This window comes from Aminobacter sp. DSM 101952, from assembly GCF_001424795.1.
Taxonomy (GTDB): Bacteria; Pseudomonadota; Alphaproteobacteria; order Rhizobiales; family Rhizobiaceae; genus Aminobacter; species Aminobacter aganoensis.
In genome coordinates this window covers 1-55,755 of record NZ_LMCL01000014.1, presented here as the reverse complement: position 1 = coordinate 55,755, position 55,755 = coordinate 1, and the positions used below count along the sequence as shown (strand labels likewise).

Annotated in this window: 58 protein-coding genes and 5 pseudogenes; 29 read left to right on the top strand and 34 right to left on the bottom strand. The window is 58.0% G+C overall.

All coding sequences use genetic code 11. The features are described 5' to 3' along the window. Positions 1-318: 318 nt before the first annotated feature. The gene (locus ASC75_RS13120; RefSeq protein WP_055975828.1) at positions 319-3,405 is read right to left on the bottom strand and encodes a TrlF family AAA-like ATPase; all 3,087 of its coding nucleotides are present in this window, start codon (positions 3,403-3,405) and stop codon (positions 319-321) included. A gap of 375 nt (positions 3,406-3,780) precedes the next feature. Here ASC75_RS13120 and ASC75_RS13115 point away from each other — a divergent pair, with 375 nt between their 5' ends. Together ASC75_RS13115 and ASC75_RS13110 are read left to right on the top strand one after the other, a co-directional pair. Then, positions 3,781-5,517, top strand: coding sequence for an ATP-binding protein (locus ASC75_RS13115; RefSeq protein ID WP_244487830.1), 1,737 nt, complete (start codon positions 3,781-3,783; stop codon positions 5,515-5,517). Positions 5,518-5,555: 38 nt separating this feature from the next. Next, complete coding sequence (locus ASC75_RS13110; protein ID WP_156381252.1) at positions 5,556-6,350, top strand: hypothetical protein; 795 nt, start codon at positions 5,556-5,558, stop codon at positions 6,348-6,350. A gap of 170 nt (positions 6,351-6,520) precedes the next feature. Here ASC75_RS13110 and ASC75_RS25500 read toward each other — a convergent pair whose 3' ends face one another. Then, a complete protein-coding gene (locus ASC75_RS25500) occupies positions 6,521-6,817 on the bottom strand; it encodes a hypothetical protein (protein ID WP_082496559.1) in 297 nt (98 codons plus the stop codon). 109 nt (positions 6,818-6,926) lie between these two features. Between ASC75_RS25500 and ASC75_RS13105 the strand changes: the two genes are divergently transcribed. The 4 genes and pseudogenes from ASC75_RS13105 to ASC75_RS13090 all read left to right on the top strand — a co-directional run bounded on the left by ASC75_RS13105 (position 6,927) and on the right by ASC75_RS13090 (position 10,384). Next, positions 6,927-7,457 (top strand): hypothetical protein, encoded by a 531-nt coding sequence (locus tag ASC75_RS13105; RefSeq protein WP_156381251.1) that lies wholly within the window; start codon positions 6,927-6,929, stop codon positions 7,455-7,457. 40 nt (positions 7,458-7,497) lie between these two features. Next, positions 7,498-7,923 carry a hypothetical protein gene (locus ASC75_RS26015; RefSeq protein ID WP_156381250.1) on the top strand — a complete coding sequence of 142 codons (426 nt, stop codon included), beginning with the start codon at positions 7,498-7,500 and terminating at the stop codon, positions 7,921-7,923. Positions 7,924-8,244: 321 nt separating this feature from the next. Next, positions 8,245-9,269, top strand: a pseudogene (locus ASC75_RS13095) (IS110 family transposase). A gap of 605 nt (positions 9,270-9,874) precedes the next feature. After that, positions 9,875-10,384 carry a DUF892 family protein gene (locus ASC75_RS13090; RefSeq protein WP_055975812.1) on the top strand — a complete coding sequence of 170 codons (510 nt, stop codon included), beginning with the start codon at positions 9,875-9,877 and terminating at the stop codon, positions 10,382-10,384. A gap of 29 nt (positions 10,385-10,413) precedes the next feature. Here the strand turns inward: ASC75_RS13090 and ASC75_RS13085 are convergent, their stop codons facing one another. The 3 genes and pseudogenes from ASC75_RS13085 to ASC75_RS25495 form a co-directional block, all read right to left on the bottom strand. Then, positions 10,414-10,824, bottom strand: coding sequence for a hypothetical protein (locus ASC75_RS13085; RefSeq protein ID WP_055975898.1), 411 nt, complete (start codon positions 10,822-10,824; stop codon positions 10,414-10,416). 873 nt (positions 10,825-11,697) lie between these two features. Next, complete coding sequence (locus ASC75_RS13080; RefSeq protein WP_055975809.1) at positions 11,698-11,946, bottom strand: DUF1344 domain-containing protein; 249 nt, start codon at positions 11,944-11,946, stop codon at positions 11,698-11,700. Positions 11,947-12,059: 113 nt separating this feature from the next. Next, a pseudogene (locus tag ASC75_RS25495) lies at positions 12,060-12,179 on the bottom strand (BA14K family protein); the annotation flags it as partial. Between the two features lie 407 nt (positions 12,180-12,586). On the opposite strand from ASC75_RS25495, the gene ASC75_RS13070 reads away from it, so the two are divergent. Both ASC75_RS13070 and ASC75_RS13065 read left to right on the top strand, forming a co-directional pair. Next, positions 12,587-13,000, top strand: coding sequence for a hypothetical protein (locus ASC75_RS13070; RefSeq protein WP_156381249.1), 414 nt, complete (start codon positions 12,587-12,589; stop codon positions 12,998-13,000). A gap of 529 nt (positions 13,001-13,529) precedes the next feature. Further along, positions 13,530-13,769 (top strand): hypothetical protein, encoded by a 240-nt coding sequence (locus tag ASC75_RS13065; protein ID WP_156381248.1) that lies wholly within the window; start codon positions 13,530-13,532, stop codon positions 13,767-13,769. A gap of 187 nt (positions 13,770-13,956) precedes the next feature. Here ASC75_RS13065 and ASC75_RS25485 read toward each other — a convergent pair whose 3' ends face one another. Further along, the gene (locus ASC75_RS25485; protein WP_184117430.1) at positions 13,957-14,565 is read right to left on the bottom strand and encodes a hypothetical protein; all 609 of its coding nucleotides are present in this window, start codon (positions 14,563-14,565) and stop codon (positions 13,957-13,959) included. Positions 14,566-14,804: 239 nt separating this feature from the next. Between ASC75_RS25485 and ASC75_RS13055 the strand changes: the two genes are divergently transcribed. The 4 genes from ASC75_RS13055 (at position 14,805) to ASC75_RS26005 (ending at position 16,649) form a co-directional block, all read left to right on the top strand. Continuing rightward, positions 14,805-14,993: a hypothetical protein gene (locus ASC75_RS13055; protein WP_055975795.1), complete on the top strand. Its 189-nt coding sequence runs from the start codon at positions 14,805-14,807 to the stop codon at positions 14,991-14,993. Between the two features lie 173 nt (positions 14,994-15,166). Further along, complete coding sequence (locus ASC75_RS13050; protein WP_055975792.1) at positions 15,167-15,466, top strand: PRC-barrel domain-containing protein; 300 nt, start codon at positions 15,167-15,169, stop codon at positions 15,464-15,466. A gap of 122 nt (positions 15,467-15,588) precedes the next feature. Next, entirely contained in the window at positions 15,589-15,780 is a 192-nt protein-coding gene (locus tag ASC75_RS26010; RefSeq protein ID WP_156381247.1) for a hypothetical protein, read from the top strand. Positions 15,781-16,415: 635 nt separating this feature from the next. Beyond that, positions 16,416-16,649 carry a hypothetical protein gene (locus ASC75_RS26005; RefSeq protein ID WP_156381246.1) on the top strand — a complete coding sequence of 78 codons (234 nt, stop codon included), beginning with the start codon at positions 16,416-16,418 and terminating at the stop codon, positions 16,647-16,649. A gap of 424 nt (positions 16,650-17,073) precedes the next feature. Here ASC75_RS26005 and ASC75_RS13045 read toward each other — a convergent pair whose 3' ends face one another. Further along, on the bottom strand, positions 17,074-17,244 hold the full coding sequence (locus tag ASC75_RS13045; RefSeq protein WP_156381245.1) for a hypothetical protein: 171 nt from the start codon (positions 17,242-17,244) through the stop codon (positions 17,074-17,076). Between the two features lie 1,371 nt (positions 17,245-18,615). Continuing rightward, the gene (locus tag ASC75_RS13040) at positions 18,616-18,957 is read right to left on the bottom strand and encodes a PRC-barrel domain-containing protein (protein WP_055975786.1); all 342 of its coding nucleotides are present in this window, start codon (positions 18,955-18,957) and stop codon (positions 18,616-18,618) included. A gap of 500 nt (positions 18,958-19,457) precedes the next feature. Between ASC75_RS13040 and ASC75_RS13035 the strand changes: the two genes are divergently transcribed. Further along, on the top strand, positions 19,458-19,706 hold the full coding sequence (locus tag ASC75_RS13035) for a DUF1344 domain-containing protein (protein WP_055975783.1): 249 nt from the start codon (positions 19,458-19,460) through the stop codon (positions 19,704-19,706). Between the two features lie 126 nt (positions 19,707-19,832). On the opposite strand, the gene ASC75_RS13030 is transcribed toward ASC75_RS13035, so the two are convergent. The 4 genes from ASC75_RS13030 to ASC75_RS13015 are packed head-to-tail and all read right to left on the bottom strand — an operon-like array spanning position 19,833 to position 21,166. Beyond that, the gene (locus ASC75_RS13030; RefSeq protein WP_055975780.1) at positions 19,833-20,069 is read right to left on the bottom strand and encodes a hypothetical protein; all 237 of its coding nucleotides are present in this window, start codon (positions 20,067-20,069) and stop codon (positions 19,833-19,835) included. Between the two features lie 13 nt (positions 20,070-20,082). Then, positions 20,083-20,577 carry a hypothetical protein gene (locus ASC75_RS26450; RefSeq protein ID WP_184117431.1) on the bottom strand — a complete coding sequence of 165 codons (495 nt, stop codon included), beginning with the start codon at positions 20,575-20,577 and terminating at the stop codon, positions 20,083-20,085. 32 nt (positions 20,578-20,609) lie between these two features. Continuing rightward, positions 20,610-20,795: a hypothetical protein gene (locus tag ASC75_RS13020; protein ID WP_055975774.1), complete on the bottom strand. Its 186-nt coding sequence runs from the start codon at positions 20,793-20,795 to the stop codon at positions 20,610-20,612. 2 nt (positions 20,796-20,797) lie between these two features. Then, complete coding sequence (locus tag ASC75_RS13015; protein WP_055975770.1) at positions 20,798-21,166, bottom strand: hypothetical protein; 369 nt, start codon at positions 21,164-21,166, stop codon at positions 20,798-20,800. 1,574 nt (positions 21,167-22,740) lie between these two features. On the opposite strand from ASC75_RS13015, the gene ASC75_RS13005 reads away from it, so the two are divergent. Beyond that, entirely contained in the window at positions 22,741-23,241 is a 501-nt protein-coding gene (locus tag ASC75_RS13005) for a DUF892 family protein (RefSeq protein WP_055975764.1), read from the top strand. 190 nt (positions 23,242-23,431) lie between these two features. Beyond that, a complete protein-coding gene (locus ASC75_RS13000) occupies positions 23,432-24,448 on the top strand; it encodes a YihY/virulence factor BrkB family protein (RefSeq protein WP_055975761.1) in 1,017 nt (338 codons plus the stop codon). A gap of 21 nt (positions 24,449-24,469) precedes the next feature. Here ASC75_RS13000 and ASC75_RS12995 read toward each other — a convergent pair whose 3' ends face one another. From ASC75_RS12995 to traA, 3 genes are read right to left on the bottom strand one after another with little or no spacing between them, the layout of a single operon-like run. Continuing rightward, a complete protein-coding gene (locus ASC75_RS12995) occupies positions 24,470-25,618 on the bottom strand; it encodes a conjugal transfer protein TraB (RefSeq protein WP_055975758.1) in 1,149 nt (382 codons plus the stop codon). A 1-nt stretch (position 25,619) separates the two neighbouring features. Then, entirely contained in the window at positions 25,620-26,144 is a 525-nt protein-coding gene (gene traF, locus ASC75_RS12990) for a conjugative transfer signal peptidase TraF (RefSeq protein WP_055975754.1), read from the bottom strand. Continuing rightward, the gene (traA, locus tag ASC75_RS12985) at positions 26,141-29,443 is read right to left on the bottom strand and encodes a Ti-type conjugative transfer relaxase TraA (protein ID WP_055975751.1); all 3,303 of its coding nucleotides are present in this window, start codon (positions 29,441-29,443) and stop codon (positions 26,141-26,143) included. Before traA ends, traF begins: the two co-directional genes overlap by 4 nt. A gap of 143 nt (positions 29,444-29,586) precedes the next feature. Here traA and ASC75_RS12980 point away from each other — a divergent pair, with 143 nt between their 5' ends. Genes ASC75_RS12980 through traG form a run of 3 tightly spaced genes read left to right on the top strand, consistent with a single transcriptional unit; the run spans position 29,587 to position 31,961 of the window. Continuing rightward, positions 29,587-29,865, top strand: coding sequence for a TraC family protein (locus ASC75_RS12980; RefSeq protein ID WP_055975748.1), 279 nt, complete (start codon positions 29,587-29,589; stop codon positions 29,863-29,865). A gap of 4 nt (positions 29,866-29,869) precedes the next feature. Beyond that, positions 29,870-30,085 carry a conjugal transfer protein TraD gene (gene traD, locus ASC75_RS12975; RefSeq protein WP_055975745.1) on the top strand — a complete coding sequence of 72 codons (216 nt, stop codon included), beginning with the start codon at positions 29,870-29,872 and terminating at the stop codon, positions 30,083-30,085. Beyond that, positions 30,072-31,961 carry a Ti-type conjugative transfer system protein TraG gene (gene traG / locus ASC75_RS12970; protein ID WP_082496555.1) on the top strand — a complete coding sequence of 630 codons (1,890 nt, stop codon included), beginning with the start codon at positions 30,072-30,074 and terminating at the stop codon, positions 31,959-31,961. Before traD ends, traG begins: the two co-directional genes overlap by 14 nt. Positions 31,962-32,059: 98 nt before the next feature. On the opposite strand, the gene ASC75_RS12965 is transcribed toward traG, so the two are convergent. The 5 genes from ASC75_RS12965 to ASC75_RS12945 all read right to left on the bottom strand — a co-directional run bounded on the left by ASC75_RS12965 (position 32,060) and on the right by ASC75_RS12945 (position 36,969). Continuing rightward, positions 32,060-33,514: an NAD-dependent succinate-semialdehyde dehydrogenase gene (locus ASC75_RS12965; protein ID WP_055975739.1), complete on the bottom strand. Its 1,455-nt coding sequence runs from the start codon at positions 33,512-33,514 to the stop codon at positions 32,060-32,062. Positions 33,515-33,550: 36 nt separating this feature from the next. Then, a complete protein-coding gene (locus ASC75_RS12960; RefSeq protein ID WP_055975736.1) occupies positions 33,551-34,558 on the bottom strand; it encodes an arginase family protein in 1,008 nt (335 codons plus the stop codon). Between the two features lie 74 nt (positions 34,559-34,632). Beyond that, the gene (locus ASC75_RS12955; protein ID WP_280137955.1) at positions 34,633-35,364 is read right to left on the bottom strand and encodes an amino acid ABC transporter ATP-binding protein; all 732 of its coding nucleotides are present in this window, start codon (positions 35,362-35,364) and stop codon (positions 34,633-34,635) included. Positions 35,365-35,384: 20 nt separating this feature from the next. Continuing rightward, complete coding sequence (locus ASC75_RS12950) at positions 35,385-36,122, bottom strand: amino acid ABC transporter permease (RefSeq protein ID WP_055975733.1); 738 nt, start codon at positions 36,120-36,122, stop codon at positions 35,385-35,387. Between the two features lie 25 nt (positions 36,123-36,147). Beyond that, positions 36,148-36,969, bottom strand: coding sequence for a transporter substrate-binding domain-containing protein (locus tag ASC75_RS12945; protein WP_055975731.1), 822 nt, complete (start codon positions 36,967-36,969; stop codon positions 36,148-36,150). A gap of 145 nt (positions 36,970-37,114) precedes the next feature. Between ASC75_RS12945 and ASC75_RS12940 the strand changes: the two genes are divergently transcribed. Further along, positions 37,115-37,687, top strand: coding sequence for a helix-turn-helix domain-containing protein (locus ASC75_RS12940; RefSeq protein ID WP_055975728.1), 573 nt, complete (start codon positions 37,115-37,117; stop codon positions 37,685-37,687). Between the two features lie 4 nt (positions 37,688-37,691). Here the strand turns inward: ASC75_RS12940 and ASC75_RS12935 are convergent, their stop codons facing one another. Together ASC75_RS12935 and ASC75_RS12930 are read right to left on the bottom strand one after the other, a co-directional pair. Then, complete coding sequence (locus ASC75_RS12935) at positions 37,692-38,078, bottom strand: RidA family protein (protein WP_055975725.1); 387 nt, start codon at positions 38,076-38,078, stop codon at positions 37,692-37,694. 19 nt (positions 38,079-38,097) lie between these two features. Next, positions 38,098-39,402 (bottom strand): FAD-binding oxidoreductase, encoded by a 1,305-nt coding sequence (locus ASC75_RS12930; protein ID WP_082496554.1) that lies wholly within the window; start codon positions 39,400-39,402, stop codon positions 38,098-38,100. 352 nt (positions 39,403-39,754) lie between these two features. On the opposite strand from ASC75_RS12930, the pseudogene ASC75_RS26735 reads away from it, so the two are divergent. After that, positions 39,755-40,091: pseudogene (locus tag ASC75_RS26735) on the top strand (hypothetical protein); the annotation flags it as partial. Between the two features lie 314 nt (positions 40,092-40,405). After that, a complete protein-coding gene (locus ASC75_RS25460; RefSeq protein WP_244487829.1) occupies positions 40,406-40,651 on the top strand; it encodes a hypothetical protein in 246 nt (81 codons plus the stop codon). 166 nt (positions 40,652-40,817) lie between these two features. Here ASC75_RS25460 and ASC75_RS25995 read toward each other — a convergent pair whose 3' ends face one another. From ASC75_RS25995 to ASC75_RS12890, 9 genes are all read right to left on the bottom strand, one after another. Next, the gene (locus tag ASC75_RS25995) at positions 40,818-41,063 is read right to left on the bottom strand and encodes a hypothetical protein (protein ID WP_156381243.1); all 246 of its coding nucleotides are present in this window, start codon (positions 41,061-41,063) and stop codon (positions 40,818-40,820) included. Between the two features lie 282 nt (positions 41,064-41,345). Continuing rightward, positions 41,346-41,813 carry a DUF2269 domain-containing protein gene (locus tag ASC75_RS12925; protein ID WP_055975722.1) on the bottom strand — a complete coding sequence of 156 codons (468 nt, stop codon included), beginning with the start codon at positions 41,811-41,813 and terminating at the stop codon, positions 41,346-41,348. Next, positions 41,813-43,096, bottom strand: coding sequence for an SDR family oxidoreductase (locus ASC75_RS12920; protein ID WP_055975720.1), 1,284 nt, complete (start codon positions 43,094-43,096; stop codon positions 41,813-41,815). The genes ASC75_RS12925 and ASC75_RS12920 overlap by 1 nt, the downstream gene beginning before the upstream one ends. Next, positions 43,093-44,622 (bottom strand): FAD-dependent oxidoreductase, encoded by a 1,530-nt coding sequence (locus ASC75_RS12915; RefSeq protein ID WP_055975717.1) that lies wholly within the window; start codon positions 44,620-44,622, stop codon positions 43,093-43,095. Before ASC75_RS12915 ends, ASC75_RS12920 begins: the two co-directional genes overlap by 4 nt. Further along, complete coding sequence (locus ASC75_RS12910) at positions 44,619-45,116, bottom strand: hypothetical protein (protein ID WP_184117432.1); 498 nt, start codon at positions 45,114-45,116, stop codon at positions 44,619-44,621. The genes ASC75_RS12915 and ASC75_RS12910 overlap by 4 nt, the downstream gene beginning before the upstream one ends. Before the next feature lie 136 nt (positions 45,117-45,252). Continuing rightward, positions 45,253-45,459 carry a hypothetical protein gene (locus ASC75_RS25455; RefSeq protein WP_082496553.1) on the bottom strand — a complete coding sequence of 69 codons (207 nt, stop codon included), beginning with the start codon at positions 45,457-45,459 and terminating at the stop codon, positions 45,253-45,255. A 9-nt stretch (positions 45,460-45,468) separates the two neighbouring features. Beyond that, entirely contained in the window at positions 45,469-45,654 is a 186-nt protein-coding gene (locus ASC75_RS25450; RefSeq protein ID WP_082496552.1) for a hypothetical protein, read from the bottom strand. A gap of 553 nt (positions 45,655-46,207) precedes the next feature. Continuing rightward, complete coding sequence (locus tag ASC75_RS12895; RefSeq protein ID WP_244487828.1) at positions 46,208-46,552, bottom strand: hypothetical protein; 345 nt, start codon at positions 46,550-46,552, stop codon at positions 46,208-46,210. A 208-nt stretch (positions 46,553-46,760) separates the two neighbouring features. Continuing rightward, positions 46,761-47,021 carry a hypothetical protein gene (locus ASC75_RS12890; RefSeq protein WP_156381242.1) on the bottom strand — a complete coding sequence of 87 codons (261 nt, stop codon included), beginning with the start codon at positions 47,019-47,021 and terminating at the stop codon, positions 46,761-46,763. A 372-nt stretch (positions 47,022-47,393) separates the two neighbouring features. On the opposite strand from ASC75_RS12890, the gene ASC75_RS12885 reads away from it, so the two are divergent. Next, positions 47,394-48,131: a hypothetical protein gene (locus tag ASC75_RS12885; protein WP_055975705.1), complete on the top strand. Its 738-nt coding sequence runs from the start codon at positions 47,394-47,396 to the stop codon at positions 48,129-48,131. 79 nt (positions 48,132-48,210) lie between these two features. Then, positions 48,211-48,426 (top strand): hypothetical protein, encoded by a 216-nt coding sequence (locus ASC75_RS12880; RefSeq protein ID WP_156381241.1) that lies wholly within the window; start codon positions 48,211-48,213, stop codon positions 48,424-48,426. Between the two features lie 458 nt (positions 48,427-48,884). On the opposite strand, the pseudogene ASC75_RS12875 reads toward ASC75_RS12880, so the two are convergent. Beyond that, positions 48,885-49,255, bottom strand: a pseudogene (locus tag ASC75_RS12875) (PRC-barrel domain-containing protein). Between the two features lie 1,017 nt (positions 49,256-50,272). After that, positions 50,273-51,067 (bottom strand): GGDEF domain-containing protein, encoded by a 795-nt coding sequence (locus ASC75_RS12870; protein ID WP_055975699.1) that lies wholly within the window; start codon positions 51,065-51,067, stop codon positions 50,273-50,275. A gap of 591 nt (positions 51,068-51,658) precedes the next feature. On the opposite strand from ASC75_RS12870, the gene ASC75_RS12865 reads away from it, so the two are divergent. The 6 genes and pseudogenes from ASC75_RS12865 (at position 51,659) to ASC75_RS12845 (ending at position 55,212) form a co-directional block, all read left to right on the top strand. Next, positions 51,659-52,012: a metalloregulator ArsR/SmtB family transcription factor gene (locus tag ASC75_RS12865; RefSeq protein WP_055975697.1), complete on the top strand. Its 354-nt coding sequence runs from the start codon at positions 51,659-51,661 to the stop codon at positions 52,010-52,012. A gap of 464 nt (positions 52,013-52,476) precedes the next feature. Next, positions 52,477-53,538, top strand: coding sequence for an ACR3 family arsenite efflux transporter (gene arsB, locus ASC75_RS12860; RefSeq protein ID WP_055975695.1), 1,062 nt, complete (start codon positions 52,477-52,479; stop codon positions 53,536-53,538). After that, positions 53,535-53,948 (top strand): arsenate reductase (glutaredoxin), encoded by a 414-nt coding sequence (arsC, locus tag ASC75_RS12855; RefSeq protein ID WP_055975692.1) that lies wholly within the window; start codon positions 53,535-53,537, stop codon positions 53,946-53,948. Before arsB ends, arsC begins: the two co-directional genes overlap by 4 nt. Position 53,949: 1 nt before the next feature. Further along, positions 53,950-54,084: pseudogene (locus ASC75_RS25445) on the top strand (arsenical resistance protein ArsH); the annotation flags it as partial. Between the two features lie 473 nt (positions 54,085-54,557). Continuing rightward, positions 54,558-54,806: a WGR domain-containing protein gene (locus ASC75_RS12850; protein WP_055975885.1), complete on the top strand. Its 249-nt coding sequence runs from the start codon at positions 54,558-54,560 to the stop codon at positions 54,804-54,806. Positions 54,807-54,933: 127 nt separating this feature from the next. Beyond that, entirely contained in the window at positions 54,934-55,212 is a 279-nt protein-coding gene (locus ASC75_RS12845) for an HU family DNA-binding protein (RefSeq protein WP_055975688.1), read from the top strand. Positions 55,213-55,358: 146 nt separating this feature from the next. On the opposite strand, the gene ASC75_RS12840 is transcribed toward ASC75_RS12845, so the two are convergent. Then, positions 55,359-55,544, bottom strand: coding sequence for a hypothetical protein (locus ASC75_RS12840; RefSeq protein WP_055975686.1), 186 nt, complete (start codon positions 55,542-55,544; stop codon positions 55,359-55,361). Positions 55,545-55,755 lie beyond the last annotated feature (211 nt).

Genomic DNA, 55,755 nt, shown 5'->3' with positions numbered 1-55,755 from the left:
TGGACGCAATGGCATCTTTCTTCTGACAGCTACAGTAAGGCCTCGCCAGGCTAACGTTGCTACAGTCCCTCATGTGAAGTACGGCTAGGCCTACACGCTCGCGCGTGGGAAGTGATTTCCCACCCTGCACCACCACCGATAGGGGCGGATTTCGAACCGGCCACAAACGGGCCGGTCTTGATCTACACTACGTCGCATCCGCGCAGCTTGCTGTTCATGACGAGGTCAAACGGCGCGCCCAATGTGTCCTTCGCAGTCAAGAAGAAACGGATCGCCCGTAGGTCTAGAGCCGACACGAGGGGAGTTACCTGAGCGGAATCAATGATATTTCTGGCTTCGGTTGTTAAACGCGGGCTTGGTTCCTTCCAAGACCGTAACAACGTGTTTGTTTATGAGGGGCGCTTCGATTGCTCCAGACACGTAGATGATTTTCGGATTTTCTTTTCGGTCGAACTCCGCAAAGATGATCTGCTCGGCATCGCATACAACGGCGAGATTCGGATTGTGCGTGACCATGATAATCTGGCGGTTCTGTTTTGCCTGTTCGAGAACCGGAACAAGCAAACTTACCACGGTCTCGTTATCTAGATTTTCTTCCGGTTGGTCTAGAACGATTGGGTTCCGGCCTTTGTCAACTAACAGGTAAAAAATCAACAGTAGTGCACCGCGCTGGCCAGGCGAAAGTTGCTCGATCTGGGTGTCCTGGAAAAGCAGGGTGTATTTTGGTTCTAGATATTCCAGGCCGAATATGAAGTCATAGACTTCTACGGGCTCACGATCCTTGCGAAGTACAGTACGTATACCTTCACCACCGCCTGATATCCGGTTCGAAGCATCCCTCACGAGAGCATCCATATCGTCGACGAACTGGGTCGCATGATCTCTCGCTGTGAAATCGTGCTTTTCAAAGCGCGACCGCACTGCGGCGAGACTTTCTTCTTCTCCTCGCAACTCTCCGGCATTCTGTTTGATCAGATTGAACAAGCGAGACGCAATCGCCTCCACGGAAGCGCCGAGCTTGGCGACAAATTCCAGCTTGTATCCTTCTCTTATCAGTGTGTTGCCTTGGATAAGGGATTGAAGAGGGGAGAATAGTTCGGCCCGACCTTCACGCTGGGCGGCCAGAAGGTCATATATCTCACCCGCCAACTCGCGCCTGTCTTCGCGTTTCTTGCCGAGCGCGTCCGGTAAAACTTGCAGCTGTGACAAGCGGGCGGTCAGGCCGCGAACGCTCTCAGCCGAAGTTTCTGTTCCTTCCAGCGTTGCCAAGGTCTTTTGCCACCGTTCCATTGCAGCCAGATAGTCCTGGTGCATTTGTTGCGGCTCATTGAGCGTGCTTGCGAGCGCCAGCCGCGCTTTCTGAATTACTTCCTTCCGTTGCTCAAACTGGGCGGCCCGTTCGATCAGTTTAGCGTTTTCGTCAGCGAAGGCACTTTCCAGATCGGCCAGTTTTGCCACATCGCTCTTATATTGAACGACGTCGGCTATCTGCAGGCCGATGTTCGTCAGGTCCGCCGAGATGCCCGACCGCAGCTCGCCCAACTGAGATTCAAAAATCGCCACTCTGGCGTTGATGTTCTTGATAGAGCGCCGCTTTGAGGCAACGAGGACCTGCTGTTCCTTCGTTTTTTCAAGCGCCTCCGCCAATTGCGTCATCTCTTCGGATAGGGCGACAAGCTGCAATGTCGCGTCCTGTTGTTCAGCTGAAAGCTCGTCGGTCGGGGCAGGGACTTCCTTCGGGACGGCGGCCTTATGCTCTGCAACTTGCTGTCGCTTCAAGGACAGCTGCTCCTCAAGGTTCGATTTCAATGCAGGATTTAGCTGATCCTCGATATGGACGATTTCCTCATTCAGCGTTCGCAGTCGTTTTCGGAGTTCCCCAACCTTAGCTCGATGAACCTCTTCCTGCTTTTCAATAAGTTGGTCGAAATCTAGGGCCCCATCCGCCACCTCGGTGGGAACATGGGTGAAGATAACGGACCGAAGCTCATTCTCGAAGGCATTGGACGTGCCCATGACGTGTTCGTTACATAGGGCTTCGAAGCGACCCTGTGGGATATACTTCACCAGCTCGACCCGTTCTGCAGAGGGGTTGTCGCTCAGAACCATCGAGCCAGGCTCGCCTGCAAGCCAGTTCAACGTTCCCTCGAAATGGTGCGCGGGCTCGCCGTTCTTTCCACGGAACCGTTTGGCTTGAAGGAAGGAGAAGTGCTTCTGCTGCTGCGAATTCCCAAGCAAAGCGATCACATCTGCAAGTGCGCTCTTGCCGCTGCCCTTGTTCCCGATGATCGCAACCAGGTCATGGTTCAAATTCACTTCGACGCCATCGAGCCAATCGTCTGCAAAGGTGCTGGTTGCCACTTTTTTGATCGCGATCTTGTCGATGTAAAAGGTTTTGAGGGAGTTCACCAGTTCCAGCTTGGGCGGCATCGCGCCGAGGAATGACCGCTTCGCAGGTTCGCGAATTGCCTGCAAAAGTCCTTCCCAGGTGGGGTCAGCCTTGATCCACGTCTTTTTGTTTGAGGGAAAGTCGCCATATCCGCGGTGGTTGTTATCGCCTGCAACGCCGCGAAACCGATGAGAGTCGCTGCCCGAGACTGCCAGCCTCGGCACATTTCCCAACGCTGTTTGAAAGGCTGCGAGCCATTTCTTATTGCCGGGTGTTTCAACGCCTGCAAATGCAGCCCAGAGATTGTGGTCGCGGGTCTCGAAAATTGGCGATGTTTCGAAGAGGCTTAGTGAATATGCGTAGTGTTCATTGCGCTCAATCTCGGTCAAACCGTCATTCGTCGAGAATGGCATAAACCCAACAGCCATTCCGTTTGGGACCCTACGTATTGCCTCCTTGTATGCGTCGCAATTGATCTCACCTATCGTGTGGCCTGCTTGGAGCGCTATTGTTTCATCGTCCTCAACGTCAGCTTTCTTGAAGCCGTGGTGAGCAAGTTTTTCCGCCGATGCGCGGCGTGCGTAGTCTGCAAGCGCCGCGTCAGACAGCGGTCGATCAATTAGCTCTAGCTTCTGAGCGGAAAGGAAATCTCGGAGGTGCTGGTCTTGGATTTTGTCAGAGAAAACGACATGTGCGTTCAACCTACCGCGCATCGGAGCTGACAGACGAAGCTCTATTCCCGGAAAGACGGTCTTTTCAAGCTTGGGAGCCGTCGGGTCCTGTAACCTCCGCTTTAGGGCGAACCATCCCTCGAACGTGAAGTAATCCATGAACGCGAACACTTGCGGTTCGGCTTCGTTCAGGCCGACGATCAGATCGTCGATAATTCCGTTATTTTGGACATCATTGCCTGGGACGAATCGTACGCCTTCCCAGTGAAATGAGGCTGGCGTATGAATGTGAAGGTCCCACAGTCTCCATTCGGAACCACGCGGATACGCAGTATTCCCAAGCATATGTTGCCCGTCTGTCAAAGCTAGAGATTCTACTGGCAAGCTACATTGCCCACCTTTTATGGTCTACTGGTCGTATCCGAGTTTTCAACATATAGGGGAATTCGGGTTACGCGTTCCGGCAATCTGAGGTGGCGACCCATCTATGATCAGTGGGGAATGACGGCAGGGTCGGCTCAAGCCAGAGTTCGGCGGGATCTGTATGGTCCGCTTCATGGGTGCATCATCGCGCGGTGGTGTCGGCGGAAGAGACCTTCAAGTCGCCGAATCCCGACTACACGACGGCGATTTGACCGCTGTCAATGCCGGTAGTGTCACGCTGGCAACACTTCAGCACGAAAATGTCTTAGAGTATCTTGAACCGCCTCGTGATTCTGGTTGAGGCGACAGTATTGGGCGGGGCGAATGCAGGTTGTATACCTCGGTCGGGGAAGCCGCCGCACCAATCCGCCGCCGCAACCCGATGGCGATGTCATTGAGCTCCTGTCCAACAATTGGGACGACTACGGCTACAAGACCAGCTTTCCGGTCACCTGCCGTCTGGGCGGCGAGATCGTGGAACTGCCGGGGCTGAAGCTCCTGGTCGAGGACGCCTACACCTCGAGCACGGCGCTGGACGCGCTGCGGGCTGACGGCTGGGACGGCGTCTTTCCGATACCGGACACCAACTATGTGTCCGTCCCGACCGAAATCACCTTCTACGAACAGGTCGAGGGCGCGCTGGGCATCGACGTCGCGATCGCGGTCGCAAAGCTGCTGCGCGACGCGAGCTATCTCGTTCAGATCGCCGATGACGCCGACGCCAAAGCCCTGGTCGACAGCGAGGGGTTCCGCAACTCGCTGCAGCGCGAGCGCGCCAGCACGCAGACGTTCATCGACGGCTGGCGCGTGTTTGAACGCCAGGCGATCGCGGTGATGGACCTCGGCTTCCAGTTCGAGAATGTTTTCGGAAACTCCACGACGCTTGAACTGAAGTTCCAGCCCCGCACCCGGCTGCCGCATGACGTCAATGTGCTGATCGGGCCCAATGGCTACGGTAAATCGCAGCTGCTGCACCAGATCGTGCGGGACTGGATTTCGCCGTCCGAGGAGGAGGAGACAGGCTTCGTCGAGAAGCCCAACGTGAGCCAGCTCGTGGTGGTGTCCTACAGCCCCTTCGAGCGGTTTCCGGTCGATCTCGCCGGACGCAAGCTGCAGGATCAAGACGCCTATCGCTATTTTGGCCTGCGGGGTCGCACGACGCCCTCGGATACGAGCAAGCGCGGCCGTATCACGCTCTCGCACGACTACCCGAAGCGCAACGCCGCGCAGTCGCTGATCCAGTGCCTGGCGGATGACCGGCGTCTCCGATCGATCCGGGATTGGTCGCACAAGGTCGCGACGATGGAGCGCGTGCTGCGCACCGCCATCGGCTTCGACTTTGCCGCGGTCGAGGTCGCCGCGCGCAAGCGACCGCAATCCTTCTACCGCGACACCGGCCTGGTGGAACCGCTCGCGCTTGATGTTGGGGAAGGAGCAGAGCGAAGGCGTTATATCCCGATCGGGTCCGATCGGATCGACGAGCTCGACGATGAACGGCTGACGGCGTCGCTCGAGGCCGCCTCCGGCGTCACCTTCTTCCTTGACGGGCAGCCGATCGAGCTCAGCTCGGGCCAACGCCTCTTCGCCTATATCGTCATCAACATCCTGGGTGCGATCCGCCGCAACAGCCTGATCCTGGTCGACGAGCCGGAGTTGTTCCTGCACCCCACGCTCGAGATCCAGTTCGTCGACATGCTCAAAACGATCCTCTCGCGATTCAACTCCAAGGCGCTGCTGGCGACGCATTCGGTCGTGACGGTGCGCGAGATTCCCTCGGACTGCGTGCACGTTTTCGAGAAGACCGACGACGACGTCGTCCTCAAGCATCCGCCTTTCCAGACGTTCGGCGGCGATTTCCAGCGCATCTCATCCTACGTGTTCGGCGACAAGGCCGTCTCGAAGCCCTTCGAAGCGTGGATCAAGGCGCAGCTCGACGAGTCCGAATCCGCCGACGCGCTCATCGCCGAGCTGGGCGCTGATCTGAATGAAGAACTGATTATCCAGATCAAGGCGATGGAGCGTGGTCAGTGGTGATGCGGCTTGTGGCGCCTGCGGCGTGCAGTCTCCAGCTCGTGGATGACGTTGTCGCCGAGCGCCAAGGCGGCAAGAACGCCGGCTTCTTCACGGGCATCGCGCAGGAGTGGCGAGATAGGGTTCAAGCCTATATCGAAGGCGCAGGATCACCCGCGCTCGTCCAGACCTGGCCCGACATCGAGCACAAGAAGAACAGCTTCCTTAATCTCTATCTCTCCCCTGCAGACGGCTCAGTCCAGGGCAACGTCCTTGCGGCCATGCGCGCCCATGAGCTGTCGCTTTGCCCGGCCTGCGGCGAGGCAGGCGCGCCGAACACGCTGGATCATTATTTGCCCAAGGGCAGATTCCCGCATTTTTGCGTGACCCCATACAACCTCTTTCCGATGTGCGACGCGTGCCAAACCAACAAGAAAGAGAAGACGGGTGACGCCGTCGATCCGCGCTTTTTCTTGCATCCCTATTTTGATGTGTTCGTCGCCAATCAGGTGATCGCTGTGTCGGTCGATCCGCCGTTTGATGCGCCAACCTTCGATTTAGCGCCGGCGGCGGGATTGACCGCACCGCAGACCGCGCTCGTCAGTCGGCATCTCCGGGAACTGGGTATCCTGCAGCGATATGCGCGCTTCTTCCGAAACGAGTATCAGCGGCTGCTGAGGCTCGTGGACCGACTGAGGGCTGCAGGGCTTGATGTCGAGGAGCATTTGATCAGCTTTCGCGATCATGCCGCGGTTCCGACAAGCAATGCCTGGCAACATGTGTTCTACGCCGCAGTTGTCGCGAACCCTGGATTGCTCGCCTATCTCAGAAATGACAATCTGCCGCCATACCGATGATGGGTCCGATCAGTTTTACATTGTCAGTGCTCCTAGCGGATTTTATCCCTCAGGTATGCGCTCAAGGCTTGGCGGCAGTGTCTGCTTTTGGTGAACGAAATTGATCGCCTTAATGACTGATTAGCGGGCGCGAAGCGGCCATTGATAGCGAAACGAATGTAGAAGAACAGCTACGAACGCTGCCTCAATCTTACGCCAACCCCTCCGCCATTCTCTGGGATGAATTCGATCCCTCCAGCCTCCAGCGCCGCCTGCAACGCTACGATCGTCAGACGATTGGCCTTTAGGCGACCGGGCAAGGGTTCAAGCCTCTTGATGGTGGCAATCGATACATTAGATTTTTCTGCGAGCAATTTCTGATCCCACTGCAATAGGGCACGACCGGCACGAACCTGTTCGCTAGTAAGAAAAATGATACTTTTAGTATCGTTTGATGCCTCAGGGCTTGATAAGTGATCAGATTCCATGTACTGCCTAAATGCTCGCTTCGGACTCGTCTCGCACTACATGTCCGAAACGCGCCAATATTGACGGCCGACCGGCCTGACCAAACCCAAGCTGGTTGGAGCTCGGATCATGGCTGATTCCGACAATAGCACGACTTTGCCTTTCGTCACGCGCGGGCGAAAGATGGAAATGTATGCAAGCCACAGGGACCGTCAGTCGGCCTATTCCAAGGACGGCCAAGGAACCACTGTCCCAGACCTTGCTGTTGCTGCTGCGCAAGCGTGGAATTCCGCCCGCCAGCGAACATTGGCCCTTTGCCGCCGCCAGCAAAAGCTGGAAGGCAAGCTCGCCAGGATCGCCGGCTTCCCAGAAACTGAGCAGATCCATGCTACGTCCCCTACCCTCTACAAACGTTCCGACGCGGCTCGCCAAACCCGCTGGCAAATCAAGGATGCCCAACTCGGCTATTCCCGCGCCAAGGAAGCGGAGAGCGTGCCGCTGATACACAGCAAAAAATTCTTGAGCAGCTTGCGGCAACGCCCGCAGGAACGCTTGAAAGCGTTATCGCCAAGCTCGAAGTCATTCTGCTTGAAGGCAAGGAGTGTGACGACGACCCTAAATTTCCGTGGCCTCACATTAGATCTATCATCGACGACTTGAAATATTTATCTGACCTACCTTTGAACATTGGAAAATAGAATTGAGTTTTGCGATATTCTGCATCCATTTCCGACTTTTTCCCGCAACCTTCTGGATCAGGATTACGCCTTACCGAAAATTGACAGTGAAAAACTCCAATCAACTGGATCTTTCAAATTGCACACGAATGACAACACCCCGGACTTTTCAGAACTTCACAGCCGCTCGGCATTTGCAGACAGACATGCCACTGAGCTCTGGCAGACCATCTGCATGGACGATCAAGCCACTGTTGAAGGTGCCGCTTCCTGGCATGCATCTGACCCTGCGGGCGTCGCGGCATCGCGAGGCGGCCGTCGATGTTGCCTGCTGGTGTGCCGTGCAAGCCGACGGCAACGAGCCTTATTTTCGGGCTTGGCTGAATGTGTTCAAGCTGCTGAAGGTCGAGCAGCAGCAAGCCGCCCTTCCCGACGACAACGACACCTAGCGCAACCCTCCTGCAGTCAGGGAACCCCAAACCATACCGATGCCTTCGCGCGGCGCTTTCGACTCCCCCGAGTCCTATCAATCCGCCAAGCGCACCAATTATTGCCCCACCGCAAAGGCGGAAGCGTGACCGCTGTCAGACGGCGTAGCTGCTATTTTTTCCATCACCGTTCTATCTGGCCAACCATAACGTTCGTCGAGGTGCCTGAGACACAAGATAAAAGATCGGATTGTTGGGGCTCCGGCCCCCTCCTGCTCGACGGGTGACGGGAGGAAGAGTTCCGGGCAGGCTCCATCGGTTCAACCGGTTAGGAGGTATGCCATGGAGCTGTTCGTCGGTCTTGATGTGTCTGTTCGCACCACCAGCGTATGCGTGATGGACGTGAGCGGTAAGCTCATCCGAGAGAGCAAGGTCGAGAGCGAGCCAGAGGCAATCGCCGATCTGCTTCATGCGATCGGCGGACCGTACAAGCGGGTGGGCCTTGAGGCCGGGCCGCTGTCGCAATGGCTCTACAGCGGCCTGGCGAGCGCAGGGTTTCCCGTGATCTGCGTCGAGACGCGGCACATGAAAGCCGCGCTCTCGGCGCAGATCAATAAGACCGATCGTAACGATGCCCGCGGCATCGCGCAGATGATGCGGGTCGGGCTCTACAAGCCGGTGCACGTCAAGACGGTCCGGAGCCAAGAGATCCGGATGCTGCTGACCGCCCGCAAGTTCGTGCAGACGAAGATCCTCGACGCCGAGAACAACCTGCGCGGCCTGCTGCGCAACTTCGGCCTCAAGGTCGGCGCCGTGACCCGGCTTCACTTCGAGCGGCGCATCGTCGAACTGCTCGAACAATCGCCGCATCTGCGGCAGATCATCGAGCCGCTTCTCGCGGTGCGACGGGTGTTGCGGGAACAGTTCCAGCATCTGCACAAGGCGATGGGGCGACTGGCCGAGAGCGATGAGACCTGCAAGCTGCTGATGACGGCGCCCGGCGTCGGTCCGATGGTTGCACTGAGCTTCCGGGCTGGTGTCGACGAACCAGCCCGCTTCAGCCGATCACGCTCGATTCCGGCCCATTTCGGGCTGACGCCCTCGCGCTATCAGTCGGGAGAGATCTAACGGGACCGCGGCATCTCGAAGTGCGGCGATGCCGGCATCCGCTGGGTGCTGGTCGAGGCCGCCGGGATTTTGCTGCGGATCTCGAAGAAGAGCTCGCCGCTGAAGGCATGGGGGCTTGCGGTCGCCCGACGGCGTGGCATGGCGAGGCGACCATAGCCGTGGCTCGTCGCCTGGCGGTCATCCTGCATCGGATGTGGGTCGACAACACGCCCTTTCGCTGGGAGGCCAAACCTGCCTAAGGCAGGGGTTCAGAGTTCCGCGTCGCTGCGCGGATAGAGGTCCCGTCCAGGGACGAGTGGGCAGGCAAATCCCGAGGCGGGGCTGGACGCCAGGTCAAACTGGCAGTTCGCAAAAAAGATTGGGATGCCTCTCCATCCGACCCGATCATGAAGCGGCTGCCGTGCCGACTTCGCAGAGAAGCCAGACTCCTGGCGGGAACTCACCAACGCGCAGCGCGCCGCAGGGTGATTTCGAAGCAGCCATCACGGTCAGCGCCGGGCTCTATGAGCCCGCGAGGGGAGCCTTTGCTTGACTCCTACCACCCCAAAAGAGAAGCCCCGCCACCTTTCGGCAGCGGAGCTGTTGCCTGAGGCGGGAACTCAAACAATCCCGCCCGCGCCCGATGAAGGCGTATTGTGTTCGAAGTAGGGTCGGCCGGACGCCGTGGCTCTTCATCCTCCGAATGATGACATCGAAGACGACAAACCGGTCATCCCCGCATCGTTTCCTTTGACACTGGCCCGTTGGGCGACCGAGGCCAACATCACATTCCTTTTGGAACCGGCTGCGTTGAGACCAGTTCATTCCTAACGGGTAGGCACACTGGAACGGTGAGGAGCCGACGATGAACACGTCCAGAGAATGGTTGATCCAATGGCTTCGGGATGTGCATGCCATGGAAGAACAAGCCGAAACGATGCTGTCTGGCTTGCACGATCGCATCGAGAATTATCCCGAACTGCGGAACAGAATTCGCACCCACTTGGATGAGACAAGAGTTCAGGCGGAACGCATTCGAACCTGTCTGGCGTCTCTTGGTGCCGGATCATCATCTTTGAAGGATGCCGCCGCCAAAATACTCGCCGCTGCACAGTCAGTCAGCGGGGCTTTTGGGGACGATGAAGTCCTTAAGGGCTGTCTGGCGAGTTACAGCTTCGAACATGTGGAAATTGCTTCCTACACCATGTTGAGCGCTGCTGCAGAAACGTGTGGTGAGATGGGAGTTGTCCAAGTCTGCCAACAGAACCTTCGAGAGGAGGTCGCGATGGCCGAGTGGATGCACAACCATTTAGGCTCCATCACCAAGGAATTCCTTACCCGCGCGGACGCAAAGCTCAAAGATGCGAAACGGTGAAGCCGTTCATCTAGGATGCTGGCTGTCTATCAGGCGAAGAAACCCCGGATGCGCTGCCACAACCCGATAGCTGCGCGAACACGGCGGGCGGCAGTGGCGCCCCTGACCGCGTCGCCATGATGGCAATAGCAGACGATGTCGTGCAGTTGCCCGTCGGACAGGTCAAAGAAACGCTTAGCCTCACCATAGCTGTCGTCCGCAAGGCCAGCCGCGCGGAAGGCTGGGTCCTCGAACGCCACTGTTAGGGGGGAGCCTGGAATGCGCATGGCAAGACGTTCGGTGCGCGGGGCAAACTCGGTGCCTGGAAGCGTGCCCAGGCACCGATCTGGCTGGTGTTCAAGTAGCCGGGCCCAGCGTTCGAGGCGCTCGGTGCGCGTCATTGGCAGGAGTGTTTGGATGTCTGCCAAGCCTTGCAGTTGCTCGATGCTATGATGCTTCATCACTGCCTCCATTAGATTTTCCTACAATTAAGAAGAACTATGGCGCAGGAGCGCTGCGGCAACCGCAGCCGCTTACTTATTAGCGCGGGTTCGTCACTGGATGCAGCACACCATTGATAGCGAACAGCATTGAACCTGCCATGAATAAGTCAGCAGCCACTTCAGTTTGGCGGTTGTTCCGGCACATCACCAGGCCGAATAATGCGAGTTGTCCCGGTGTCCGGAGGCGGTTCTTCCATTTCTTCGTCCCCAGTCTTTGGCGGAGTCAGAACGCCCTCGCAATGTTCCAACGCATTTCGAGAACGTGAATCTTCCTTCGGCTGGTCGGGTGGCAAATCTTCGCTGCGGGCCTCCGGTCGGGCCTGACAGGGATCGGCCGGGACAACTTCTTGCTCGCCGTCGAGCTGAGCCGTTGCCGAGGTAACTGTCCCCACGATGCAGACCAACATTGCCACGGCCAGTTTCAGTTTCCGATAAGCACCCGGTTTTACAACATACGTTCCCTCCATTAGGGGGCTTGTTCCAGAGTAATTCGGCTCTGAAGGCACTTCGGTTGGAGATCCTGGCGGTATCTGGATCGGCTTATCCTCTGGCGCGGGGATTGGGTCGGGTGCGAGCGGCGGAACGCCGGGCGGCTCTGGCGGTGGGGTTTCCGGCGGTGGAGGAGGACGTGCCGGTTCAGGGTTGGGATTGCCAGGCGTCGGGGTGGGGTTATTCGGATCAGGTGTGGTGGGCGTAATCATTGTAGGCTCCCATAACTAACTAGGGTTCTGCCTATTCAATTCGCCAGTTTGCAACCTGTTCCTTCATTTCTGGCGCGGCGATCCAACCCGTAGGCGGTTACATCTGGGCGCGCCGTTCCGAAATTTTTCATTACTTCCGCGCAAGGGCCACGGCTGTTACCTTGGTAGCATCTCGGCCATCTGTAGTGATTAGAACCTGCGCTCCCGGTTCAAGTTCAGTGGGGATCGCAACGTCCAGCGGCACCGCATATAGGTTTCCGTCGATCAGGACGATAACTTGCGTGTGTCGGATATATTCCTTCACAACTCCCTCCACCGAGGCCGACCAAGCAGAGCCGCTCAACAAACTGGCTGCAAGCGTGATAATGAGAGTTCTCATAACTCCCTCCCTTGGCTGCAGCCCACCCGCTTGTTCGAAACGCTTGTTTGCTCGCAAGGTTGCAACGTCGGAAGAAGTTTGGGAGCCCCGCGAGTTAAACTCCCTCTATCCAATCAGCTGTATGGCGAATAGCACTGCTGACGCGGCCCATTATAGGGCTGGAACGTGTTGTCCGAAGCGCGATACGACCGGTAGCGGTCATAGCACCATAGCTCATGGGCACTGCCGTAACGTTCTGGTAGGTGGATTGCAGCGGACTGTGGCCGCGACGTTAGTCGGTCTTGGATGCAATGCGAGATTGCAGCGCGCCGTTGTCGCCTGCCGAATTCAGCAGCCTTAGCAGGCGGAGATAGTCCTGCACGAGTTCGCGGATGGCGTCCTGTCGGGTTTGATTTTTGTTCCGCCTATAGTTGTCCACTGCGAGCAAGACAGTCTTCGAGAACCTGAGATGGACCGCCTCAGTGCCCAATGGTGGACGGCCTCGTTTGGCAGAATCTCCGCCCATGACGATTACCCCTAAGCCCCAGGGAGGTTACGTTTGGTGCTACCCCTGCGCAAGACCTCAAATTGAGTGGATGTAAGGCGGCTAAACGTCTGAAGCCAGAAAAAAGGCCCGCCACCTTTTCGCAGCGGGGCTAGAATGGGAGATCTTTTACGGCTTCAGCTTAACATGATTCTACTGCCACCACGGCAGCTTGAAGCCTCCACCCATCATGGAGGCGACAATCACCAGGATGATACCGCTGATGAGAACTGCACCGACCACAACGTGGCCTCGTTGGGCCAGCCGATCCACCGCCACAACGACCGTCACTACAACTGCGCCCAGGTAAAAGAAGACTTGCCCCGGATCAGGATCAGAAAGGCCAAACGCCAGCAGGCCATGTACGAGGGCACGAAAGTTTCCCGCCGCTTCGCACGCCCGGCCGGCTTGGTCTACGATTGGCAGAAGCGCCGCTGCGTTTCTGCCAATTGGGGAATCTTCTTGAAATTTACGCTCGTCGCGATACGCTCGGTTGCTCCCGTTTTCAGGCGGAGGTATCGCTATGGCTGAGGCACGATATCTGAATCACAGGCTGGAATGTCCTTATTGCAAAACGATCCGGTTGAGGATTCCAGAGGACGCTAATCCAGATACGCCTATAGCATGCGACGACTGCGGCGAATATCTGGGGACATGGGACGAACTGCAAACCGATCTGGCAAGGCAAGGGGGGACAAGCGGCGCGTTCCTGATAGAGAAAGGCCGCATCAGGAAGATCGGCTAGCGTTTCTTTGCCAAAATTCGTCCCTCCCTTAAGAGCGACAACCAGTCATAGCCGAGATCAGCCACAAGCCGCCGAGCTTGTTGTTCCGTGATGCCTTCCATCAAGCGCCGAACCAGGAACGTTCCATGCTGAGCGGTTCCCGAGGTTCGGTCATTTCGCGTACCTTTTTCTGACGGAAAGGCCCACCGCCCCCGGTTGGACGCGGAAGCGATAGGCCCGCTGCTTGAGCAGACGTAATGAGGGGGTGCCGAATCGCTCCGGTATCGAAATCACAACCGCCCTGGTTCCCAAATGGTCGGCCGGCATATCAATGACATGACCCTGGCAGCAACCCTGATCGACGCTGCCGCCGGTCGGGGCTACGATACCACGCTATTCGCAATCTTTGCTCAAGAGGCAGAGGTGGTGATCCCGTCCACGACAAGTCGCCGTGCTCCGATCCGCTATGATCGACACATCTACAAGGCCCGAAACCTCACCAGATACGACAAGCTCGCCAGAAACTTCCTCGCCGCAGCACATATCGCTGCGGCTCTCACCTACTGGTGCAATTGAGTCCGGACCCAAGCGCTTGCGTTTCGTTCTCGGCGCGCAACTCGGCGATCCTGAAGGCCCACTTGAGCTGTTCCGAGTGCATGCCCTCGACCTTGCCCTCGTAGTGCTTGTAGCCACCAGCAGGCCAAGCAGATGGACGATGATTCCGTTGACCTCGAGCACGCGGGTGATGGCCGCAATCATGGCTTCAGCCCCGACACGCAAAGCTCGGCCTCGCCGATGCGCTGCGCGCCGCCCATTTCACGGCTTGACCAGGCCGTTGACCACCTGGCCGCCGGCTTGGTTGAACGCGGTCTGCGCTTCGCACGCCCGTCGATACCTGCCGGCTCGAACATGCCTTGCCGCGGTCGATCGACAGGCCGCGGCCACACCAAAATTGTAGGCGCCGGAGAACAGGGAAGCCTGCAGGCTCACTGGCTTCTGGTTGAATCCTGTGATGCATTTCGTCAGCGGCCGGTAATAGTCGGCGACGACACGGTGCATCAGCATCGCGCGGCATTCCGGGCTCGGTCTTGACCATGTTCGGGCCGATGCCCTTGGTCTCGCCGTAGCAGATATCCCAGATCTTGGCATAGCGGTCCCAATGCGACCTGAGCACCAGCCCTTCCCAGGAATGATGAGCTTGTCGACCGTCAGGCGCACCGCCGCCGGCACACTCTCCTCGCCCGGGAATGGGGAGAAGGCCGCCGACGAGAGGCAGCATGACCTCGATGCCCGAAAGCAGAGCGGCGAGCAGCATCAGGCGCACGCTCCACGCCTGGCGCAGCACTGCGCGCCAGTTGGCGACGAGCGTCATGGGTATTCCTCGGATGGTTGTGGGGGAGTAAAATGCGGCCCGCGCGGGAGGCGCGGTCTGTCATGCGGCCGTTATCGCTTATGACCTGGCAGGACTGGTTCTACATCGCCGTGCTCCTCGCATCGATAATGATCGTAGCCGGCCTCACGGCAGCGGCATTACTCGGGTAGCGCCGCCGAGTGTTTGTAGATTTCGGACGGTTGGGATAGTTTTCGGCGCCGAAGACGGAGAGCGCACCGATGGCAAAAGCACTGGTTTCAATCGTGTTCGCGGCCGCACTCTACGTGCTGGCGGAATACGTCTCATCTGCAGCCGCCATCGCTTTGCTTGGCGCAGTCGCGAGCTTCGGATTGTGGGATGCCGGCGAGCGAATGGACGGCCAAGACAAGATCGTCGATCGGATCGTGGATCAGTTCCGGCGCATCTAGCGGCTACGTTCGCATCTGTGCCTGGGACAGCGCATCACCCACCGTGGGAAGCGTGGCGGCCAGGCAGGTGTCGGGCACGCCAAATCGCGTCTGCGATCACATTTACTCCGCTAGGTTGGAACGGATCCGTGGTTGATCTGTTACGGCCATCTAACACAGCGAGGAAACCAGCAATGGACCACAGCAATCATGTCCGCCTCACCGACGCAGAACTCACCGCTGACATTCTCACGGACGCAACGATTTACGGGCCCGACGACGAGGATATCGGATCGGTCTCGCATGTGCATGGTTCCGGCAATACTGCCCAAATCGTTATTGATGTCGGGGGCTTCCTCGGCATCGGCGCCAAACCAGTTGCAGTACCATGCGGCCAGTTGGACTTCATGCGCGACGAGGACGGCGAGGTTCACGCAGTCACGACCTGGACCAAAGATCAGCTGAAAGCCATGCCTGAGCACGTCGACGACTAGCCAACATTCCAAGGGCTGCGCGGCTGGCCATGATTGAAGAGGGGCGCCTCGGTGACCCTCGCCTAGTGGCTGCTTGGCGAATTTGAGCGTTGCGAGCTGCCTGCCAAGCCTTCAGGGCGGAGATGAGCGAGACGAAGCCAATCGTCGGATATGCCGTTTACCCACCGGCGTTGCCCGGTCTGCCGTATCTTGCAGTAACCCTTCTGCCGGACGGCAAGGTTGAAGCTCGTCAATTCGAAAGTGCCGCAGCGGCTAGTCTCTACATCGTTGAACTATCAAAAGGCAGTCTCAAACCCCAGTCACGCAAACACTGAAACTTTCCAGCCCTACTGAGCGTCGCCTGTCCAACTATCAGGGCGGCAATGTCTGACCAGCAACACCGCTAGATATGGTCTACTTCAAGATGAGGCTCGACCTACTTGCGGTAACCGGGCAATATCCATTCCAAAGACGCTGTGGGTTTGGCCTCCGTAGCGATGACTGGTCTACCCTCCTGAACTTGATGCCGGGCCTTCCGGCTGACCGCTAGTATCGGATACCAACCCGGCTGGTTGCGAAGAGCGGGGTTTGATCAAGCCGGAACATCTTCTCCAGCTATGGGTTCTATCTCCATAAGGAGATTCCGATGGCTACCAACATGCCCCAAGGGAGGCCTGCGGCCCCTACGCGACCAGACTTACAAGGCACTGAGAGCGAACGTGCAAGTCAAATCGGTCAGCCTATAAACCCTGGCGAAGACCAAATGGCGCCACCGCGGCCGACTAGCCGTAACCCCACAAACGACATTTCGCGCGCAGAAGAACAGCGCGGGACCAGAAGAGTCTGGATGTGGGGCGTCGCGGTTATCGCTGTGATTTTTGTTGCCTTACTAGCAATGTCGTTCTTCGCGACGACCACGTGAAAACTGGTCTGCGCGTTGTACTGTAGGTTTCGGTTAATGGAGCGAACCATGACTGGGATCATGTGGCTTGGTGCGTTGTTGGTTGTTTGCGGCGTGATGATGCTGGCTTTGACGGCTATCAATCGTGGTCGGCTCAGCGAAAGCCATACTGACCCAATCGCAGGCCGGACCCTTGAGCCCTCACATCGAGGTCTAAGGTTTCTTGAATGGCGTCAATATTGGCTCGGTATTTTATTAGTCTCGCTTGGCGCGGTCACCCTTTTCGGGTGGGCGCTTGTCTGAACTCCGCACTAACTGGAAAGTCATGCGTTCATTATGTGGGGGGTAGGCCGATAATCAGTCTCCTCACCGCAATCATCATTTCGTGCATGCAACTCACTGCCGTTGACGGCGATAAGGTCAAGTGCAATGGCCAGAACATGCGCCTGGTCGGGGAATGGCGTGCCGTACAAGACAGGCATCGATACACCTGAGACCGGTGGTCGGGCAAAGTGCGAGCGCGAGCGCATACTTGGCAAGGAAGCCAAGAAGCGGCTGGCTGAACTGCTCCGCGAGCTTGCACATCGAGGACACAGGGCTACGTCGATAAGACAGCCCAGCGCCGGTCGCTCGTGCGTGTCAGGCGGCGTGGGCAACTGGCGGGGAACGTCTTGCTCAGCAAGGGCCATGCGATCATCTGGCGACGAAGATGAAGCGGCCGGTCCGGCTACCGCCGCGAGAGCGCGTACAAGCGCACCAACTCCTCATATTTCGCGCCGCATCGGTCGTAGACACCGCGTACAGCCTGCGCGGGCAACAATATATCATCCAGCAGATGCGCCAGTGTGCGATCCCCGTCGGCCTTCACCATCGCGTCGCGGTCGTACTGCTGTCGCATCCCGCACTTGCCACACGTGATGATGACAAACGACTTTTTTAGATCGGAAACCAAATTCGATACGGTTCGCCTCGGGGTGAATTACAGGTTCTAATATAACCGGAACGCAATCGGACCCCGGATCCGGGCCGGGGACTTGATATAAGAGGCGCGAAGTCCGAAAGACACTACTCGATCATCTCAACGACGCATACGCTTCGATCTCCGCCTTTGAATTCGACATCGCAAAAAGCGTTGTTGTTGTCGCTCTCAAAGCTCACCCTGACAAAGATGCCGCTTGGTTACGAGATTTGGCGCGGACAACCTTGGAAGAAATGTGCCCGGGTGCACACGTTGCATCTGCGATCAAAGCCAAGGACGACCCTGTCGCAGAGATGGACTAGGCGATCAACCAGTCCTCTCGCTGGGGCCGACCGTAAATCCGTCTTTTCACTGGCAAACCTTGAAACTCGTCGGGGAAGCGGTAAGCTCCTATGTCCGTTCGCTATCGAGGTCCAATGCTATGGCACCGGCACGATATCTGAACCACAGGCTGGAATGCCCTTACTGCAAAACGATCCGTTTGAGGGTTCCAGAGGACGCGAAAGCAGACACGCCTATCGTATGCGACGACTGCGGCGAATATCTGGGCATCTGGGACGAAATTTTGACGGATCTGGAGACCCAAGGTGGAACGCACGGGGTGTTTCGACTTGAAAAGGGCCGCATAAGGAAGATCGGCTAGCGTTTCTGTGCCAAAATTCGTCCTTCTCTTAAAAGCCACGACCAGTCACAGCCGAGATCAGCCACAAGCCGCCGAGCTTGGTTTCCGTGAGGCCGGTTCTTCCACCAAGCGCCGAACCAGGAATGCCTCCATGCGAGCGATTGCCAAGGTTCGTTAGTCATTTCGCGTACCTTTGTCTCTGACAGAAAGGCCCACCGCCCCCGGTTGACTGGAAGCGATAGGCCCGCTGCTGGAGCGAACGTACTGAGGGGGTGCCGACACGCTCCGATATCGAAATACACGACCGCCTGGATAGTTCCCGAATGCAAAAACCACTTTTGCCGCTTCGACCATAGCACCTTGCCGAGAGACGGTCCTGCGTACGCTATCGTTTCCGATTGCGGTGAATCTTTTGGACCTCTTCTCGTGGTGGGCTGGTGGTCTGCACGTCCCCATTTGGATTTGGCGCGGGATCGTCTCTCGTGTCTCTCGTAGGCTTATCCTTGGGATCTGGCGGTTTGGGTGATTTGTCTGGCTTGGATCTTTTGGGCATCGGTCCCGATTCCTTTGAGGAACAATCCTCAACACGGAGCGCGGTTCCCAGGGTCCCAACAAAAGCCCCGCCACCTGTCGGCAGCGGGGCCATAATCTCCACAATCCACGCTCCCTTACCAGTAGGGCCGGGCACCGTAGTAATCGTAGATGCGACGGTTGTTTTCTTCTGACCAGTCGAATTCATCAACCCGATTGTATTTTGGGGCGCTTTCAAGCTGCTCTTTGGTCACGTCGAGCTGGAACCCATCCAATTCTTCGCTGTAAGTTAGCTTCCCCCAGGGAATTGGATAATAATCTTCACCGATACCCAGAAATCCTCCGAAGCTCACTTCCGCATAGGCAACTCGGCCTCCAACTTTTTCGAGCACCAACCGCTTCACTTCGCCGATGTGAGTCTGATCAGTTCCGTAAACCTCGGTCCCGATGACCTTGTCGCTGTCGATCAAACCTCTCATTGTCTCGCTCCTTCACGCTGGATGACTTTCAAGAGGTCCAACGCCACGAGTTGAAAGTCGTTCCAATCGCCGGGGTCGCAATGGAGGCCAAAAAAAGGGGCCTACGGGACAAGCCGCAAGGCCCCAAATGCACCTGTCCCGATTGTCAAAGACAGGCCTGGAGCGTGGGGAAGCAGGGCTGCGGGCACGCTCCTATAGCCCAACAGTTTGAGGCACCTATCAGTTCCCGAGTTCCACAAAAAGGCCCACCGCCAAGGTGACGGAAGGCCCAGTGAGTGCGCATACGGTTCGGGTATCGTTGCCTGTTACGCTCCCCTTAATCAACGCGACAGTCTTAGCTAGCGGGGCGAAAGAGCTCATCACTTATGGCGCTCGGAACTGCAACCTTAGGGAATGGTCTGCGGGAATGATCTGCGTCTCGTGGGCGCAAAGCTTTTTTGCAACCATGGGGAACATACCGCGTTGCTGAGGTCTGAGGGGCTTAAGCGAAGGAGATTGTCATGAGAAAACTCGTCATTGCTCTTGGGACCTTAGCCTTTATGAGCAGCGCCGCAGTCGCCATTACAAAAGATGGCATCGTGCGAGAATTTGTCCCCGAAACGAAGGTCATCACTTTGGAGGACGGCACAAGCTACACGGTGCCGCCAGATGTCGCGATCCCTGCCGGCATTGCGCCCGGTGCCAAGGTGTCGGTTACGACCGATGACGACGATGTCACCAAGGTGACCGGGGTCACGCTGTCCCCCTAACGGCGGCCGCTAGATACACAAGCGGACCCTCTGAATGCAAAAAGAAGCCCCGCTACCTTTCGGCAGCGGGGTCAGGTCAGTTTCAGCAGATGATAGAATACCATGTTCCCGGCGCCGGGAGAATGATCAGGGCGGCGGTCGACCGGTCATCGAATACCAGACCGCAACGCCCGACGACGCCAGGGTGAGAACAATTCCCCCATCAACCACAGCGCCCTTGCCCAGCTTGCCGGCGCCAGCCACCTGTTGCTGCACGCCGATAGTCACGCCCGGCTCGATGGCATCCAGTCTTTCGTTCAGACCCTTCACCTCATTGCGCAGCGTGTGGATTTCGAGGGTCCAGGCCCGCAATTCTTCATGCATTCTGCGGCGGCTTTCAAAGACGCCTAGTGGGTTCGGTCAGCGCCGCGATAACGCCGATGAGTTTGCCAATTTCGAACTCGATGTTGCTGGCCGTCATGGCGTCCACCCGCAAAGCCCCTCGCCGGTTGAGATAGGCCAGATGCCGCGCTGCCTCGGCATCGTTCGTCGCGTCATAAACCTGCTGGCGGTAGCTCAAGTCGGGCGCGAGTTCGCAGAAGCTTCCCTTTGCCGTCGTGCAGATCGTCAGCCCGGCCAGGATGACGATCAACAGAAGGACGCGGGTTACAATGTCGGCAAGCCGGCGCTTTATTTGCTGGCCCTCTGGAAAGCTCGGCCGCACCTGATCGGCGGGCATGGCGCCGACATCGTACTGCACGTCATCGCGGATGTCGCGGGCCTTCTGCTCGGCCTTGGCCTGCTTCTCGCGCTCGAGGCGGGCGCCGCGGCTGTTGCCTTTCAGGAATGCGATAAGGACCGCCATCACGCCGCCCATGATCGCCAGCGGCATCGGATTGGTCAGGACGGAGAGGACCAGCGCTGTCACGTTCGCCACCCCAACTTGCGAGCCAACATGTAGAAGCCCTCAGTCACGAAGCCGACAGCCGCGATGGCCGCGACAGTCACCACCGCTACAACGACAGGATCGCCGGCAAGCTGTTCTGCCAGTTGATAGCCGATGAGGCCACCCACGCCGTAGCGCAGAGCAATGCGAATGAACGGACCCATGGTCAGTCTCCTTTCCTGGAGAAGGCCGAGTTGGTGGGGCTGGCGTCAGGCGCGTCCTTGTCCTCGAACTTGAACGCGTAATTGAAGTTGGTCTTCGCCGCGGCGCGGAGAGCGATCTGGCCCGGATCGGTCAGGTTACGGCCACACTCGACGGTAGGATCATCGGCATTCGAGATGCCTTTGCCCTTCTGCGTGACATCAGTCGAGAGTTCGTCGTAAGTCGGGATGTTGGTCTGCGTGCCGGCCTCGCCCACGGCGCCGACATTGCTGACCTCGATCCAGGTGAGCGCTTCATATGCAGCCTGATCGAGATCGACAGGCTGGGGCGTTGTGCAGATGTAGACCTTACGGTCCTTGTTGGTCCGCGCCATCGGGGTTTCTCCTTTTCAATGGCTGGCATGAAAAAGGGGGCCCGAAAGCCGCCTGATGAACCCGGATGGCCGGGGATGGGTGCCGGTTCCAATCGCGGCATGGTCTTGCTAGGTTGCCCGGATGCAGAGAGCACCCGGCCTCGTTCTGGCCTTCACCCTGATGTCAGGCTGTGCAACGCAAATTGGCAGCGGCCCTGTCGACGCGTCGAAATACGCGGCCATGACGTGCACCGAACTCAACACCGAGATCGGCGGCACGTCTCAGAGCATTTCTGCGACCGCCATTAGCCGAGGACGAGTTTCGAACTTCAGCGTCCCGGCATGGGCGCCTGGCGGTGCCAGAGCTGTCGAACTGATCAAACAGAAGCAGACAGCAAGGATTGAACGGCTACAGGCACAGCAGTCCGCAATCGAAGCCGCCCGTAGGCGCAACTGCAGCTAGGCGAAGCACTCGTAGGCGATGATGCCTGAATGCACCATGCCCGGCCTGCGCAAGCCGGCTCAACAATCGCCGAGAACCGTGCAACCGATTAACAGCTCATGGCAATCTTCAACTGGACCACGAAAGCGCAGACGACGCACTACACCAAGAAGGCGAACCGCCGAGCCATTGCAGCGAAGGCTGCGGATAAGCTGAACCCGGTGCAAAAAATAGACGGATTGTCCCACTCGTTTGCAGGGGTAAGAAAACTGGGACAAAAAGAGCAAATTAGCCCTTGGACCATGCAACTTCCGGTTCTCGTTCACCGAGAGCCCGCCCCTTCACTACCTCGGCACCCTCTTTCCCGATTACTGGCTCGACATCAACGACGACCATCGCTGCGCCTCGGGCATCCAAGAGCAGAATAGCCCATTCCTGCCGTGCTGATGGAAGAGCCCGCGCCTGAACAAATCCTGCAACACATCAAAACGCGTTGCAGCGACATTGATTGGCGGGCAGGCAGCGATAGATTCGGATGATATTGGCGCTTTCCACAGGAGGACTCGCTGTGGGACCTATGCATTTTACCCCATCAATCCCTCCCTTCCTTCCGCAAGACATTGCCCTGTTGCAGACGGTGTTCGATCGTATTTGCGACGAACGGGGCGAAGACCCGAACTCGGGCTGGGCAAATGCGATCGCACGCACTCTCATCGCAGCGTGGCAAGCTGGAGTGCGAGAAGAAGAAATGCTGGTCGCCATCATACCTGGTAGAAAACCGAAAAACGAGTTTTTCCCAAAGGCTTGACTGGCCGCAATAAACGTTTTGGATGAACTTAGGGAAGTCGTGCGCACCAAAATGCCGCCGCCAGGCCGTTTCCACACATTCTGGACGCCCCTCGCTATCGGGGTGAAATCGATAACTAATTGCAGTAGTCGGGTGCCGCTCAGACGCAAGTAATTTGCGGATTGCTTAGCTGCCTTCACCGCCAGACAGGCATGCGACCACACGCCAAGGCCCGATCAATGCCACCGCCAAGACCCCACTCGAGATTCTTCGCTGCGGAAAGGCCGATAGCGATCATTACGGCCGGAACCTACCGGAGCATCACTCGTTCTTTGCCCGGAGGCGGATTTCAAAAAGGAGCCACACATGCCTACCAAAGAAAAGGGTCTCGACGACCTGTTCTATGACACCCTGCGGGACATCTACTACGCCGAACGCAAGATCCTGAAGGCGCTACCGAAGATGGCGCGGGGCGCCAGTTCCCAGGAACTGAAAGCCGCATTCGAAAAGCACCGCGATCAGACCGAGGGTCACGTCGAGCGCCTCCAACAGGTGTTCGAACTTATCGGCAAGCGTGCCCAAGGCAAGACCTGCCCGGCGATCGACGGCATCATCGAAGAAGGCGAGGAAATCCTCGAAGAGTTCAAGGGAACCGCCGCCGGAGACGCTGGTCTCATCTCGGCCGCCCAGGCAGTCGAGCACTACGAGATCACAAGATACGGCACACTTCGTCGCTGGGCCGAAATCATGAAGATGCCCGACGCCGCCAAGCTTTTTGCTGCGACCTTGATGGAAGAGGAAACGACCGACAAGGACCTGACAAAGCTTGCCGACAGCAAGTCCAACCGTGAGGCTCTTGCGGCATGACAGCCAACAGAGGCCGGTCGCACTGCGGCCGGCCTCTGTCATGCGTCGGCCTCGCGTTCGCCAAGATGGAGGAATGGAATATCGCCCTTTGACCTCGGACGGGACAGGCAGCACTAAGCCCGAACGAGAGCATAGGTCGCGATACCGAAGGAAGGGAGCCGGAGCACCCAGAGCAGCGAGGACGTGTTCGATGAGAACCTGGTTTTGGGACGGATATGCCTTGGTGAAGGAGAGCATCCTGGCTTTCGTCGAAGACAACGCACTTAGTCACGGGGCTGCGATGGCCTTTTATGCCGCCACATCCTTGGCCCCGATCCTGTTGATTGTCGTCGCTATTGCAGGGATCGCGTTCGGGCACGAGGCAGCGGAGCTGGCATTGTCGGCACAGATTTCCGGTCTCATGGGATCGCAAAGCGCAGACCTTTTACGGGAGGCGTTGCAAAGCGCTTCCGCCAGGACGAGCGGCATGCTTGCCACGGCAACCGGATTGGTCGCATTGTTCCTGACCGCCTCCGGTGTCTTTGGCGAGATGCAGTCGGCGCTGAATTCCATCTGGAAAGTCGAACCGCACGGAACTTCAGTCTCGCGTCTGGTCAGAGCCCGAGCTGCCAGCCTGGGTCTTGTAGCGGCACTTGGATTTCTTCTGCTTGTCTCTCTAGCTGTGAGCGCCGCCATCTCATCGATGAGCGACATGATCAACGCTCGCTTGCCGTTGGGAACCGTCGTTCTTGCGACGGTCAATACGACCATTTCCTTTGTCCTGATCGCTGCCATGTTTGCTGCGATCTACAAGATCCTGCCGGACCGCAGACTGGAATGGAGGAACGTCATTGTTGGCTCCATGGTCACGGCCGCGCTGTTTACTTTAGGCAAATCAATCATCGGCTGGTACATAGGCACAAGCGAGATTGCTTCTTCCTACGGCGCCGCCGGCGGGCTGCTGGTCATCCTGCTTTGGGTCTACTACTCCTCCCAGATATTCCTTTTCGGAGCCGAGTTGACGCGCGCCTATTCTGCCCGTCACGGTAGCTGGGCACGGCCCCCTTCACCCCTCACGGTTCCGCCTCAGCACATGGCAATTGGAACTGCACCCACAAGAAGGGCTGCCGGCGACCTTGGGCGGATGACATTGCTGGCGGCAGCCTGGACGCTCGGTGCCCTCGCTGCCCGGATGTGGCGTTCAAAACGTCAATCCGGCCGCCCCTGAGATTACCTGGTTTTGTGGGCACTACCTGTTGAACGCCATGACAACCGGTTTCGAAAAGAGCTTCGCCCAGGCAATGGTGCTGGCTTTCTGGATAGGGACGATCGAAGTGCGGTCCGCCCACCAGACATTTGCCATAGCGACAACGACGTCAGGTGAACCCAGCATGGATTGCACTATCGGCCAGACCAGCAATTGCTCATAGCAGAGCAATGGCGCCACCAGCATTCCGTCAACTTCGACGATGGGGTTAGCAAGGAAGTGAGCACGCGCACCGCCTCCATCTGACCACACCCGCCAGGGCTGCCACATTGAAAGCGGCACCGGCATTCTCTGCCGGTAGAGGGTTGCCGGGTTGCCGGAGGTGACCATGATGGCGTTGTCGTAACCTGGGCCGTCGGGAATGGTAGCCCCAGCCATTACCTTGACGCCGATCCTCTTTGTTTCGTTGCGCCAGAGCCTCGCGACGGTTGGCGTCCATTGGCCAATGGCGTTCTCCGGAAGCAGGACGATCCTGGCGCCCTTCGCCGCGGCTGCGCCAGCCTTTTCGATCAGTTCACGGTGGTGTTCCAAGCCGATATCGCGGCCAAGCCGTTGCCCGTATTCGAGATCCAGCCCTGCCCAACCACTCGGGGTCGTCGGATTCTTCCATTCTGCCACCGACAAGAGCCAAAGGCTGCTCAGTATAAGGGCCGCAGGCAGCCAGCGACGGGTGGTCATTGCGGCAAGCGCAAGGACGGCCGCTCCCAGTCCCCACCATCCTCCACCGGGAAACAACACTCCCGCAGCAGTGACGGGATGCGCCCAACCGACAATACCCAAGGGAGGGGCAACCATGAGAAGGCTGGCGAGGAGATACCGCCCGGTTTGCTGCCATTGGCCAGACCGGGTCCAGAGAATGGAATGCGTGGCAACAAAAACGAGCGAGGCTGCGCCCCACAACAGAACACCATGCCAAGGCACGGTAGCGTAGTAGGTGGAGACGCCCTCAGGCAGACCTCGGGACGCTGCCAGAAAATAGCTTGCAGATACGAGGGCGGCGATGAGCCGCGATGGCGAACGCGCCCAAAGCAGGGGAAACATCATGGCAGCGGGAAGCATTCTGACATCGCCGCTCCAGCCGACAAGGCCGATGGTGGCTGCACCGAAGACGAGCAGTGGAGCAGGCCACATGCTAACGAGGCAAGGTTAGAACGGGACGCGCAAAGCCCAACACTGCTGGAATTGGCCCGAAATATCGGGAATCATACGAGCCTTCGAAAGACGACTGGAGAAACAGGGTTCCGAAGGGCACGCGGCCGCCAGACCAGGGCTGCATTGGCCTGCCCTGACCGTCAAACCGTCTGATCGCGGAAGAGGCAAGCCGAGTGCCGTCAATAATGACCTCACTGTCGATTTCGACCGCCTGGCCGGGCAGCGCTGCAACCGGCTTGATCAGGGGGGCAAAGCCACCCGGACATAGCCCGCGCTGCAGGTAGCCACGTGAAAGAGCCTGGCCGGACAGGCCACCTGGCTGCGGACAGGCAAACACGATGTCTCCGACCCTTACCGGCCTTCGGATCGTCTCGATGCGCCAGAGGCCGAGTGGAACGCTCGGCGTCATGTTGAGACGGTAGCCTCCCATAGACCCCGCTGCCACAAGTGTGAAATTTCCCGCCGCGGCCATTGCGAGCACCGCGACTGCGCGAGCGCCCCTCATTGCCTGACCACCGGCGACCGGCGGTGCTGATGAACGAGATCTTCCGTCCAATTGTGCTTAGCCGTCTTCCGTTCATATGCGGCAAGCTGCTGCGCGGTTCTCATCAGGGGCCATGCCTCGCGCAAGCGTTGTTTGTCCTTGTCGCCAAGCTCCCTCGCAAACTGGTTGAACTGTCCGTCCTCGGGCGTCAGCGCGGCCTTGGTCAACAACGTTCGCTCACCAAATCGCAGCGATACTGCCCGGTTGAACCTCTCAATCTCAAGGCTGGTGGCGGGATCCCCCATGGCGCAATCTCGAGCGGTGGAAAGATCGTTCTGCCCGATCGCTTCCTGCGCTCGATACAAGGCATTGACCGCACCTTCGGATAGCGCCGGAATATCGACCGACATTTGTTGTCGACGAACCTCCTCGTCCGTTCTTGCTTGCACAACAGCAAGCCCGCGCATGTCGAGGTAACGATCGATATCCCGCTTCAAGGGCTCGACATTGGCAAGAGCCAGCTGCCGTTCCATCCTTGAGATTTTCGACGAAAGCACTCCCGTTTTGCCCTTGAGTGGCCCGATCGACGCCGGACTTGCCACGAGGCGGTCGAGCATGGGCATGCGCTTCGCAGTGCCGGCGACAACCTCCTTGAACTGCATTGCGTGCAACGCCGCCCCGGCATCGACAAAGACATATGAAAGGCGGCGTGTGATCTCCTGCCAGCCGCGCGTGAGAACTTGGTCGTGCAGGAGTTTCTGCTCAACGGCATCGTCCAAGGTCACGGCATGGAGTTTCACTCCGGGCACCATGGGCTGGTCTTTCGGCGATGCTTGATGCGTCATGGCAGGCATGAGACCAAGACGGGCACCCGTGCGGCGCAGCGCCGTACCCAATTCTGCCAGCCGCTGCCTTTGCCGCAGCGCCCAATCGAGATTGCAACGCAAGATGGTTCGGGCGGCAACGACGATGTCGAGCCCCCGATTCTGGGCAAAGCTCAGTGCGTGCCGGTAGCGGCCGCGCCCTTCATAGTCGAGCGTGGTTTCCTTGGCGTTCTGACGTGCAAGGACTTTCGAAAGGCCGTCCTGGAGCGCGAACGAACGACGGCTGTAATAGAGCTTCATGTCCTCGCGATGCCGCGTCATCGCAACATAGGTCAGATTCCGGTCGAGCGAGAGGGACGCAAGCACTTTGACCCGATCCACCGTGGCACCCTGGCTTTTGTGGACAGTCATCGCATAGCCATGATCGACATCCCGGTAGGAAAGGTGTTCGGCGGCAATTCTTCTGGCTGACTCACCCTCTCCAACCGCTGCGACGATCCTGCCGGGCGCGGCCTCGACGACCCGACCCAGCATGCCATTCTTCACTCCGAGCGCGCTGTCGTTCCTCAGAAAGACAATCTGGTCGCCGATGTCGAAATTTCGCAGACCGGTTGACGTGTTGAAGACGTGTCCCGCCCCGACAAGTCCACGCTCGACCAGCTTCCCGCGGGCAAGTTCGTTTAGAACTCTAACGTCCCGGCGCAGATGCGCGAGAATGAGCGTCGACTTCCGGGAATCATACTCCCGGCTCCAGTCCGCAATCAGGCTGCCAATCGCCTGTTCCTTCAGCTCGGAACCAAGCACCGCTCCATGCGAACGGTAGCTTGATATGGCCTCCTCCACCTTTCCCCGGGCGAGACAGAGCGAGGCCTCTCGCATCCAGCCTTCGCGCTGGCGATAGATGGTCTCGAGTTCTACATAGCCTATGCGCCCGACAATTGCCCGAAACGCAGCACCGGCACCGATCGGCTGCAATTGCCCGGGATCGCCGACCAGAACCAGTTTCGCACCGGTCTCGACCGCCGATGCCACGACGGACGCCATTTCCTTGGACCCGACCATGCCGGCCTCATCCAGCACGAACACAGTCCTCTGATCGAGCCGATCGGCACCCCGTTTCCAGAGAAGTTGCCAGGAAGCAAGCGTTCGGCTGGGGATGCCTGCTTCCTTTTCGAGCCCTTCCGCCGCCTTGCCGGCAAGCGCTGCCCCTACGACATGATAACCGGCAGCTTCCCAGGCTTCACGTGCGGCCCGCATCATTGTGGTCTTGCCCGCCCCAGCGAGACCAACGACGGCGGCTATCCTGGAAGAACCTGTGACATGCTCGAGTGCGCAGCGCTGTTCGTCCGACAATTGCGGGTGGCGGAGATATGCTCTTTCAAGCACGACCTCACTAACACTCCGGCCAGCCTGACGGGAAAGCCAGTTTGCCCTGCTCACCATTTCCGCCTCGAGGCGGATGAGTTCTCTGGTGGTATATCGGGCGGGCAAGCGCTCGCCGCTTCCGATCGCGATGGTTTCGCCCTGCAACTGCAGCAGCCGCGGACTTGCAAGGATGCGCGTCAGCATTTGCTGGAACAAGTTGGGATCATCGATATAGCGGTGGAGCACCTTCGCCACGTCGCGCTGATCGAAGACGCTCTTTTCCGAGACGATCAGATCAACCACCGTTTCTGGCCGCCTGTGAATCCGCCGACGGTTTTCGGAACGTTGCTGTTCCAGGAATTCGCGACGCTCCAAGGAAGGCTTCACGCCTTTGAAGCTGGCCTTGCGTTCTACCGCCTTTGCGCCAACACCCAGATGAGAGGTTGGCAAGAGATCTATCCCCTGCTTTGTGTAAGAGCGCCCATCAACCCGAAGGTCGAGACCATTGAGGGCGAGATGATGGTTCAGCCGGTTGAACCAAGCATCGCGGAATTCGGCAAAGTCGCTGGCATCTCCCGCCCAGAGGCCATAGACGATCTTGCCCGCTGGGGTCCGCAATGGCTGCCCGTCCGCAGACAAAAGTGCAACTTTCTTGGGACCGAATCCGGTCTCCGCCAAGGGCCGCAAGGTCATCATCAAATGGATGTGGGGATTGCCGGGTGCGTCGTGATAGACCCAATCTGCAACCATTCCCCTGGATAGGATGTGCTGGCGCACGAAGTCCCTGACGAGCTCGATGTTCTGGCTGGCCGACAACTCCATTGGCAATGCGATGGTCAGGTCCTTGGCAAGCTGAGCGTCATTCCTCTTCTCAAAGTTCTCCACAGCGTTCCAGAACGCCTCCGAGGCTTTGGATGGCGGGCTGTCTGAGACCATGTCCCTTGCCCACCCTGGAGCATCGGGGGGCAGGACGAACTCTTCATGGAGAAGACCTTTCTTGGCGCGATAGTCAGCGGCCTTGGCCTCGCGCTCGAAGGTCATGCGAGCGCAATGTCGATAGGCTGCCGATAGCACAGCGCTGCGACCGGTGCCGCGGCCTATGATGCTGACTGAAAAATGAGCGATGGCCAAAGGCAAGGATGTCCTGGAGCTAGAAGCGCTGCATGTTCCATGCCGACCCCTCCTCAGCCACTCCTCAAATCTGACGATTGCCAAATGCCGCCGCCAAATCCTCCTTTCAGGCGAATGTTCCAGGACAAGGAAGGCATACTCCGATGAGACGACCGGTTGCAAAGATCAGGCTGGAAATCGGACGGCTCCAGGAGCAGTTGCGGCAAGCCGAAACCCGTGAGGCCGAGCGGGTCGGGCGGCTGGCGCTGCGTGCCGGTCTTTGTGAGATTGAGGTCGACGATGTCGTGCTCGTGGCCGAACTCGAAAAGCTTGCAAGCCGCTTTCGAAGCGCGCCACCCTTATCGCTGGCAACCCAAGGCAAAAGCAGAATGGGCGAGCAAGTCATTTCTGGCGCGCCTAAGGGCGGCAACGGCGCGGCTTGAGAGAATGCTGAACAAGGCCACTCAAGAAGCGCGTAGGAAAGACGCGCGTGAAAAGATCGAGCTTGGCGGCCTGATCGTCAAGGCCGGGATGCGCTACGAGAAAAGAGCATTGTTGCTTGGCATTCTCATCGACGCCAGCCAACGCCTCAGGGACGACGAATCCGAACGTCTTCGCCTGACTGCTATCGGGAACAGGGCCTTCGGCAGTGGCAGCGACTAAGATCTTGCTGTCTGTCGCTCCCGCTGCAGCAATGCTCACGGTCCTCGCTGGCACGCCCGACCTGGATATCCGGCTGGTGACACTCGCAAAGACAGAGGCCAGCAGGATCGTTCTGTTCGAGATCGGCCGTGCGGCACCGTTCGTACTGGCAAGTTCATTGGGTGCTGTTGCCCTGTTTGCCTGCCGGGGCATGGTTGCCATAAGGCACGCTGGTCTAAGCGTCACGGGAGGCTGCCTCGTGCTGCTGGCGCTTGCAGGATTTTGGGACGCTGGGCCACAATGGGCACCCAAGGACGGTCTGCCTGCGGGCAAGAACGAAGCTGCGTTGCCCGAACTCGCGTTGGTCATCAGCGTTACCGCAACCTTTCTTGCAGCGGCATTTGCGCTCCGTGTCGCGATGGTAGGCAATATGGCTTTTGCTTCGGACACGCCGCGGCGATTGCGAGGGCGACGGGCCGTTCATGGCGATGCGGTCTGGATGTCCATGCGGGACGCATCAAATCTGTTTCCGGCGCGAGGCGGCATCGTCCTGGGCGAGCGATATCGGGTTGATCGCCAAAGTGCATCGGCTCTTTCCTTTCGCCCGGACAAACCGGACAGTTGGGGTGCCGGCGGCAAGGCTCCCCTTCTGTCATTTGATTGTACGTTCGGGTCGACCCACGGCGTCGTCTTTGCAGGCTCCGGCGGCTTCAAGACAACTTCAGTGACCATTCCGACAGCACTGACCTGGGGCAGCGGGCTCGTGGTGCTCGATCCATCCGGCGAGGTCGCCTCGATCGCCCGTGAACATCGACGCCGGCATGGACGACACGTGGTCGTTCTCGACCCCAATGACCGCTTGACGGGGTTTAATGCCCTCGACTGGATCGGCAGGTTCGGCAAAAGCAAGGAAGAAGACATCGCAGCCGTGGCGACCTGGATCATGACCGACACTGCGCGCCTGTCGGCACGCGACGACTTTTTCCGGTCGTCCGCGCTGCAGCTTCTGACCGCTTTGATTGCCGATGTTTGCCTGTCTGGACATACGGCAGAATCCGATCAGACGCTCCGCCAGGTACGAGCCAATCTCGCCGAGCCCGAACCAAAGCTGCGTGAACGTCTGATCCGCATTCACGACATGTCCGCTTCTACATTCGTCCGCGAAAACGTGGCACCCTTTATCGCAATGACGCCCGAGACCTTCAGCGGTGTCTATGCCAATGCCATCAAGGAAACGCACTGGCTTTCCTATTCCAACTACGCGGCCCTAGTGGCCGGCTCGAGTTTCACTACAAGCGATTTGGCGGAGGGCAACACCGACATATTCCTCGCGTTCGACCTGAAGGTGCTCGACGCGCATCCCGGCCTGGCGCGGGTGGTGCTGGGGTCGTTGCTCAACGCGATCTACAATCGTTCCGGTAGCGTCGAAAAACGCACCCTCTTCCTTCTCGATGAGGTCGCGCGCCTCGGATACATGCGCATCCTGGAAACCGCACGTGATGCCGGCCGAAAATACGGCATTACCCTTGTGATGATATTCCAGTCTCTGGGGCAGCTGCGGGAAGCTTATGGCGGGCGGGATGCCACAAGCAAATGGTTCGAGTCCGCATCCTGGATTTCATTTGCCGCGATCAACGATCCAGACACGGCCGAATATGTGTCGAGGCGATGCGGCGATACCACCGTGGAAGTTGACCAGGTGAGTACATCGTCACGCTCCCGAACCCGAACCAAGCAGCTCTCGAGAAGGGCGTTGGTCATGCCGCAGGAAGTGATGGCGATGCGCGCCGACGAGCAGATTGTCTTTACCGCAGGCAACCCGCCATTGCGCTGCGGCCGCCCAATCTGGTTCCGACGCGCCGCTTTCAAGAATTGCGCTACCGCTTCTGCAAGCTAACCGGACTCGGCCTGCAGCAGCGTTAGCAGCTTGTTCAATCTACGAGCACAGCTTCAGCTGGAGATTCAGATGCCGACGAGTCCGGCGCCAGTTCAATCCTACCGATCGAGGCCTGCCAGGAAGAGATACTTCTTCTCGACGAACTCATCGATGCCGTGATGTGATCCTTCCCGCGAATTGCCACTTTCCTTGATTCCCCCGAACGGGGCCAATTCGGAAGAGATGAGCCCCGAGTTAACGCCGACCATCCCGTATTCCAGTGCCTCGCCCACGCGAAATATTCGCCCGATGTCACGGCTGTACAGATAGGCCGCCAAGCCGAATTCGGTGTCGTTAGCGCGACCCACCACATCGTTTTCGTCGTCGAAAACAAAGACAGGGGCGAGCGGTCCGAAGGTTTCTTCCTTTGCAACCGTCATGTCATCGGTCACGCCAGACAACAATGTGGGTTCAAAAAAGGTGCGACCCAACGCATGTCGCCGGCCGCCAACAACGACACGCGCGCCCAGCTCGACCGCGTTGGCGATATGGGCCTCGACCTTGTCGATTGCCTTGTCGTTGATGAGCGGTCCCATCTGCACATCGGCGGATCGACCGTCTCCTACGGCAAGCTTGGCTACCGCAGCCGCAAGCCTCGACGTAAAGTCGTCAGCGATGGCGCGCTGCACATAGATGCGATTGGTACATACGCATGTCTGCCCGCCATTGCGGAACTTGGAGATGATTGCACCTTCGACCGCGGCATCGAGATCGGCATCGTCGAACACGATGAACGGAGCATTGCCGCCGAGCTCGAGCGCAACCTTTTTGACTGTTCCCGCTGACTGCCGCATCAACTGCTTCCCAACCGCAGTCGAACCGGTAAAACTGACGACCCGTACCGCTGGATGGGAGGTCAATACCTCACCAATCGGTGCAGGGGCACCGGTGATGACATTTAGCACGCCCGCGGGAACGCCAGCCCGATGGGCCAATCCGGCAAGTGCGAGCGCTGTGAGGGGGGTCTCTCCAGCAGGCTTGAGTACCACCGTGCATCCGGCGGCCATCGCCGGACCGACTTTTCGGGTGATCATCGCCGCAGGGAAATTCCAGGGCGTGATCGCCGCCACTACCCCGCTTGCCTGGCGAAGCACCAGGATACGCCCGTCGCTGCGATGACTGGGCAACGTCTCGCCGGCGATGCGCTTGGCTTCCTCGGCATAGAACTCGATGTAGCTTGCGGCATAGTCGATTTCGCCTCTTGCCTCGGCAAGCGGCTTGCCCTGCTCGCTGGTGAGGATCAGCGCCAGATCGTCACGATGGACGACGATCAGGTCGAACCAGCGCCGAAGTATGTTGGCGCGGTCTTTGGCAAGACGTAGCGACCAGGATTTGAAAGCCATTGCGGCAGCCTCGACAGCAGCAATGGCCTCATCGGAGCCAAATGCCGGAACATGTGCCAGCAATTCACCGGTGGCGGGATTTGCCACTGGTGCTTGTCCGGTGCCGACAAACTCGCCATTCACATAGCATTGGGTTCGCAATATCGATGGATCAGTCAGCGTGATGTTCATCGGCACTCTCTTGTGGTGGTTGCGGTGTCCGCGAGCCTATGCGTCAGGATGGTTTTTCTTGTAGTCGGCCATCAATGACAGCAGCTCGAACATCACCACCATGGAGTTCATTGCCGTGATCAGGTTGGGATTGTCCTTGGTGGGCATGATGCACACGACATCGGCTCCCACGACGTTCAGACCACGCAAACCCTGAAGCATACGCATGGCGTCGCCGATACGGATGCCGGGATATCCTGGCTCAAGGTTCGAGACACCAGGGGCATCTGCGGGATCGAGTGAATCCAGATCGAAGGTAACATAGACAGGCATGTCGCCAATCCGGTCCCGCATGGTCTTGATCACGCCCTGGACGCCAATCTCTTCGATTTCATCCATGCCGATAATGCGGTAGCCAAGTTCCTCGCTGGTGTTCTTGGAGCCTGGCGTACCGACATTGGGCCGAATACCGATCTGCGTCGACCGATGGGCATCAACATGGCCTTCTTCGACCGTGTAACTTGCCCAATGTGCCGAGGAACGACGGCTGCCAAGCCAGTGGGGCAGATGTCTGTAACTGTCGGTATGGGCGTCGAAATGCACCAGCGCCACCTTTTGCCCCCCGGTCAGTCGCGAGTGAGGGCCAGCCACCGACTTCAGGAGCGGTCCGGTGATGCCATGGTCGCCGCCCATGGAAACGAGCCGCGTTCCGGCATCGTTGAACCGCCGCGCATAGGCTTCGATATGCTGAATACTGATGTCGTTGACCATCGCTTCGGGCAACGGCACGTCGCCAGCATCGTTGATGCGGCAGATATCCCACGGAGTAATACCGAAGCGGCCGTGGCTGCGGCGGTACTGCGCCGAGACGTGGCGTACCGCACGCGGACCCAAATGCTGGTCGCGTTCGGTAGATCCGTTGCCCGAGCTGTGAGGAACCCCGAGCAGTGCAATATCGCTATCGGCCGGGTCTTCCTTCCAATCGCAGCGGAAGAAGGTTGGAATGCCCCACCAATACCAGCGTCCCATGTCCTTGCGTGCGGCGTCGAAGTCAAAGTCATTCATAGCGGTTTCCAGTACTCGTAGGGCGAACGACGCCGTGGCGCCAAATGCGCAGCGTCAGCGGCGGGTTGGTGGGGTTAGTGTTGTAGTTGTGACAGGAATGTCCGTGCACGCGCCGACGAGGCGGCGGTAAAGAACTGTTCAGGCGGAGCAACCTCCACGATCTGTCCCTTGTCCATGAACACTATGCTGTCTGCCACCTTACGGGCGAATGCCATCTCATGGGTGACGCAGACCATGGTGATGCCGTCGCCTGCCAGCTCAACCATCACGTCCAGCACCTCTCCGACCATCTCGGGGTCGAGTGCCGATGTCGGCTCGTCAAACAGCATCGCCTTAGGTTCCATGCACAACGCCCTCGCTATTGCGACGCGCTGCTGTTGTCCGCCCGAAAGCTGCGAGGGATATTTGTTCGCTTGTTCCGCAATGTGCACTCGAGCCAGGAATTGACGCGCCAGAGCCTCGGCTCGAGCGCGGGGCAGCTTACGGACCTGAACAGGTGCAAGGATGCAATTCTCAAGGACCGTCAGATGAGGAAAGAGGTTGAAGTTCTGGAACACCATACCGACTTCACGCCGAACTTTTTCGATGTTGCGACGTCCTTTTGGCTCGACGCCATCGATGGCGATGGTGCCGCTGTCGTGTGGCGCCAGGTAGTTCATGCACCTGATCAAGGTCGACTTGCCAGATCCTGAGGGGCCGCAGATGACGACTTTCGCTCCTGCCTCGATCGTCAGATTGACATTGTTCAGCGCCACGAAATCGGCATAGCGCTTGCTGACATTTTCAATTCGGATCATTTCGGACATGTGCTGCACCATTCAAAGGATCAGGAGCGGCGGGCAAAGGCCAAGGCCTTTTGCACCATGCTGGGCTCGCTTTCAGAAACCGATGTGTTCCACACCAGCCGGCGCTCCAGTCGTGCCTGCAGGAAAATCAGTACGTAGACCATGACCAGGTAGTAGACCAAGGCGGCCGCGTAATACTCGGTAAACTGGAAGGTCGTGGCCACTGCCCGCGATGTGACACTCATGAGTTCCGAGAGCGAGATTACCGATGCGAGCGAAGTGATCTTGAGCAGCGTGATGAATTCATTGGCGGTCGGTGGCAACGCCACCCTTATAGCCTGCGGCAGTGTAACAAACCGCAAAATTTGGAAGCGCGTCATGCCCAAAGCCGTGCCGGCCGATTGCTGGCCGGGATCGATCGCACCAAGCGCGGCTCGGTTGATTTCCGTCTGATAGGCAGCCTCGTTCAGACTGAGTGCGATCCAGGCTGCCAGGAATGGCGAAAACCACGGCTCACGGAAGATCGGAAAGAACTGCGGCAGGGCATTCCAAACGAACAGCAGCTGCAACAAGGTGGGAGCACCGCGCAGTACGCCCAGGACAACCTTGGTCAACCCACGCAACATGCTGGGCGGCCCACTGATATAGAGCGCGGCAGGGATGGAGATAGCGATACCCACGGCGTGGGATAGCAACGCCAAAGATACAGTGATCAGAGCGCCATTCAGGAAAGCTGTCGAAAACAGCGCATCGAGAAAAACGGATGCATCGAAGGCCATGAGGCTATCTCCCCCTTTCAGCGCGTTATTGGCTTGCGCCGGCTACGATGTTGTCGGGTGAAAGGCCCCACTTTTCCGCGATCTTTGCGAGCTGGCCATCGGCTGCAAGCGCAGCGACAGCGGCTTTGATTGCGGCTTCGTCGCCATCGATACGCCGCACGAACACGGCGAAATCGCTGGTATCGGGGAAGGTGAAGATGGTCTTGAACTGGCCGGGGCTCTGCAGGTTGCGGTAGGCCAACTCGGTATCTTGAGACACCGCCGCATCGGCACGTCCGACCAGAACTTGCTGGATTACGTCGGTCTGCTTCGGATAGGTCTGAATCTGGATCGGTGCGGCACCGGCGGATTTGAGGTCGTCATTGACCTTTTCCAGGCGAGCCAGATAGCTGGTACCGGCCTGCACAGCGACTGTCTTTCCTGCGAGATCCGCAGCGTCTTTAATTTTGAGTTCGGATTTCTCCGATGTGAAGACCGCGACTGCCGTTGAGAAATATGGCACGCCAGGATAGGACGCGACGCGCTCGGGCGTCAGCGGAATTCCACTGATCACGGCATCGCACCGACCCGCGTCGAGACCTGGCAGGAGACCGGTGAATTCCGACACCAGGATGCGCGGTTCAGCCCCCCACTTCTCGGCCAATGCCTTGGAAAGATCGATGTCGAAACCGACGGCATTGGCGTTGCCGGCGCTCTCGAAAAACTCCATCGGCGGGAAGGTGGCATCCGTACAGACTGTAAAAGTCTTGTCGGCTATGAAAGACGGCTGGGCATCCTGCGCCAGAACTGGCAGTGCTGCAAACGACACCGCAAAGCCCGCCAGAGCGATTTTTGATGTTGATGACATGACGTATTCCCCTCTCCAATTGCCGGGCACTCCCGCCCCACTCCTCGCCTCCCTATGAAAGCTTTTTCTCTATAAGTCAACTAAGTTCAGCTTTAATGAACAAGCGAAACGCGTTATCCTTGGTCAATCATTTCGAGGAGTCCCGATGTCGAAAAATCCCCCCACACCCAAGTCGGCCCCTAAATTCGGGCGCCTGATCAAGGAGCGCCGTCGCCAGCTCAACGTCACGCTCGAAAGCCTGGCCGAGTCGGTCGAACTGACCAAAAGCTTTCTGAGCGGCATTGAAAACGACAAGACCTCACCTTCGGTCGCCTCGCTTGTAAGGCTATGCGATGCACTGGGTCTTTCGATCGGCGATCTCTTCAATTCCACGGCCTCGACCGTGGTTCGCGCCGACGAGAGGCCGAGAGTCAATTTCGGCGGCACGGGCGTCATCGACCACCTGCTAACGGCCAGCAACAGCGCGAGACTCCAGGCTTTGTGGACAGTGATCGAACCGCTCGGCACCGGGGGGGACAAGCTCTATTCGCTGAGAGCCGACGAAGAATTCATTCACGTGGTGTCAGGCACATTGGCTGTGATCGTCGAAGATCAGTCATATGAGCTCGGAGCCGGCGATTCGATGACTTTTGACCCTCGCCTGCTGCACACCTTTTCCAACCCGTCTGCGACGGAACGGACGGTCGCGATCTTTGTAATGACACCGCGACCGTCTTGAGGACCTACGGGCGAACGGCAATCACGTCGATTTCGACCAGCAGCCCCGGCGCAACGAAGCCCGACACGATCACGACCGTCGATGCGGGCGGCGGTTCGGGCATAAGCCGGTCGCGGACCTGCTTATACACGCCAACGTCATCGGAACGTGTGAGAAAGCCGTTGACCTTGACGACATTGGCGAGCGTCAGGCCTTCTGAGCCCAGCAAGGTTTCGATGTGTCGCCAGGTCAACTCTGTCTGCGTCAGCATGTCTGCCGGGAACGAACCATCGTCGTTCAGACCCACCTGACCAGAAAGGAAGACATACTCTGCATTCGCGGAAGCCGCGGCCAGTTGCGAATAGCGACTGGGAGGCTGTGGCGCTGCGGGCGGGTTGGAAAAGCGGATCATGGATAGTCCTTTCGCTAGCTTAGGAATTGGCCGGCCGCTCGAGCCAGTCACGGAAGCGGTAGTATTCACCCAGGATGGGGACGAACCACGGATTGCCAGTGTAGCCCGGCACGGTCTTGATCTGATTGAAAGCAAAGGAGCTACGTTCGCCAACACCCAGCATTTCCTGGGCAATGCAATTCCCGAAATGGCTCATCAGGGCCACACCCTGGCCGCAGCATCCGAGGGCATAATGGATGCCGTCGCGTGCCCCCAGATGCGGGAGAGAATCAAATGTGAAGGCAACATTGCCGGTCCAGCTGTGGGTGACCCCCACGCCACGCAGATCCGGAAACACCTCCGCCATCGAGGATCGCAGGCGCCGAGCGCTTTCGACCACGCTAATGGGACGAAAGCTGGTCCTGCCGCCGAAGATCATGCGGGTGCCATCAGGGGAAAGCCGGTAGTAATAGAGGTTGCGCTTGGTGTCCTGGATCATGCGCTCGCCGGGTATCAAGGCTTTGAGCCGCCCCGGATCCAGGGCTTCGGTGGCGATGATGTAACTGCCGATCGGAATGACGCGGCGCCTGAACCAGCCAAGCCCCCCATCGGTATAGGCATTTGTCGCAACCACCACACGGTCCGCCATGACCCTGCCTTTGGTCGTGCAAAGCACATGGCCAACGCCATGTTTCTCAAGCTTGGTGACGCGGCAGCGGGTGGTGAAACTTACTCCCGCCTTCCGGCAGGCTCGCACCAAACCTGCATGATAGCGGGCCGGGTGCAGCCCGCCTGCAAAACTGGTGATCCTACCCCCATGATAGATTTGGGAATTGAGTTCACCTTGTTGGTCCCGTCTCGGAACCATGCGCGTTTCAACACCGAGCGCGTGCAGCTGTTCGGCCTCGCGCGCCAAGTCATCATAGTGGCCTGGCGCGTAGGCGGCAAAGTACATGCCGTGACGTTTGTAGGAGCAATCGATCTGATTGTCCGCGATCAGTTTCTCAAGGAACAGCACGGAGTTCTGCGCCTCGAAAAAGATGGCGTCCGCCCGCTGCTTGCCAAATGCTTTCGTCAGACTTGGATGGGAGACTTTGAGGGTGCCGGACACCATGCCTCCGTTGCGAGTGCTTCCCCCCTCTCCCAGATGGCCCGCTTCCACCACCAGCACCGAGGTTCCCGCTTGGGCCAGCCGCAACGCCGCGCAAAGTCCAGTGTAACCCGAGCCGATAACCACCACGTCAAAAGGGCCAGCCGGCAAAGGTTGATCGGCACCCCTGTCGCGCTCGTCCCACCAATAAGGTTCTTGAGCAAGCGTCAGCCTCCCTGCAATTTCGTTCGGCAATGCGCACCCCTTTTTACGTTATTTGCGAATTAAGTTCACTTACACATAACATCAGAATTTGACAATGCTGGTTTCCCTTGGTTGTCGCTTTGCTCAAGGCGGAGACAATTGGTGATCAACTCGATGTCGCAGATAGCGGGGTGACTGTGACTGGCTACGCGCCAGATTGCCCCTCGTTGAGCGTCTCCAGGGATGCGAAGGCAGCCCGTGGGCGTGAGCGCAGTGGACGTGACGGATGTTAAAAGCCAGGAGCGGCATGGCTAGAGGCGGTGTTTTCACCGATTACCCGCGCTGGCCGGACAGCCAGCCACGGTACGGTTGCCCGCGCCTGGCCGGCGCAAGCCCCCTCGCTAGGCAATTTGGAGACGAGCAAGGTGCCGGTCAGCATCCGAGGCAATGCGCACCGATTGTAGCGTCCCTTTTGCCTCCGGCGGCATTGAATGCCGACGCTATAGTCTATGCTGTCCATGCAGGTGGACGAGGAACACCAAGGACGGTTTTAAGGATCGCTCTCAGCGTTAAGGAGCCTGGCCTCCATCGTCGGCCCCGTCGTTTTCACAGCGAATCTATGCGGCTTCGGTAGAAACGTGGAATGGATGGGCTTGGATTGTGGGCGCTGCCCTTTACCTCGTCGTCTGCCCGCACTGTATCTCGGAACGTGGAGCGACGACCGACGGCGAGCCGATTGATTAATGGCGCGTCGGGGACAGTCTGTTATCGGACTTGGAATTCTAATGGCAGTGACCCAGGCATTGATGGGTGAAACAAAATGATTGCCTCTACCTTTCGGTTTGGCTCAATCACTCGTTCTTGGCCATCAATGCTGGTTCTGCGAGATGCGCTATGATGCGAACAATGAGGTTTCCAAATGACGCATCGCCTTGAGCGTAGTTCTTGTTTCTGCGGATTGTCGCGGAAATGAAAGGCGAGCCCTTCTGGGTCAGCTACGATCGCGACGACGTCCGCTTCCGGTTGTAATGACAATTCCTACGATTGGGGCTTCGTGCCTTCGACACCAGGAGCCGACGGTGATCCTCTCGACGGTATGGTCATACATCAGGCAGCAACGGCTCCTGAAATCGTCTTGGGTGCGCTGCGCGTCCAGCAGAAGGAACAGGACGGCAAGATTCTACGCAATGACCGTTATGTGTTCGCTCTTCACAGAAAGAACGCGCCGAACGAAACCGTCGCCGAAGATCAATTGCCGATCGCCTTCGCAAGGAAGTCGAACAGTTCTTTTTGTCATTAGTTCTGGGTACGGGAAAAACCCTTACATTCATGGGATAGCAGAATGGCCAAGAAGCGTTCAAGTCAATCAGAAGGTGCGTGAAGGCCTTTCGTCCCACCCTCGGTGAAAAGGTGGGCATCGTCAATGGCGGCTACCATTGCCTGCCAACCGGATGATAGGTGCGAGCCTATCCCTTATCCGTTGCACGCAGATGGTCATGAAGAACGTTGATCTCCCCCAAACCGTACTGAGCGCCAGTTTGGGTTACAATTTTAGCAGTATGATGATGCTTGGCCAAAGGCATGCACACTGCGTGACGCAAGGCCTGTGACAGGTGAGCGAACACCATGCCCGGCCCAAGCGAATTCTCGTAGAACGTTGCCGGCTCATTTAGATCTACGGAATTGAGGTCTTTGATTGGGGTCGAGGTCATCGACGTCACCTAGCTTGTTCCACGTTAATTTGCCCCTTGGAAACCTCCTGTGTCGGGTAATTGAGAACGCCCAGAACGAACATAGCGACGATTGCCGCTGCCGCACCAACAAGGAGGGCATGGCGTGATAGTTCCTCTGGTAAGGTTTCATAGCCGCATCATAGCGCCGTCGGGTGAAACCGCGATTCCAAGCTGCGCCTAGCAACGATCTAGCTTCTTCTTGCCATTTGGGATGCCGCGAGATTTCCGGACCGTTGCTCGTCCAACAGACACAGCGTGACATCACATTCCAGGCCGGGCGATCATGAGCCAGAATATCGCAACCACTGCGGCGAAGGCCGGGAAACCGAATGCGAACCACCATCTAAACAGAGTGTAGTAGCGATCGGGTAACGGCATGCCATTCCTCATTGCGTTTTCGGCCAACCGACGCATTTCCATCTGCATCCAGACGACAGGCAACCAAAACAGCCCAGTAACGATGTAAAGGATGATTGATAGAACAATCCAACCCTCGCCCAGCGAGTAACCCACTTCCCGCGCGAGCAGAATGCCAGTCAACGGCTGGCCTACGACAGCGCTGGCGGTGAACACGAAATCGGCGATAACGACGATGCGTGCAGTGGCTGCAATGGCGACGATGTTGCCTGTACGATGCGCCAGCAGCATGAAAAACGCGATTCCAGCCCCTGTTCCCAGCAAGACCGAGGCACCGATGATGTGGAGAAACTTGAGGGCGAAATAGTACATTATCGCTCCTTAAGAATTGAAAGAGCGGTAAAGTGCAGGAGGACGATGGGCAGTATCTTCATGAGCGGTCCCAGCGGTTCTGCCCAGAGGTCTGGTCGTATTATCGACCCCGCTATTCCATAGAATATCGATAGCGCCAAAGCGGCCTGGAGCCCAAGTCGGGCGGTTTTCCGCCACGCAACCAGGACACCTACCAGGATGTCGGCCAGCGCGCCCGCGACGACCGAGGGTTCAGCGAGCGCCCCAGCCCCGCCCACCGCCATGAGGTTTACGCCGCTGTCCCAGCCGATAGTCAGCGAAATGATACCCGTCATGATCCAAAAGAACGGAAGCACGACGAAAATAAGGGGCTTAAGGAAATACAGGCCAGCGAACCAGCGATCCTGCACGGTCGCCGGGCGGGCTGTCAGGGCGGCCTCAATGCTTGTGGGATTAATGCCTGTGGCTGCGGTCCAGGGCACCACGTCCCCTGTCGCTCCCCTTAAGATCTCTTTCTGCGCATTGGTCCGTATAGGTGGCCGCCATCCGAGCATCCCTGCAACATCGCCGAAGCGGTAGATCACCGTTGCCAGCCAAGTGGGAATTTGCACGAGCTTCGCCGGCGGCCATCCCATCCAGTCACGATACTTCGCGACAAGCTCGTCCATGGTGAATGTCCGGGGGCCCGGCAGTTCAAGCACGATCCTCGCTTGGCTGTCCTCCTTGAGGAAATGAACCACGGTTGCGACCACATCGTCGAGTTGAACTGGCTGCAGCCTTTCCGTGGCCGGCATCGACGGAAGCCATGGAAGGGCCGCCAACCCGCGCATAAGTGCGCTCGCTCCGAAAACCGGGGCACCTAAGATCACTGACGGCCGCAAGATAACCCAGTCCAACTCCGTCGCCATCACGATCCGGTCCCCCGCCAGCTTGCTTTTTGAAAAACTGGATGGCTGAGCGCGGTCAACTCCGATCGCAGAAAAATGGATCAGGCGGGCAATGCCTGCCTGCCCGCACGAGGCAACAAGCGTTGCTATTCCATTGGAATGAACACCCGAGACATCTTCAGAAGCGCTGTCTTGCAGAACGCCAGCACAATTTACGACGGCTTGAACGTCACCAAGGGCGGCATTCCAATCAGCCAGCCGAGCTCTTCCTACGTCCATGACGAAGGTGGATTGGCAGGAAAAGCATCGAGACCTTCTCGTATGCACTATGCCGCGGACATCATGACCACCGTTGGCCAGCCCGGCGCATATCGCACTACCAACCAAACCCGTGGCTCCGATGACCGCAACTCTCACGCCGGGGCCCTGTCCTTATCTTGTATCAGAATACGCGGCTCCAACCGGGAGATGGCCGGGCCGCTGAGAACTTCCCCCTCTTCGTCGAAGCGCGAACCATGGCATGGACAATCCCAGGTTCGATCAACGGGATTCCAGTCGACCACGCAACCAACGTGCGTGCAGATCGCCGAAACCGCAGTCAATCCACCGTCGGCAGAACGGCGAACAGCCAGAAGCTCGCCGTCACTGCGAACGATGCCGCCTTCTCCAGGCTGGATACTGTCAGCGTCGACCGTCTTGTGATCCAGATAGCGGTCTCCCACGAGATGGGTGGCTGCCTTGATGTTGCCCGAGACAAAGCTCGGCCCACCTGCGATCGGCTTCACCCTGGCCGGGTCGAAAAGTTCGCGGCAAGGATGCTTTATTCCCAAGATCCGAGACGCGAGCATCTCCCCCGCCACGAACCCCTGGGTAATACCCCAGGCACCGAAGCCCGTGGCGACCAGTAAATTGGGTTGACGGGCACTCGCTTGCCCAATGAACGGAATTCCGTCCATCGAACGAAAATCCTCATTGATCCACAGATGGGTAGGTTCTTCCGCGTGAAGCGATTGTCCAATGAACTCCAGCAACTCCGCCACGCAATTCGCCTGCGCATTCTGCTCACCTGGCTGGAATTCCGGCCCCGCCACAATAAGAAATTCTTTGTTTGAGCGGCTGGCTGCACGAACCGAAAATGAAGGTTTGCTCGCACTGAGGTACATGCCATCGAGATTGAGATTGGCTGGCATCGGCACTGCCGCAATGGGATGGGCCATGGGGAAAGCCCGTGTGAAAAAGTAGCCATCAGCAACAATCGGAATCTGGGTCGCAAGAATTACAATCCGTGCTGTGACCGAGATTCCATTTACTCGAAGGACGAGCGGGTCCCCGGTCTCTACGTCTTCTATCCGGCTGTTTTCGAATACCCTGACCCCAGATGCCTGAACCATCGACGCGATGCCAGTTTGGTAAAGGTAGGGGTCGAACTGTGCTTGATCGGAGAATTTCGAAGCGCCCTTTGTCGGAAACGGCAGTCCGGCATCTGCGACAAACTGAGCTGGCAGGCCAAGCCGCCGTGCTACATCGACCTCTTGGCGCAGATTCTGGGCCTCGTCTTCGGTACGCGCGAAAATATAGGCATCGCGAGCCTCGACCAGCGGCTGCGTTGGCAACGTCTTGCCGATGTTGCTTATCTCGACAACCGCACGCTGGTTTGCCTGGGCATAAAGCACCGCATTGCTCTCGCCAAAGTCCTCCACGATGGATCGATATTTAGCACCGTGTTGCGATGTGATCTTGGCCGTCGACTTGCCCGTGGCCTGCTGTCCGAGGTTGCGTGCCTCGAAGAGACCAATTTCGAGTTTTGAGCCCCGTAGGAAGTAAGCGCAGTGCAATCCTACCATTCCACCGCCAACAATTGCGACATCTAGATCGATCTTCGAGGAAAGCTTGTGAAAATTGTCCCGTTCGGGACGATCAAGCCAGAACGTACCGCGTGTCATGAACCTTTCTCCATTTCCGCGCGTTTCGCTGTTCGCTGCCGTTCGCCAGTACTACGCCCAAAGATCTCATCTGATTGGCTCAGTTCCTCCAGGCATTTGGCGAGCGTCACGCCCCACACGACGTGAGCCGCAATCATCAGCAGGTTCCGCTCGCGGGGATGCCGGGTCGCAGGTGAGAGAATTCTCAATCCGGGAACCCATCCCAGATAGCTTCCTGCCCAGACAGCGAGCCCGTAACCCGCGCCACCCAAACGCATCATAGCAGGTAAGGTGTAGAGGGCGCCCGACAACGCACCGAAGCCAAAGTGGGCCAGCATTGTCGCGCCGCGTGCGGCTTCCTCGCGGTCCAGGGGTATGGTTTGATCTACGATTTGCCGGGGAGGCAAAGGATATCGCAACTCATCCGGGAGTTGGCGATGCATCCGGCGCATGGTGGCCGTCATGGACATGGTTGCTGCCAGGCCGGCTAATGCTCCCAACAGAATGATCCGCATGAATCCTCCGACCATATTAGCTCTTGGGTGAGAAGAAGCGGATTGGAAAAAAGTTCCACGTTCCTGGTTGCTAACTGTTGTCGTCAGATAGGCCGCCCGCTACCCCTAGCGGGCGGCTATGCTTACCCAGCCAGTGTTACTCGCGACCAGGCGTATCGGGATTGGTGCCCTCCTCTTCGTCGTCGTCTTCGGAATCCAGCTGATCGGCTTCCGTGTCCGTCGGATCGAGTTCTTGGTCCAGTCCCTGGTCGGGATACGGCTGGTCACGGGGCGGATTGACGTCTTGAGGGCGTTTTTGTTCGTCCTCATTCGGCATCATGCCTTCGCGTCCCTGGATCGTCATCGCCGCGCCTCACTTCTTCCGGTCATCATCACGACCGCTTCCGCCGCGCTTGTCGCCATCCGATCCCGAACCCTTGCTACTGCCACCCTCCTTGCCGCCGCTGCTGGCCTGTTTTTTGTCTTCATTCTTATGGCTTTGTTCGCCAGCTTTGCGATGCTGTTCGCTGCTGCCGCCCTGCGTACCTTGGTTAGGCATGGATGCACTCCTTTAGGCTTGAGTTAGCCGATCTCTGTCGGCATCGTGCATCACCAAAGCCCCAAGCTCGGAATAGGTTCCGGGTCGACCAAAATCGTGATCGGGCGGCGTTGATCGGCGGATACGCCGCGATAGATTCGAGTGATACCTGACGCTTTCCACAGGAGGACTCGTGCTGTGGGACCGATGCATTTTACCCAATCAAACACTCCCCTGCTCCCGCAAGACGTGGAGCTACTTCAGACAGTATTCGATAGAGTTTGCGACGAACGTGGCGAAGACCCAAGCTCGGTCTGGGCGAATGCAATCGCACGCACCCTGATTGCTGTTTATCAGGCCGGGGTGCGAGACGAAGAATTGCTGGTTGCGGTCATACCGGGAAGGAAACTAAAGAAGGAATTCTACGCTGGGTCTTTGAAAATGCGCTAGAGCGCACTTCCAAGACTTCGCTTATCGATGTCACATCACGGACGCGTCGGGCACAACGCGAACCTATGAGCGCGTCCCTACAATTGTCCAACCTGAGGGCGATCCGGCCGAACGGGGACCAAGGTCAAATCACCCCGATCGAGAGGTGGCGGATAACCACTTGGTCTTGGCGGAACCGCCCCTCCAAGTCCGTGCGTCGGCGCTTCCAGACTTCGACATCGATTGCGTGTGTCATCACTTCAAACAAAACGACTTCATCATGGGACTCGCCAGCCGCTTCCCTCCACAAGCCTTCCGCTGGGTTTTGAATGAAAGCCGTTACCCCTCCGAACTCGTCGGCAAGCTCCCGTTTCAACTGCTCGAATTGCTTATGGGGAAATCGAACACCAGAATTGTCGGCGCTCGGAAGCAGAATTTGGACCAAGTACATGTTTGTCCCTTTCTCGCCGCCAGCCAGATGGTGAGGCATCTCCACCACCACCTAGCCGATGATCTCGCCTATCAAGCCGAGTTCCAGGGCTTGGCCAGCTGTCAGGTAGCAGCTTCCCTTCGCCCGCTCGAAGAGGTCGTCGACGGTCATGTTGCTTCCTGCCACAAACCGCCCGATGTCACCCTCTCAACCCTTTCCGCCGTCTTCAGAACCTAGAGTTGCTCACAGACGAACTGTTGGCATGACGCTATGGGTCCTTGCAGTACCAAGGTCCTTTGGTCGCGTCCGCGGTTAGGAAACGGTTCTTGCAATTGAACCCCGAAAGGACAGTGACCCCCGCGGACATAACGGCAGTCTTTCCGATCACGTACGCCGCCGTGGCGGCATACGCCTGGAAAATGCGGATTTCGAGCGCAATTCGCCTTGCAATGTCGGCATCTCCGCCTTGGGTCATCAACTCGAGTATCAAGCCGTCGTCGCTGTCCCAAATCCAGCGCAACTGCTTCATGAAATTGTCTAACCGTTGCGCGTCGATGGGTCCGTTAATCTCCACGTTTGTTCCACTCAGCAGTGAACTTCACCAGCGCGGCCCACATAGCCATTCGTCTTGATCGTGGCAGTCCAATTCCGGTTGTTGGAAAACCTACGGCCGGAGCGGACGGAGGCGACGATCAACGGCTTACTGCCTCGCCCTTACGAACGGTCGCGTGTTCGCGTCCGGCTGACGAGGCAACTAAGGATGTTGCGCTGATTCGACTCGAAATCATACTTTAGTATGGACTCAGTGCGTGCATTCGACCATGCTAATGTTCTCGGTATTCAAGCCACGAATTACCGATCCATGAGGGGGAAATTTCGGCTCGGTTTGGGAGGTTGTTGCATGTCGTGCGACAGTCATCGGCAGTATTTTGTGTCCAGTGATATGGCGATGATCGAACGAGTTCTCGCTCACTCCGACCTCCGACTATCTCCAGGCGATGTCGCGCTCAGTTGTGGTGCAACCAAATTCCTGATCCGCAAGTTTCAGGAGGGGATGATCGAGGAAGATGCTCTGTCGATGGCACTTGATCGGTATTTGCGGATAGTCCGAGCCTGGTGGTCGAGACCTCACTGCACCGACGTCCCTTCATATACGCAAGACTGGCATCGCAGCGAGCGTGTGGTGAAGCCGACAGGAGAGCGGCATATGGGCGCCGAAAGTCCTGTTTTGGTCATCTCTGATCTGCGCCGCGCTGCGGAGGAGCTGAGGAAACTGTCCGATTTCGAGCGCGCAAAGCTACTACAACGTGCCGCCGCTTGCATAGACGAGTGCCACAATCGCCTCGATTGGCCCAATTCCCAAGCCATTGATCCCGATGGCTGCGACATTGCTTTCGACCTCGCCGCAATGGCCAGTGCCATTGATCTGTTTGATGCCGCAGAGATTGCCACGGTGATACGCCGAGCAGTGGCGATCATCGGGACCCTAATGGATGAAATGTACCCAGCGTCGATAGAAGTCAACGCGGTGTCTCCGGCGACAAGTGGGTGGTTTTGGCGCGCTGGCAGAGCTTGGATGCGACGGGTTATCCGTCCACAGCGGAGTTTCGATCAAGGTGAAACGGAGGCGAGGTCCTAACACACATATCGCACTGCCGCTGCAACACTCCAAACGGTCTCGAGTGCTGCTGTTTGAGTTAGCGTTTTGGGAGAAGAAGATGGTTGACCTGCGTGAAGCATCACTCGAAGACCTCTTAGGCGACCCGATTATTCAGGCAGTTATGGCGAGCGATGGGGTCCGAGCCGAAGATGTTCGGCAATTGATGAAACGGATCAGCATCCGCACACGTCTTCACCTCGATATCTCTGAGCCGATCTGGAAGCCAACTCAGCGCGGTCGCCTGGCAGGTTCCTCGGGGCTCGCGGCAGGATGAAGCTTCAAAAGCCAGCCGCTTCCTTATGAGAACTGCCTCCTGTCACTGAGTGGAGCGCACCCCGTTTTGACCGGGGCAACAACTGCGACGCGGCGGTTCTGCTGCGCAAAGGGCATTCCCAAGGAAACGCAATCCATTGATCTAGTTGACCATATGGGGCAACCACGTGGATAGTCGGAGCGGAGGTAATAAGGCCCAAGTCGAAGCGGTGCTGGATCGTCTAGGCGTAAGCGTTGAATCGACTGAACCCACCCCTCCGAGCCGTACCAGGCAACATTGACGGCCCGCCTTGGCCTGAAAAGCGGGCCGTTTCCTCCTGCCGCCGAAATATCGCAAACGTTCAATGAGCTTCATCAGCCGCCAGCGCATTCATGGGACGGCCTCTGCCGGACCATTGAGGTTTGATCGCCTACGCATGACATGCAGGCCCCGGCGAAGAGCGCCGCTGATCTAGTGCCCTACCAATATGGGTTTACGCAGTAATAGTAATAAATCCGGCGGTTGTTTTCATCGGACCAGTCATACTGATCCACGCGGCTGTAACTAGGTGCGCCCCTCCACCTGTTCCTGGGTGATGTCGATTTGGAAGCCGCCCAGGTTTTCGTTGTATGTGAGCTTGGCCCAAGGCAAAGGATAGTAGTTCTCGCCCAAACCTAAGAATCCGCCGAAGCTCAAGACCGCATAGGCAACCTTACCACCGACTTTTTCGAGGACCAGGCTCTACTTGGCCAATGTGGCTTTTGTCAGGGCCATTAACCTCTGTCCCGATGATCTTATCACTCTCAATGAGATTGTTATGTCGATGCTCCTCGTCGATTGGCTTCGACATCGGCGGTCACTCCGCGCCAAAAGGGGTTTCCCCTGCTGTCGGGTTCCACCCTTTGTACATAGCGCAGCGTCAGTCTTCGGAAATGGGCTCGCCGCGTATCATCGAGGCCTTGCGCCTGTATCCGAAGTTCGATCCTGAGTGCCAACGCGGCAAGGCAATGCACTTCCGACAGCACCTCGACACCACTTCATCCGCGAGGTGCGGCCCGTGAAAAATCGCAATAGCCCGCAACCGTGGATCGTTAATGCGGCCCGATCGTTGTGGGGTGGGATGTCGCGATGACCCACGACCAGCAAATGGATCTATTCAGGAATATTATGAAACCGCGATCTACGACGCATACACCCTCGCCGAGGAGTACGGGCTGTCTGACGGTCAGGCACGGGCTCTAATCAGAATCTACGGGCCATCCCGGAAGAAATTGGATGACGTAATGGTGTCACACCAATTCCCGTAATCGTAGGCCCTTACTGAGCTGATGGGAAATCGCGGTCAAGATTACCAGCTGGCCCTTGGCACCATCTGGCCGCGCGGCCTACCCCGGATTTCGATGTCGGCTCCCCGGCTCGTCTGAGCACCCAGCGCCACTCAGTCGCCAGCGATGTGTTTACTTGGTACTATGAAGAGATGTGTGGAGAGGCGGGAGAGGGTCCGCTCCCTAGATAATATGCCCCCAACCCACTGCGCCAGTGCCAGCGGGCCAAGGCCAGCGTTGCACAACTTATTGATCGACTCATCGAGCAGGTTCGGTGCAGCTGTGACTGGAGCCTCACGGGGTGGGCGGGTGGGGCTCTTGCTGCAAGCGCGTAGGCCGCAGGGAAACGAACGGTCAATCAATCTTACCATACCACTGGCATTTCGGCATCAGTGACCCGAGAACGTCGGAAATTCACAAAAGTAATGGGAAAACTGATGGAAGCCAACGCATCCCGATTAGCGGCAGGTAGCAAAAGCCACCAAATGCGATGTGCCGCCGATGGTATGCCGCTCCGGCAACATGAAGATAGTTGCCAAAAATCAGTGCCTGAGTGCGTTCTTGAGCGTCCCGTCAATGAGGGCAGGAAAGATCGTGTCAGCGCCCCTGACTCGATCCCTACCTTCCTTCTTGGCAGCATATAGGTTCTTATCCGCTTCCAGCAGCAAATCCTCCAGACCAAGTCCGGGGCGGTGAACGGAAACTCCAATGCTGACGGTAATTTGTCTATCTTTGATTCCGGCACTGTCCGCGATCTGGTGGACTCGCATCCTGAGCAGGTCGGCGGTTTGTCGAGCAGCGGAGTGCTCCGCGCCAACCAAAAAGACAGCGAATTCCTCGCCCCCAAGGCGCGCGGTCAGATGCGGTTCACCAATGGTTGCCTTCATAATCGCCCCAAGCTGCTGGAGGACCACGTCGCCCGCAGCATGACCATGTGCGTCGTTGATAGATTTGAAATGGTCAGCATCGATGAATAGAAGACAGCCTGCCGCCGAACCTGAGTTGTCTTTGAGGACCAGGTTGACCTCGTGGAAAAAAGTCCTCCTGTTTGAAAGCCCGGTCAGGTCATCGAATCGCGCGGCCTTGTCCAACCTAGCTGCCATCGTCGCAAGTTTTGCCTGCTGACCCATGACTAGGTATGCTAATGGAAAGCCGACAAGGATCACGATTACGGTTGTCAGAAACAGATCGAGCAAAAGACGGTCGGAGAAAAAGACCCCGTAGAATATCAAAGTGAGCATGTCAGCGCCTGCGGTGGCAACAAGGACGAGCAGGCAGCTCTGCCGAATCACGCCGAGCTTTGCAAAATTTGTAAGGGCGATGTCGGTTCGAATCATTTGGCACCGCTCATGAGGAGCGGCAATCTTACTCTTAATCCGTAAACAATCCGCAGGCGCGACGTGCGCCCTCTACTGAAATTTCGGTGCGAGGCAATCGCCGGCGTGGCTGGGACGAAATCGGTGTCGTTCCTAACTATTTTGCCGACCCGTTCGGAACCCCGAAGCGTCCCTGTACGTCATGAAGCGCCTTAGAGATTGCGACGGCCTGAAGGCATCCAGCTTCCGTGCCCTATATCGGCAAGCTCGTCTGCTGACTGATCCGTAACTACCCGGGGGCCAACTTGCTCTGCTTAGCCGACCACCGGTCGCGGCTTACAACTCGCAGGACCTGGGAAGAGCTCGACGACGACCTCGTCCCAAGCTTCGGGATTGGTCCCGCAGTCGAGCGTGACAAACGCGCCAAGCCTTAGCCTCGGTGACGTGATAGCCAGAGCGGACAGTCCTGCCGTCGTACCTGAAGGACACACAGTGCTTCGGTTGATTGGCAAAGAAGTCGAGAAGGCTCCCGATCGTCGCCGCAACATCGTCCTTGCCAAGCGCATTCATGTCGGCTACTTGTCATTTTGACATTTCTAGGATTGTTGAAGTATGTATGAGCGTCAAGCTCTCGCCGCTTTCGGGGCGCTGTCACAGGATACCAGGCTTCGTATCCTGCGCATGCTGGTTGTTGCAGGCCCAGACGGACTTGCTGCCGGCGCTATCGCGGAAAACGCCGAAGTGTCTGCTTCGAACGTCAGCTTTCATCTTAAGGAGTTGGAGCGGGCTGGCCTTGTTGCCCGCCACCGGGATTCCCGCTCGATGATCTATAACGCCGAGTACGACGCAATCAGCGGCCTGATCCGTTTTCTGATGGAAGACTGCTGCTCGGGCCGCCCCGAAATCTGCTCTCCAGTCGTCAAAGCTGCCAACTGCTGCACTCCGGCGAAGGAACGCGCTCAATGAGCGTGCACGCGTCCATCGAAGGCACTGGCATTCGGTAGTTGCCCATCGAAGGCGCGGTGGAAGACCTCACCGCCGCCTCGCAGGCAGAGGGATTGCCAGCAGACGATCTGACGGAAAATGAACGCAGCTTCTTCAGGATCGACCTGGCTGGACCAACCGTGGGCTTCTGCGAACATGACGTCGTTGGAAGCGACGTGCCGCTTCGTTCGATCGTCGTTCTGCCGTTATTGAAGGGCCGCGGCCTGGGAAAGCGCGACGCGCCTGCTCATGGCCAAGGCTCGGCAGCGTGGCGCACGACAAGCATATCTTCTCACGACATCGGGTACCCGTTCCTTGGAACGGCAGGGCTTTGCTCCCCTCGATCGCGAATGCGTGCCCGAGGCGACTCTCACAACAAGGGCAGGCAGCATCCCTGTGCCCGGCCTCCGCGACCGTCCTGACCAAGCAGCTCCAGGCCTGATCCAATGTCCATATTTGAACGTTATCTGACCTTCTGGGTCGGGCTCTGCATTGTGGTCGGCGTAGCCCTCGGTCACCTATTCCCTGGCATCGTCCACACGATCGGTGCGGCCGAGATCGCCAAGGTCAACATACCGGTGGCCTTGCTGATCTGGCTCATGATCATACCAACGCTTCTCAGGATCGACTTCTCGGCAATGCGTGAAGTCGATCAGCATTGGCGCGGGATCGGCGTGACCCTTTTGATCAACTGGGCAGTGAAGCCGTTTTCCATGGCGCTGCTCGGCTGGCTCTTCATCGGCTGGCTGTTTCACCCCCATCTGCCTGCCGACCAGGTCAACTCCTACATTGCCGGCCTGATCATTCTGGCAGCGGCACCATGTACGGCCATGGTCTTCGTCTGGTCGAACCTGACCAAGGGCGATCCGCATTTCACCTTGTCCCAGGTAGCGCTCAATGATGCGATCATGGTCGTGGCCTTCGCCCCGATCGTTGGACTGCTGCTCGGCCTCTCTGCAATCACCGTTCCCTGGGACACGCTGCTCCTGTCGGTCGTTCTCTACATCGTCATCCCTGTCGTCATCGCCCAACTTGTCAGGCGCAGCCTGCTGGCCCGCGAAGGGCAAGGAGCGCTCGACCGCCTGATCCACCTCCTGCAGCCGATGTCCCTCGTTTCGCTCCTCGCGACACTGGTGCTGCTGTTCGGCTTTCAGGGCGCGCAGATCATCGCGCAGCCGCTGGTCATCGCAATGCTGGCGGTGCCAATCCTGATACAGGTCTATTTGAACTCCGGCCTCGCCTACCTGCTCAATCGGATTTCAGGCGAGCAGCACTGCGTGGCCGGGCCGTCGGCTCTGATCGGCGCATCCAACTTTTTCGAACTTGCCGTCGCGGCGGCGATCAGCCTCTTTGGCTTCAGTTCCGGCGCAGCCCTCGCCACCGTCGTCGGCGTTCTCGTTGAAGTGCCTGTCATGCTGTCGGTCGTCTGGATCGTGAACAGGTCGAAAGGTTGGTACGAGCGCGGCATCAGCCACAAGCAATCCATCGAAACCGGGAGTGTCCAGTGACCGTCACGATCTACCACAACCCAAGCTGCGGCACCTCCCGCAACGCGCTCGAATTGCTCCGCGCCAGTGGCGAGGACCCGGTGGTCATCGAATACCTGAAGTCGCCTCCAACCCGTGAGAAGCTGGTGGCCTTGCTGGCTGCGATGGAGATGTCGCCACGGGCGCTGTTGCGAGAAAAGGGCACTCCCTATGGCGAGCTAGGATTGTCCGACCCCAAATGGACGGACGATCAGCTGATCGACTTCATGACGGCACACCCAATCCTGATCAATCGCCCGATCGTGAAAACGCCCAAGGGTACCCGACTTTGCCGGCCATCCGAAGCGGTCCTCGATCTTCTCGACAATCCCATTGCCACCTTCACCAAGGAAGACGGCGAAGTCGTCGCATACGATAGAGACCGCAGCTGAAATGGATTTGCCCAACCCGGAGCGCCATTCGTTCCGCATGCCCGATGCCGATGCGCTGAAGGCTGCCTTCCCAGCCCACAAGCCCCGCATTCTGCTGTTCCACGGTTCGAACCGACAGCGTTCCTACAGCAGGTTCTAGACGCTCGAGGGCGGCGTTCGAAGCAGGCTCGGAACCAAGTCGAGCGGTCTTATAGGGTGTCAATGCAATCGTCGCCGTGGCGACGTATAATTGCGCCCTTGACGCCGCTCCGATGGAGCGGCCGGGAAGATCCACAAAAGGCGTCGGCTTCGCCGACACATATTGCTCTCAAAAGGAAATGCATCTGCAAGAAAGGCAACCGGCGACCAGAGCAGGCGATCGAAGTCGCCGGCATTAGTCTGCCGCGCCAGTTCCGCGGAAAAGCTGCACGATAAGATAGGCGAGCATGGCAATGAACATAAGCCGGAGCGGCTGACTTGGCGGCCTCACCGGCGAGTTAGACCCGGAGCACCTGGCATCACCTGGCTTTGCTATCGAGACATCGATCCATCAAGGCAATGAATCGGTGAGGCAAAACCGATTCAGAGAAGGCGTTGGACGTCGTCGACATCGCTGGGGAGACTCATGCAATGTCAAACAAGCAAACACGCCCGGTTCACCTGCATCGTATCGACCAGTCACAAAACATGCGCAGGTTCTACCTGCTGGCAATCCAGCCAACCTTGTTCGGAGGAGCATCAGTCATCCGAAACTGGGGCCGCATTGGAACAGAGGGCCAGTCCATGATCACAACGTTTGATATGACGGCAGACGCCATGGTCGAGCTGACGAGAATTGAGAGATCGAAAAGGAACCGGGGTTACGCCGAACCACGATGAATCCTTGCCATCGCGCGGCGTCGGGCCATTTTGCAGTGGAGCAGCCGGGCCAGACAGTGGCATCCCCTACCCGGAGCGATGTTTCGTTGCCATACAAATGCGGTCACCAAACAGGAGGTATTCGGCGATGACGACCACCAATGAGATTGCAGACAAGATCGCGGCAGACCACAACCTGAGCAAGGCTCAGGCCAAATCGCTTGTCGAAGGCGTGTTCAAGCATATCACCAATGCTGCAAAGGGCGGCTCGGAAACCAGCATTCCCGGCTTCGGCAAATTCAAGGTGAAAGAAATGTCGGCACGCGAGGGCCGCAATCCCGCAAATGGGGCCACGATCAAAATTGCAGCGTCCAAGAAACTGACTTTCGTGCCGGCCAAGGCCATCAAGGACACGTTGAACGCCTGATCGGCGTTCTAGTGGAACGCCCACAAGAATAAGGCACCCGCTGTCTCCAGCGGGGTCTGATTTGCAGACCTGCGCAAGCAGGAAAAGGCAAAAGCACCGAAGCGCTCGACCTGGAGCGCTTCGGGTTGCGATTGGCAACGAGCGGTTCACTGAACCGCGCTGGCCCCCAGGTGGGGGTCGTATTCGTAGAGGGCCGTGACCTCGGCGTCTTCGATTTCGTCGGCCGGCAGGACGCCATACTCGTTGTCGGACTGGAAGAGGATGACGGTCGTCATCAGGGTACGGGCGAGGTTCCAGGCGTGCTTCTGGGCGAGTTCGAGATCGTGTGACATCTGAGGGCTCCATCTGGGAGCGGGCCAATCCCGCTCGATGGCTCCTCAATGAGCCGGCCACGGGCGCGATCACCGCGCAGACGACGTCAAGCGGCCGCAGCTTCGCTAGCGGACCCTTGATGAGGTGGAACGGCCCGCTCCGACAGCATCAAAGTGCTAACGTGGTCGTTGTTGCAAACGCCACAAGGAGGGACCGTTCCGTGAAAGATGT

Coding starts and splice junctions, on each gene's coding strand:
- ASC75_RS12880 (WP_156381241.1), top strand. CDS start 48,211: ATGGTTGACCTGCGTGAAGCATCACTCGAAGACCTCTTAGGCGACCCG.
- ASC75_RS13030 (WP_055975780.1), bottom strand. CDS start 20,069: ATGCATGAAGAATTGCGGGCCTGGACCCTCGAAATCCACACGCTGCGC.
- ASC75_RS12850 (WP_055975885.1), top strand. CDS start 54,558: ATGTCAAACAAGCAAACACGCCCGGTTCACCTGCATCGTATCGACCAG.
- ASC75_RS25995 (WP_156381243.1), bottom strand. CDS start 41,063: ATGACCTCGACCCCAATCAAAGACCTCAATTCCGTAGATCTAAATGAG.
- ASC75_RS26010 (WP_156381247.1), top strand. CDS start 15,589: ATGAGCGAGACGAAGCCAATCGTCGGATATGCCGTTTACCCACCGGCG.
- ASC75_RS13020 (WP_055975774.1), bottom strand. CDS start 20,795: ATGGGTCCGTTCATTCGCATTGCTCTGCGCTACGGCGTGGGTGGCCTC.
- ASC75_RS12965 (WP_055975739.1), bottom strand. CDS start 33,514: ATGAACATCACGCTGACTGATCCATCGATATTGCGAACCCAATGCTAT.
- traF (WP_055975754.1), bottom strand. CDS start 26,144: ATGAGGGGCGCTCGCGCAGTCGCGGTGCTCGCAATGGCCGCGGCGGGA.
- ASC75_RS26005 (WP_156381246.1), top strand. CDS start 16,416: ATGACTGGGATCATGTGGCTTGGTGCGTTGTTGGTTGTTTGCGGCGTG.
- ASC75_RS13015 (WP_055975770.1), bottom strand. CDS start 21,166: ATGGCGCGGACCAACAAGGACCGTAAGGTCTACATCTGCACAACGCCC.
- ASC75_RS12870 (WP_055975699.1), bottom strand. CDS start 51,067: ATGATTCGAACCGACATCGCCCTTACAAATTTTGCAAAGCTCGGCGTG.
- ASC75_RS25485 (WP_184117430.1), bottom strand. CDS start 14,565: ATGACGCTCGTCGCCAACTGGCGCGCAGTGCTGCGCCAGGCGTGGAGC.
- ASC75_RS12935 (WP_055975725.1), bottom strand. CDS start 38,078: ATGATCCGCTTTTCCAACCCGCCCGCAGCGCCACAGCCTCCCAGTCGC.
- ASC75_RS12950 (WP_055975733.1), bottom strand. CDS start 36,122: ATGGCCTTCGATGCATCCGTTTTTCTCGATGCGCTGTTTTCGACAGCT.
- ASC75_RS12960 (WP_055975736.1), bottom strand. CDS start 34,558: ATGAATGACTTTGACTTCGACGCCGCACGCAAGGACATGGGACGCTGG.
- ASC75_RS13080 (WP_055975809.1), bottom strand. CDS start 11,946: ATGAGAACTCTCATTATCACGCTTGCAGCCAGTTTGTTGAGCGGCTCT.
- ASC75_RS25455 (WP_082496553.1), bottom strand. CDS start 45,459: ATGACGATCCAGGGACGCGAAGGCATGATGCCGAATGAGGACGAACAA.
- ASC75_RS26450 (WP_184117431.1), bottom strand. CDS start 20,577: ATGCCGCTGGCGATCATGGGCGGCGTGATGGCGGTCCTTATCGCATTC.
- ASC75_RS13050 (WP_055975792.1), top strand. CDS start 15,167: ATGGACCACAGCAATCATGTCCGCCTCACCGACGCAGAACTCACCGCT.
- ASC75_RS13000 (WP_055975761.1), top strand. CDS start 23,432: ATGAGAACCTGGTTTTGGGACGGATATGCCTTGGTGAAGGAGAGCATC.
- ASC75_RS13085 (WP_055975898.1), bottom strand. CDS start 10,824: ATGAAGCATCATAGCATCGAGCAACTGCAAGGCTTGGCAGACATCCAA.
- ASC75_RS12895 (WP_244487828.1), bottom strand. CDS start 46,552: ATGCCTCACCATCTGGCTGGCGGCGAGAAAGGGACAAACATGTACTTG.
- ASC75_RS13055 (WP_055975795.1), top strand. CDS start 14,805: ATGGCAAAAGCACTGGTTTCAATCGTGTTCGCGGCCGCACTCTACGTG.
- ASC75_RS25450 (WP_082496552.1), bottom strand. CDS start 45,654: ATGCCTAACCAAGGTACGCAGGGCGGCAGCAGCGAACAGCATCGCAAA.
- ASC75_RS13105 (WP_156381251.1), top strand. CDS start 6,927: ATGGCTGATTCCGACAATAGCACGACTTTGCCTTTCGTCACGCGCGGG.
- ASC75_RS12945 (WP_055975731.1), bottom strand. CDS start 36,969: ATGTCATCAACATCAAAAATCGCTCTGGCGGGCTTTGCGGTGTCGTTT.
- ASC75_RS12840 (WP_055975686.1), bottom strand. CDS start 55,544: ATGTCACACGATCTCGAACTCGCCCAGAAGCACGCCTGGAACCTCGCC.
- ASC75_RS12980 (WP_055975748.1), top strand. CDS start 29,587: ATGAGACGACCGGTTGCAAAGATCAGGCTGGAAATCGGACGGCTCCAG.
- ASC75_RS13090 (WP_055975812.1), top strand. CDS start 9,875: ATGAACACGTCCAGAGAATGGTTGATCCAATGGCTTCGGGATGTGCAT.
- ASC75_RS12925 (WP_055975722.1), bottom strand. CDS start 41,813: ATGTACTATTTCGCCCTCAAGTTTCTCCACATCATCGGTGCCTCGGTC.
- ASC75_RS13045 (WP_156381245.1), bottom strand. CDS start 17,244: ATGCGACAGCAGTACGACCGCGACGCGATGGTGAAGGCCGACGGGGAT.
- ASC75_RS12915 (WP_055975717.1), bottom strand. CDS start 44,622: ATGACACGCGGTACGTTCTGGCTTGATCGTCCCGAACGGGACAATTTT.
- ASC75_RS12940 (WP_055975728.1), top strand. CDS start 37,115: ATGTCGAAAAATCCCCCCACACCCAAGTCGGCCCCTAAATTCGGGCGC.
- ASC75_RS12885 (WP_055975705.1), top strand. CDS start 47,394: ATGTCGTGCGACAGTCATCGGCAGTATTTTGTGTCCAGTGATATGGCG.
- ASC75_RS25500 (WP_082496559.1), bottom strand. CDS start 6,817: ATGGAATCTGATCACTTATCAAGCCCTGAGGCATCAAACGATACTAAA.
- traD (WP_055975745.1), top strand. CDS start 29,870: ATGCTGAACAAGGCCACTCAAGAAGCGCGTAGGAAAGACGCGCGTGAA.
- ASC75_RS13070 (WP_156381249.1), top strand. CDS start 12,587: ATGGGAGATCTTTTACGGCTTCAGCTTAACATGATTCTACTGCCACCA.
- arsB (WP_055975695.1), top strand. CDS start 52,477: ATGTCCATATTTGAACGTTATCTGACCTTCTGGGTCGGGCTCTGCATT.
- ASC75_RS12845 (WP_055975688.1), top strand. CDS start 54,934: ATGACGACCACCAATGAGATTGCAGACAAGATCGCGGCAGACCACAAC.
- ASC75_RS13035 (WP_055975783.1), top strand. CDS start 19,458: ATGAGAAAACTCGTCATTGCTCTTGGGACCTTAGCCTTTATGAGCAGC.
- ASC75_RS13120 (WP_055975828.1), bottom strand. CDS start 3,405: ATGCTTGGGAATACTGCGTATCCGCGTGGTTCCGAATGGAGACTGTGG.
- ASC75_RS13040 (WP_055975786.1), bottom strand. CDS start 18,957: ATGAGAGGTTTGATCGACAGCGACAAGGTCATCGGGACCGAGGTTTAC.
- ASC75_RS12955 (WP_280137955.1), bottom strand. CDS start 35,364: ATGTCCGAAATGATCCGAATTGAAAATGTCAGCAAGCGCTATGCCGAT.
- ASC75_RS13065 (WP_156381248.1), top strand. CDS start 13,530: ATGACCCTGGCAGCAACCCTGATCGACGCTGCCGCCGGTCGGGGCTAC.
- ASC75_RS12890 (WP_156381242.1), bottom strand. CDS start 47,021: ATGAAGCAGTTGCGCTGGATTTGGGACAGCGACGACGGCTTGATACTC.
- ASC75_RS12995 (WP_055975758.1), bottom strand. CDS start 25,618: ATGTGGCCTGCTCCACTGCTCGTCTTCGGTGCAGCCACCATCGGCCTT.
- ASC75_RS12910 (WP_184117432.1), bottom strand. CDS start 45,116: ATGCGGATCATTCTGTTGGGAGCATTAGCCGGCCTGGCAGCAACCATG.
- ASC75_RS13005 (WP_055975764.1), top strand. CDS start 22,741: ATGCCTACCAAAGAAAAGGGTCTCGACGACCTGTTCTATGACACCCTG.
- ASC75_RS12865 (WP_055975697.1), top strand. CDS start 51,659: ATGTATGAGCGTCAAGCTCTCGCCGCTTTCGGGGCGCTGTCACAGGAT.